The sequence below is a fragment of the Microcoleus sp. N3A4 genome, assembly GCF_036701805.1.
Taxonomy (GTDB): Bacteria; Cyanobacteriota; Cyanobacteriia; order Cyanobacteriales; family Microcoleaceae; genus Microcoleus.
On sequence record NZ_JAUBRJ010000019.1, the window covers coordinates 57672 to 110203 of the forward strand.

54 protein-coding genes and 1 tRNA gene (1 of these 55 only partly in view) are annotated in these 52532 nt (G+C 45.7%); 18 read left to right on the forward strand and 37 right to left on the reverse strand.

The annotated features are described in order from the left end of the window. Together QUA56_RS13645 and rsmH are read right to left on the reverse strand one after the other, a co-directional pair. Nucleotides 1-690, reverse strand: the start of a protein-coding gene (locus QUA56_RS13645) for a SpoIIE family protein phosphatase (RefSeq protein WP_333358366.1). 984 nt of this gene lie to the left of the window's left edge; the window shows 690 of its 1674 coding nt (coding positions 1-690); its start codon is at nt 688-690; its stop codon lies beyond the left edge, outside the window. A gap of 565 nt (nt 691-1255) precedes the next feature. Further along, on the reverse strand, nt 1256-2158 hold the full coding sequence (gene rsmH, locus QUA56_RS13650) for a 16S rRNA (cytosine(1402)-N(4))-methyltransferase RsmH (protein ID WP_333358368.1): 903 nt from the start codon (nt 2156-2158) through the stop codon (nt 1256-1258). A 185-nt stretch (nt 2159-2343) separates the two neighbouring features. On the opposite strand from rsmH, the gene QUA56_RS13655 reads away from it, so the two are divergent. Beyond that, complete coding sequence (locus tag QUA56_RS13655; RefSeq protein WP_333358370.1) at nt 2344-3528, forward strand: NAD(P)H-quinone oxidoreductase subunit H; 1185 nt, start codon at nt 2344-2346, stop codon at nt 3526-3528. Nucleotides 3529-3771: 243 nt separating this feature from the next. Beyond that, nucleotides 3772-4986: a class I SAM-dependent methyltransferase gene (locus tag QUA56_RS13660; RefSeq protein ID WP_333358372.1), complete on the forward strand. Its 1215-nt coding sequence runs from the start codon at nt 3772-3774 to the stop codon at nt 4984-4986. 21 nt (nt 4987-5007) lie between these two features. On the opposite strand, the gene QUA56_RS13665 is transcribed toward QUA56_RS13660, so the two are convergent. The 7 genes from QUA56_RS13665 to QUA56_RS13695 form a co-directional block, all read right to left on the reverse strand. Next, the gene (locus tag QUA56_RS13665; RefSeq protein WP_333358374.1) at nt 5008-5583 is read right to left on the reverse strand and encodes a hypothetical protein; all 576 of its coding nucleotides are present in this window, start codon (nt 5581-5583) and stop codon (nt 5008-5010) included. 2 nt (nt 5584-5585) lie between these two features. Next, entirely contained in the window at nt 5586-6809 is a 1224-nt protein-coding gene (locus QUA56_RS13670) for an AAA family ATPase (RefSeq protein ID WP_333358376.1), read from the reverse strand. Between the two features lie 190 nt (nt 6810-6999). Beyond that, on the reverse strand, nt 7000-8142 hold the full coding sequence (locus QUA56_RS13675) for a DNA cytosine methyltransferase (RefSeq protein WP_333358378.1): 1143 nt from the start codon (nt 8140-8142) through the stop codon (nt 7000-7002). A gap of 96 nt (nt 8143-8238) precedes the next feature. Continuing rightward, entirely contained in the window at nt 8239-8988 is a 750-nt protein-coding gene (locus QUA56_RS13680; RefSeq protein WP_333358380.1) for a Uma2 family endonuclease, read from the reverse strand. Nucleotides 8989-9292: 304 nt separating this feature from the next. Next, nucleotides 9293-10567, reverse strand: coding sequence for a histidine--tRNA ligase (hisS, locus tag QUA56_RS13685; protein ID WP_333358381.1), 1275 nt, complete (start codon nt 10565-10567; stop codon nt 9293-9295). A gap of 293 nt (nt 10568-10860) precedes the next feature. Next, a complete protein-coding gene (locus QUA56_RS13690; RefSeq protein WP_333358474.1) occupies nt 10861-11139 on the reverse strand; it encodes a hypothetical protein in 279 nt (92 codons plus the stop codon). A gap of 34 nt (nt 11140-11173) precedes the next feature. Beyond that, a complete protein-coding gene (locus tag QUA56_RS13695) occupies nt 11174-11449 on the reverse strand; it encodes a photosynthetic electron transport-dependent transcriptional regulator PedR (protein WP_333358383.1) in 276 nt (91 codons plus the stop codon). 60 nt (nt 11450-11509) lie between these two features. On the opposite strand from QUA56_RS13695, the gene QUA56_RS13700 reads away from it, so the two are divergent. After that, on the forward strand, nt 11510-11650 hold the full coding sequence (locus QUA56_RS13700) for a hypothetical protein (protein WP_333358385.1): 141 nt from the start codon (nt 11510-11512) through the stop codon (nt 11648-11650). Between the two features lie 245 nt (nt 11651-11895). Beyond that, nucleotides 11896-12873 carry a carbohydrate kinase gene (locus QUA56_RS13705; protein WP_333358387.1) on the forward strand — a complete coding sequence of 326 codons (978 nt, stop codon included), beginning with the start codon at nt 11896-11898 and terminating at the stop codon, nt 12871-12873. Nucleotides 12874-13193: 320 nt separating this feature from the next. Here the strand turns inward: QUA56_RS13705 and QUA56_RS13710 are convergent, their stop codons facing one another. The 5 genes from QUA56_RS13710 to QUA56_RS13730 all read right to left on the reverse strand — a co-directional run bounded on the left by QUA56_RS13710 (nt 13194) and on the right by QUA56_RS13730 (nt 17872). After that, complete coding sequence (locus QUA56_RS13710; RefSeq protein ID WP_333358389.1) at nt 13194-13682, reverse strand: gluconokinase; 489 nt, start codon at nt 13680-13682, stop codon at nt 13194-13196. Between the two features lie 129 nt (nt 13683-13811). After that, a complete protein-coding gene (gene aqpZ / locus QUA56_RS13715; RefSeq protein WP_333358391.1) occupies nt 13812-14510 on the reverse strand; it encodes an aquaporin Z in 699 nt (232 codons plus the stop codon). Between the two features lie 335 nt (nt 14511-14845). Then, a complete protein-coding gene (locus QUA56_RS13720) occupies nt 14846-15610 on the reverse strand; it encodes an HIRAN domain-containing protein (RefSeq protein WP_333358393.1) in 765 nt (254 codons plus the stop codon). Further along, complete coding sequence (locus QUA56_RS13725; RefSeq protein WP_333358395.1) at nt 15607-16515, reverse strand: hypothetical protein; 909 nt, start codon at nt 16513-16515, stop codon at nt 15607-15609. Before QUA56_RS13725 ends, QUA56_RS13720 begins: the two co-directional genes overlap by 4 nt. A 34-nt stretch (nt 16516-16549) precedes the next feature. After that, on the reverse strand, nt 16550-17872 hold the full coding sequence (locus QUA56_RS13730; protein WP_333358397.1) for a 3-isopropylmalate dehydratase large subunit: 1323 nt from the start codon (nt 17870-17872) through the stop codon (nt 16550-16552). A 336-nt stretch (nt 17873-18208) separates the two neighbouring features. Here QUA56_RS13730 and QUA56_RS13735 point away from each other — a divergent pair, with 336 nt between their 5' ends. Further along, nucleotides 18209-19039, forward strand: coding sequence for a PEP-CTERM sorting domain-containing protein (locus tag QUA56_RS13735; RefSeq protein ID WP_333358399.1), 831 nt, complete (start codon nt 18209-18211; stop codon nt 19037-19039). An 85-nt stretch (nt 19040-19124) separates the two neighbouring features. Here QUA56_RS13735 and sfsA read toward each other — a convergent pair whose 3' ends face one another. From sfsA to QUA56_RS13750, 3 genes are all read right to left on the reverse strand, one after another. Continuing rightward, the gene (gene sfsA / locus QUA56_RS13740; protein ID WP_333358401.1) at nt 19125-19847 is read right to left on the reverse strand and encodes a DNA/RNA nuclease SfsA; all 723 of its coding nucleotides are present in this window, start codon (nt 19845-19847) and stop codon (nt 19125-19127) included. A 108-nt stretch (nt 19848-19955) separates the two neighbouring features. Then, complete coding sequence (locus QUA56_RS13745; RefSeq protein WP_333358403.1) at nt 19956-20660, reverse strand: glutathione S-transferase family protein; 705 nt, start codon at nt 20658-20660, stop codon at nt 19956-19958. Nucleotides 20661-20723: 63 nt separating this feature from the next. Continuing rightward, entirely contained in the window at nt 20724-21896 is a 1173-nt protein-coding gene (locus QUA56_RS13750; RefSeq protein WP_333358404.1) for a DUF3095 domain-containing protein, read from the reverse strand. Nucleotides 21897-21963: 67 nt separating this feature from the next. Between QUA56_RS13750 and murJ the strand changes: the two genes are divergently transcribed. Then, entirely contained in the window at nt 21964-23577 is a 1614-nt protein-coding gene (murJ, locus tag QUA56_RS13755) for a murein biosynthesis integral membrane protein MurJ (protein WP_333358406.1), read from the forward strand. 262 nt (nt 23578-23839) lie between these two features. Here murJ and QUA56_RS13760 read toward each other — a convergent pair whose 3' ends face one another. The 3 genes from QUA56_RS13760 to moaC form a co-directional block, all read right to left on the reverse strand. Beyond that, entirely contained in the window at nt 23840-24142 is a 303-nt protein-coding gene (locus QUA56_RS13760; RefSeq protein ID WP_333358408.1) for a DUF3181 family protein, read from the reverse strand. A gap of 64 nt (nt 24143-24206) precedes the next feature. Continuing rightward, nucleotides 24207-24464, reverse strand: coding sequence for a 2TM domain-containing protein (locus tag QUA56_RS13765; protein ID WP_333358410.1), 258 nt, complete (start codon nt 24462-24464; stop codon nt 24207-24209). 88 nt (nt 24465-24552) lie between these two features. After that, nucleotides 24553-25074: a cyclic pyranopterin monophosphate synthase MoaC gene (gene moaC, locus QUA56_RS13770; protein WP_333358412.1), complete on the reverse strand. Its 522-nt coding sequence runs from the start codon at nt 25072-25074 to the stop codon at nt 24553-24555. Between the two features lie 78 nt (nt 25075-25152). Between moaC and QUA56_RS13775 the strand changes: the two genes are divergently transcribed. Next, nucleotides 25153-25226 (forward strand) — tRNA-Arg (locus QUA56_RS13775). 270 nt (nt 25227-25496) lie between these two features. Here QUA56_RS13775 and QUA56_RS13780 read toward each other — a convergent pair. The 3 genes from QUA56_RS13780 to QUA56_RS13790 form a co-directional block, all read right to left on the reverse strand. Further along, nucleotides 25497-26741 carry an MFS transporter gene (locus QUA56_RS13780; RefSeq protein WP_333358414.1) on the reverse strand — a complete coding sequence of 415 codons (1245 nt, stop codon included), beginning with the start codon at nt 26739-26741 and terminating at the stop codon, nt 25497-25499. Between the two features lie 206 nt (nt 26742-26947). Next, nucleotides 26948-28135 carry a glycosyltransferase family 4 protein gene (locus tag QUA56_RS13785; protein ID WP_333358416.1) on the reverse strand — a complete coding sequence of 396 codons (1188 nt, stop codon included), beginning with the start codon at nt 28133-28135 and terminating at the stop codon, nt 26948-26950. A gap of 251 nt (nt 28136-28386) precedes the next feature. Continuing rightward, the gene (locus QUA56_RS13790; RefSeq protein ID WP_333358418.1) at nt 28387-30075 is read right to left on the reverse strand and encodes a DUF2079 domain-containing protein; all 1689 of its coding nucleotides are present in this window, start codon (nt 30073-30075) and stop codon (nt 28387-28389) included. A gap of 88 nt (nt 30076-30163) precedes the next feature. Between QUA56_RS13790 and QUA56_RS13795 the strand changes: the two genes are divergently transcribed. The 3 genes from QUA56_RS13795 (at nt 30164) to QUA56_RS13805 (ending at nt 33293) form a co-directional block, all read left to right on the forward strand. Further along, complete coding sequence (locus QUA56_RS13795) at nt 30164-31405, forward strand: histidine kinase (protein WP_333358419.1); 1242 nt, start codon at nt 30164-30166, stop codon at nt 31403-31405. Between the two features lie 470 nt (nt 31406-31875). Further along, entirely contained in the window at nt 31876-32553 is a 678-nt protein-coding gene (locus QUA56_RS13800) for an actin-binding WH2 domain-containing protein (RefSeq protein WP_333358421.1), read from the forward strand. A 29-nt stretch (nt 32554-32582) separates the two neighbouring features. Then, nucleotides 32583-33293: a hypothetical protein gene (locus tag QUA56_RS13805; RefSeq protein ID WP_333358423.1), complete on the forward strand. Its 711-nt coding sequence runs from the start codon at nt 32583-32585 to the stop codon at nt 33291-33293. Nucleotides 33294-33319: 26 nt separating this feature from the next. On the opposite strand, the gene QUA56_RS13810 is transcribed toward QUA56_RS13805, so the two are convergent. From QUA56_RS13810 to mutS, 3 genes are all read right to left on the reverse strand, one after another. After that, nucleotides 33320-34054 (reverse strand): DUF4276 family protein, encoded by a 735-nt coding sequence (locus QUA56_RS13810; RefSeq protein ID WP_333358425.1) that lies wholly within the window; start codon nt 34052-34054, stop codon nt 33320-33322. Next, complete coding sequence (locus QUA56_RS13815; RefSeq protein WP_333358426.1) at nt 34048-35265, reverse strand: AAA family ATPase; 1218 nt, start codon at nt 35263-35265, stop codon at nt 34048-34050. Before QUA56_RS13815 ends, QUA56_RS13810 begins: the two co-directional genes overlap by 7 nt. A gap of 141 nt (nt 35266-35406) precedes the next feature. Next, on the reverse strand, nt 35407-38034 hold the full coding sequence (mutS, locus tag QUA56_RS13820) for a DNA mismatch repair protein MutS (protein ID WP_333358428.1): 2628 nt from the start codon (nt 38032-38034) through the stop codon (nt 35407-35409). A 711-nt stretch (nt 38035-38745) separates the two neighbouring features. Here mutS and QUA56_RS13825 point away from each other — a divergent pair. Together QUA56_RS13825 and QUA56_RS13830 are read left to right on the forward strand one after the other, a co-directional pair. Then, entirely contained in the window at nt 38746-39912 is a 1167-nt protein-coding gene (locus QUA56_RS13825; RefSeq protein WP_333358430.1) for a zinc-dependent alcohol dehydrogenase, read from the forward strand. Nucleotides 39913-39939: 27 nt separating this feature from the next. Then, complete coding sequence (locus QUA56_RS13830; RefSeq protein WP_333358432.1) at nt 39940-40149, forward strand: acetyltransferase; 210 nt, start codon at nt 39940-39942, stop codon at nt 40147-40149. A 187-nt stretch (nt 40150-40336) separates the two neighbouring features. Here QUA56_RS13830 and QUA56_RS13835 read toward each other — a convergent pair whose 3' ends face one another. Both QUA56_RS13835 and QUA56_RS13840 read right to left on the reverse strand, forming a co-directional pair. Further along, complete coding sequence (locus QUA56_RS13835; protein ID WP_333358434.1) at nt 40337-41485, reverse strand: AAA family ATPase; 1149 nt, start codon at nt 41483-41485, stop codon at nt 40337-40339. Nucleotides 41486-41751: 266 nt separating this feature from the next. Next, on the reverse strand, nt 41752-42546 hold the full coding sequence (locus QUA56_RS13840) for an RNA ligase family protein (RefSeq protein ID WP_333358436.1): 795 nt from the start codon (nt 42544-42546) through the stop codon (nt 41752-41754). A gap of 94 nt (nt 42547-42640) precedes the next feature. On the opposite strand from QUA56_RS13840, the gene QUA56_RS13845 reads away from it, so the two are divergent. From QUA56_RS13845 to hpxZ, 3 genes are all read left to right on the forward strand, one after another. Further along, complete coding sequence (locus QUA56_RS13845) at nt 42641-43501, forward strand: prohibitin family protein (protein ID WP_333358437.1); 861 nt, start codon at nt 42641-42643, stop codon at nt 43499-43501. Between the two features lie 138 nt (nt 43502-43639). After that, complete coding sequence (locus QUA56_RS13850) at nt 43640-44059, forward strand: peptidylprolyl isomerase (RefSeq protein ID WP_333358439.1); 420 nt, start codon at nt 43640-43642, stop codon at nt 44057-44059. Nucleotides 44060-44405: 346 nt separating this feature from the next. Continuing rightward, nucleotides 44406-44792 carry an oxalurate catabolism protein HpxZ gene (gene hpxZ, locus QUA56_RS13855; RefSeq protein ID WP_333358441.1) on the forward strand — a complete coding sequence of 129 codons (387 nt, stop codon included), beginning with the start codon at nt 44406-44408 and terminating at the stop codon, nt 44790-44792. Nucleotides 44793-44847: 55 nt separating this feature from the next. Here the strand turns inward: hpxZ and QUA56_RS13860 are convergent, their stop codons facing one another. After that, nucleotides 44848-45033: a hypothetical protein gene (locus QUA56_RS13860; RefSeq protein ID WP_333358443.1), complete on the reverse strand. Its 186-nt coding sequence runs from the start codon at nt 45031-45033 to the stop codon at nt 44848-44850. 103 nt (nt 45034-45136) lie between these two features. On the opposite strand from QUA56_RS13860, the gene QUA56_RS13865 reads away from it, so the two are divergent. Together QUA56_RS13865 and QUA56_RS13870 are read left to right on the forward strand one after the other, a co-directional pair. Next, a complete protein-coding gene (locus QUA56_RS13865) occupies nt 45137-45361 on the forward strand; it encodes a hypothetical protein (RefSeq protein ID WP_333358445.1) in 225 nt (74 codons plus the stop codon). A 13-nt stretch (nt 45362-45374) separates the two neighbouring features. Further along, complete coding sequence (locus QUA56_RS13870; RefSeq protein ID WP_333358447.1) at nt 45375-45764, forward strand: hypothetical protein; 390 nt, start codon at nt 45375-45377, stop codon at nt 45762-45764. 129 nt (nt 45765-45893) lie between these two features. Here the strand turns inward: QUA56_RS13870 and QUA56_RS13875 are convergent, their stop codons facing one another. The 8 genes from QUA56_RS13875 to QUA56_RS13910 form a co-directional block, all read right to left on the reverse strand. Beyond that, on the reverse strand, nt 45894-48092 hold the full coding sequence (locus QUA56_RS13875; RefSeq protein WP_333358449.1) for a diguanylate cyclase domain-containing protein: 2199 nt from the start codon (nt 48090-48092) through the stop codon (nt 45894-45896). Further along, nucleotides 48089-48697: a chemotaxis protein CheC gene (locus QUA56_RS13880; RefSeq protein ID WP_333358451.1), complete on the reverse strand. Its 609-nt coding sequence runs from the start codon at nt 48695-48697 to the stop codon at nt 48089-48091. The genes QUA56_RS13875 and QUA56_RS13880 overlap by 4 nt, the downstream gene beginning before the upstream one ends. Continuing rightward, complete coding sequence (locus QUA56_RS13885) at nt 48694-49071, reverse strand: response regulator (RefSeq protein ID WP_333358453.1); 378 nt, start codon at nt 49069-49071, stop codon at nt 48694-48696. The genes QUA56_RS13880 and QUA56_RS13885 overlap by 4 nt, the downstream gene beginning before the upstream one ends. A gap of 238 nt (nt 49072-49309) precedes the next feature. Beyond that, a complete protein-coding gene (locus QUA56_RS13890; RefSeq protein WP_333358455.1) occupies nt 49310-49840 on the reverse strand; it encodes a tetratricopeptide repeat protein in 531 nt (176 codons plus the stop codon). A 271-nt stretch (nt 49841-50111) separates the two neighbouring features. After that, on the reverse strand, nt 50112-50468 hold the full coding sequence (gene rplT, locus QUA56_RS13895; protein WP_333109051.1) for a 50S ribosomal protein L20: 357 nt from the start codon (nt 50466-50468) through the stop codon (nt 50112-50114). A 19-nt stretch (nt 50469-50487) separates the two neighbouring features. After that, a complete protein-coding gene (gene rpmI / locus QUA56_RS13900) occupies nt 50488-50685 on the reverse strand; it encodes a 50S ribosomal protein L35 (protein ID WP_194009999.1) in 198 nt (65 codons plus the stop codon). Between the two features lie 32 nt (nt 50686-50717). After that, nucleotides 50718-50888, reverse strand: a complete 171-nt coding sequence (locus QUA56_RS13905) for a hypothetical protein (protein WP_333358457.1) — start codon at nt 50886-50888, stop codon at nt 50718-50720. A 123-nt stretch (nt 50889-51011) separates the two neighbouring features. Further along, complete coding sequence (locus tag QUA56_RS13910; protein ID WP_333303296.1) at nt 51012-51614, reverse strand: hypothetical protein; 603 nt, start codon at nt 51612-51614, stop codon at nt 51012-51014. Between the two features lie 53 nt (nt 51615-51667). Between QUA56_RS13910 and QUA56_RS13915 the strand changes: the two genes are divergently transcribed. Continuing rightward, nucleotides 51668-52270, forward strand: coding sequence for a hypothetical protein (locus QUA56_RS13915; RefSeq protein WP_333358459.1), 603 nt, complete (start codon nt 51668-51670; stop codon nt 52268-52270). Nucleotides 52271-52532: the final 262 nt, after the last annotated feature.

Consider the following 52532-nt stretch of genomic DNA (forward strand, 5'->3'; position numbering starts at 1 on the left):
ACTGTTTGGGTTGACTTGAGTTTGGCGGCTGGCTACGGCTTGAACCAGCAAATTTTCATCAAAAGAAAAGCTACTGGCTTCAGAGGTTTGGGCTTGGTAGGGGAAGGTACTCGGCAATAGTCGATCGGCCTCTACCGGCCGCAGCATACAATAGTTGGCCTCAAAAGTTTGACCTACGGTTTGAACAATAGTTTGTACCATACTAGAGTAATCTAGCGACCCGCGAATCACGCTCATTACCTCATTGAACAGAGATTCCTTGCGTAAAGCGCGGCGCAGTGCAACGCTGCGCTGCTTGTAGTATTTGTAAGTTTCTGAGGCTTGATTGATCACCAATTTGAGTTCTTCTGGATTCCACGGTTTGGTGATGTATTTGAAAACTTGACCTGAGTTGATGGCCTCGACCAAATCTTCAACATCTGTGTATCCCGTTAGCAGAATCCGAATCGTATCGGGAAATCGCTCGACTGTTTTCCCCAAAAACTCGGTGCCGTTCATTTCTGGCATCCGCTGGTCAGATATAATCACCGCCATCTCGCCCTGTTCGTCTAGAACTTCCAGGGCGCTGAGGGCGCTATCTGCTTTGTAAACTTGAAAGTCGCGTCGAAACGTCCGGTACAATAAATCCAAGTTATCGGGTTCGTCATCGACTACCATCAGTTTCAGCTTGCTTCCATCTCCCCGACTCATCTTTCTTCCCCCTTGAAAACCCCCACCATAGCTGTATTCAGCAAGGTGGCGGGAGGAAAAGGGGGGCTGGATATATGCAACATATCAGTTACGTCAAGTTGAGTTAAAGAAACCCGTTTTACCTTAAGGTGAGCATTCCTTTCACACCATCTGTTCGCACAACAGATGAGAGGCTTTCGATACTGTAACCCGCCTCGGTAGGCCGCTTCAATAGGGAAAATTCCCGAGTCAGCTTTCGTGCTTTGATAGGAGCAACGACCGTGTTAGCAGTCGCTACTTTGATAAACACACCAGCCTCCCAAATGACTAATTAATGCTCTGATTCCAGAGTTATTAACTAGCTGCATAATGTCCTCGGTGTGAATTTTAACACTTACTACTAACCCCGGTATTGCTACCTGAGTGTAGTCAACACCGGCTGTATTTCAAGCCCCGCTGTACCCGGAGGGTTAGCGGTGGGTTGTTGGCGCTATTCCCTACCTCTTTGCCAAATCGTACTTGATTGCTGCATTCTAGTCCCCCTAATCTCTGAACTTTTTGCAGCAAGCATATTACTACTGCCGAATCAAGTTAATCTTTCTGCCAGTCTGAGCTTAGCAGAACGAGAGCGGGGATTTCTAGCTACTTCTTCGGATTGCGGCCCGATCGGCTTTTTTGTCAGTACCTGCAAACAGGGTGTTCCTCTGAGTTGGTGCTTGACAGGTCTGTCTTCCAGACTGTGAAATGTAATGATTCCGATTCTCCCACCTGGTTTTAACCACCTTGGCGCAAGGTTGAGGAAAGTTTCTAAAGAAGCGAGTTCGGAGTTGACGGCTATCCTTAAAGCTTGGAAAGTGCGGGTGGCGGGATGTATTCTGCCGTTGCGCTGCTTGGGGGGGAAGCTGGAGGCGATCGCCCCAGCGAGTTCTGTTGTACTTTGAAAAGGACGCCCTTGCACAATCCGCCTCGCGATGCGCCGCGACAGTCGCTCTTCACCGTATTTGTAAATAATATCTGCTAGTTTAACTTCTTCCCAGTGATTGATAATCTCTTCTGCCGTCAAAGATTGCTGCTGGTTCATACGCATATCTAGTTGAGCTGGGTGGCGAAAACTAAATCCTCGTTCCGGTGTATCGAACTGAGCCGAGCTGACGCCCAAGTCTGCTATGATACCATCAAATTCGGCATCTGGGGAATTGTATTCAGCAAAATTGCCGTGCCAAAACTCAACGGGCGAATTAGCAAATCGGGTTTGGCAAAAACGGATGGCTTGTTCGTCGCGGTCGATCGCCACCACTGTAACATCGGCCGCCGCCGCTAAAATCAAACTGGTGTGTCCGCCGCCCCCAAGCGTCGCGTCCAAATAGTGTCCGCCTGGACGCACTGCTAAACCCGCAATTAATTCTTGACCCAAAACTGGAACGTGATAGGTGTCAATACTGACATCAGATCCAGGGGTATCCTTCTCAGACGGCTCGATATCCTTCATAATCAAAAAAGCGAAACAAAAATCAACAATAGTCAGTAGTCAGCAGCTATCGGTCAGCAGTCATCAATTATTGGTTATTGGCAATCGATCGACAAATAACCAATAACCAATAACAAATAGTAATTGTTAACTGCCAACTGCCAACTGCCAACTGCCAACTGCCAACTGACCAATTACCAATTATTATGTCAAGAATTGAGACTAGAACTGAACCGATGGTGCTCAATATGGGGCCGCACCATCCATCCATGCACGGGGTACTCCGGTTAATTGTCACCCTGGACGGCGAAGATGTGGTGGACTGCGAGCCTGTTTTGGGCTATCTGCACCGAGGGATGGAAAAAATTGCCGAAAACCGCACCAACGTGATGTATGTCCCCTACGTGAGCCGCTGGGACTACGCTGCGGGGATGTTTAACGAAGCGGTAACGGTAAATGCACCGGAAAAGTTGGCGAATATTGCTGTCCCCAAACGGGCTAGTTACATTCGAGTAATTATGCTGGAGTTGAACCGGATTGCTAACCACTTGATGTGGGTAGGGCCGTTTTTGGCGGACGTGGGGGCGCAAACTCCGTTTTTCTATACTATGCGCGATCGCGAACCAATTCTCGATTTGTGGGAAGCGGCCACAGGTTATCGCATGGTTAACAACAATTATTTCCGCATCGGCGGAGTTGCCGCAGATTTGCCCTACGGTTGGGTAGATAAGTGCCAAGATTTCTGCGATTACTTCCTTCCCAAAATTGACGAATACGAACGTTTAATTACCAACAATCCTATCTTCCGCCGCCGGATTGAAGGCCTGGGTACGATTTCCCGCAACGAAGCGATTAACTGGGGACTGTCCGGCCCTATGTTGCGCGGTTCCGGCGTGAAGTGGGATTTGCGGAAGGTTGACCATTACGAATGCTACGACGACTTCGACTGGGAAGTTTGTACCGAAGCTGCGGGCGATTGTTTGGCCCGGTATTTAGTCCGAATTCGGGAGATGCGCGAGTCAGTTAAAATTATCTATCAAGCCTTGAAAGGACTCCCCGGCGGCCCTTACGAAAATTTAGAAGCGAAGCGCTTAGAAAGCGGGCCTAAGTCTGAGTGGAACGGTTTTGAGTATCAGTTTATTGGCAAAAAAGTAGCGCCGACTTTTAAGATTCCCAAGGGCGAACATTACGTGCGCGTTGAAAGCGGCAAGGGTGAGTTGGGGATTTATATTATCGGAGACGACAGCGTATTTCCTTGGCGCTGGAAGATTCGGGCTGCGGATTTTAATAATTTGCAGATTTTGCCTCACATTGTTCGCGGTGTGAAGATTGCGGATTTGGTGGCGATTTTGGGGAGTATCGACATTATTATGGGCTCGGTTGACAGGTAGGTTTTGTCGGTTTTAGTCTGAGAATTTAACCCGGTTTTTTTATGAAACCGGGTTGATTTTTTTTTACCGCAGATGAACGCGGATAAACGCGGATGGATATCGATTAATATTGCTATTAACGTCGCTAAAATGTACCTTATTTCTCTCTTCTCTCTTCCTCTGTGCCCTCTGCGCCCTCTGCGGTTAATAAAAAAAAATCTCTCCTTCACAAATGAAATAACATCAACTTTGATTCGATAAATTATGAAAGTCCAGCAACCAGATATTAATGATAGTAACCCAGAACTCTGCGCTTTAATCTGCGAAAAAATTTCCGCCAGCCCACAGGGGCGTATTACTTTTGCTGAATATATGGATTTGGCATTATATCATCCGCAGCACGGTTATTATAATAGCGATCGACAGTCGATCGGCAAACAAGGCGATTTTATCACGTCGTCTCATTGGGGTGCTGATTTTGCGGAGGTTTTGGCAGAGCAGTTTGTGGAAATGTGGGAATTGCTCGATCGCCCTTTCAATTTCGCGATCGTAGAAATGGGCGCTGGGCGGGGAATTTTCGCCGAAAATGTGCTGCAATATCTGCAACGGCAACATCCCGACTTATTTAAAACTTTAACATACATAATTGTTGAAATTTCGCCTATACTTCAAGCGGAACAACGCCAAAGATTAAGTGAGATCGAGTGCGTCAAGTGGTGCAATTGGGATGATATAGTTAATAATTCAATAGTCGGTTGTTTCTTTTCTAACGAGTTAGTGGATGCTTTGCCCGTGCATCAATTCATTCTGGAAGAAGGGCAAGTTAGGGAGATTTACGTTGCCGCCGAAACTCCAAAAGATGAACAAGAAGAGATAAATTTTGTTGAAGTAATTGGCGAAGTTTCCACGCCTAAAATTGCCGAATATTTGGATTTGGTAAGCATCGATTTGTCGGCGAGTGTTTATGGGGATGGTTATCGCAGTGAGGTGAATTTGGCGGCTTTGGACTGGATGAGTACAGTTGCTCAAAAGTTGCAGCGGGGATATTTGTTAACTATTGATTACGGTTATCCGGCGCACCGCTATTACAATCCGAGGCGCAGGGAGGGAACGCTACAGTGTTATTATCGCCACCGATATCACAATAATCCTTATATTAATGTGGGGCGGCAGGATTTAACGGCTCACGTCGATTTTACGGCGTTAGAAAAGCAGGGTAAATTGTGCGGTTTGGATGTGGTAGGGTTTACTCAGCAGGCTTTGTTTTTGATGGCGTTGGGTTTGGGCGATCGTATTGCTTCTCTGTCAACAAATCATGCGGAAGTATTGGATGTGGCAACGTTTTTGCGGCGCCGGGAGGCTTTGCATCAGTTGATCGATCCGATGGGTTTGGGGGGTTTTGGGGTTTTGGTGCAGTCGAAGGGGTTGAGGGAGGAGGAGAAGGGGAGAATATTGAAGGGTTTGATGGTGCCTGATTGATTATTTTAGATTGATTATTAACTAATTAAGCTGTTTTTTAATCGCACGAGCGATTAAAGGCGCTTTCTTTTCTAACCCTTCTAAATTAAGTTCGTTCTCTAGATACATCCGATACCACTCCTGGCGTTGTTCTATCACCCATTCACTATTCTGAAGCTGTAACTTTTTGAGGGTAAATTCGGCTCGATCGCGATCGTGGGAAGGAATCGCATCAGTCAAAACCAACTGACAAGAAGGTAGGATAATCTCAAACCAATTATCTTCTACTTCAAACGGATCGAGAATTTGTCTATCGTAAGTTCCTTTGCAGCTATTTACCCGTTGCAAAGCATAGCGATAGTTTTTCCAGTCATAAATCAAATGCCGATTTTCTGCTTTACTTTTACTCAAATAATGATCTACAGTACCCATCCGACTCGGTATGTACATAACTGAATAGCCACAAAGATGTTGAAACTCTTTAGCTAATTGAGGTTTGAAGCTCGACCAAAAATCTTTTGGTTCTTTACCAGGATTTTTAACTAACCAATTATTGCCTGCTTTTCGCACCTGTTGCTCAAAATCCGGTGGTTCCGGTGGCGGAATAAATCGCATCATGTTTACTCTACCTCGGCGATCACAATCCATCGCGGCCAGAAGCGATCGTGTTCTGGTAAAACTCGCAGGAGTTCCTGATGAATTTGCTCTTTAGTTCTCAGGTATTCAGGAAAAGTTTCCATGCTTTCTCCTCGCATAAAGGTATACGCAGCCTCAATCGCTATTTCTGCTTCGCGGGAACGAGCCTGTTTTAACCCAAAAATATCTGAAGTTAGCCACCCAACAGCATCCCCATGTTTTGTCCAAGGAACTTCATTAAGAGTTACATCTTTACCATGTAACTCAAACAAAAATAACTTATCTTGCTCCTCATCAAATTCAGGCTCAATTGAGGCAAGTAGCAGCGGAGAATGAGTCGTAGCTATGAGCTGAAGGTTCATTTTATTTTCGAGGTTAGTCGCTATTTCTAAGATGGCTGGTAAGATTGAGCGTTGCCACTGCGGATGTAAATGAGCTTCAACTTCATCGATTAAAAGAATTATCTGATCCAGAGGTTCTTGTTGCCGCAACTTAGAAGCCATTGTGTGTTCGTACCAAGTCCAGACTAACAAATAAGCTAATCCTAAAATTCGCTTAATGCCCGCTGATGCGTAGATAATCGGAACATTGCCATAGGGAAAATTTAAGGTAGGAATCTCACGCACATCCTCGACAGAAACCCTGATTGGTTCTCCCGGTTCCATCCATTCATCAGCATGGGGAGAAAGTTGTTGAATGACGCGAGATAATAGTTGGAATTTAGAGCGATCGGGTTGACGTTGCCAATTCACCCAATCGTGAATTAGACCATTACAGATAAATTTTCCTTCTGAATTAATCAATCCATTCCAAAGACTATCATAATTGAAGTGATAAGCTGCTAACCGATTACGAGCTGGATCTAAGACAGAAAATCCATCAACACGGACGTAAATAATCAACCCTCTGAAACTAGAATAATTTCTAATATCTAACCATTTTTGATCGGAAAAACTAAATAGACTTCTATATTCCTCAGAGTCTTTTTGATTGCTCAAAAGAGATGTGATTTCCGGCAAGTTACCCTCTCCCTGTTGTGGCCAAGCCGGACTATCCGCCCATTTTCCAGTTAGTACCCACCACGCAACATCGAGCAAAAAAGTCTTTCCCAAACCATTATCGCCAGTAAATAAATTAATGCGATCGGCAAATTTTATATCGAACTGTGGGGCAGTTCCGACCTGTTTGAGGTAAAGTTCTTTCAGCATTTTGACCATCCACTTAATCAGTTACATCATTAGCTAAAAATTCATAAATAGTAAATTAATTAGTCCTGGACGCAGAAACCGGGTTTTTTACCAAATACTGCATCTGAGCCTTTAAATTAATAAAAAACCCGGTTTCTTTGGTCTGTATGCGTAAGTCCTGTTAATGAAAAAAAACATTTTATCTATTATACTATAAACTACGGGTTAATTGTAAACTGTTTTCAGGAAGTTCTAATTCAGCCCATTTTAATCGTTCCTGAATTGACATACCCTGCAACTTTTTACTCATTTCATATAAATCCACTTTCGGATAATCCCCATTAAATAGCGGAATTAAAGCCTCAACAGCAGCAGCAATTCCCTCCGGCGGCACTGCATTCCCAATCTGCCGCCGCACTTCAGTCGTAGAACCTTCAAAAACAAAATTATCGGGAAATGTTTGCAATCTTGCTCTTTCACGATTGGTCAAAGAACGCGGTTCTAAATAATGATAACCCCAAGTTCCGCCACCGCCACCAGCAATGATTGTCGATGATGGTTTATCTGGATGAATTCGCCGATAAACGTGACTGATCATACCTTTGACATAGTATGGACTGTCCTTGGGAATATCCGAAAAATTGCCTCCCGGTTTAATTCGATTCAAAATTTCAACGGTGCGGGAATGAATTTTATGATGTTTGTTATTGTCAAGAACTGCTTCTACATTTTTGAGTGCTTCGCCCGCAGTTCGATAAGGATTTTGGCGATTTTGTCCGTATTTTGGCTGAGGATGCACAAAGTTAAATCCTGTATCCATCCGAATGCCAACTAATAATACTCTTTGCCGAAATTGCGGCACTCCGTAATCGGCAAAGTTGTAGAGTTTAGGTTTAACTAAGTAGCCTGGTGCAATACTTTCAAAGTCAGAAATTATTTGTTTTATTGCTTGATAATTATTGGCGCTTAATAAACCTTTGACATTTTCTGCTACAAAAGCTTTGGGCTTTTTCTTGTTGACAAAATCTAGAAAGTATGTATATAAATTGCCTCTGGTTCCTTCAAGGCCGGGGCGCTTCCAAATTAGGGAGAAATCTTGACAGGGGAACCCTCCTATACATATTTCAGCTTCGGGAACTTGTGCAATGTCTATATTTTCTATGCTGTCGTTGACGATGACATCGGCAATGTTTCTGCTGAATGTTTTGCAGGCGTATTTATTGGAGTCGATCGCCCAAACTACCTCAAATCCGGCTTGGTGGAATGGCAAATCCATGCCGCCGCAACCAGAAAATAAGGATATGAGTCGCGGTTTTGTTGTCCAGGCGATCGGCTGGAGACGTTCGATTAACATAGGAGTGCAAAGTGACGGAAGGGCGGGCTGGATGCCCGCACCACAAGAGTGTCATCATACCAAAACACGATCGAATTCGACTAATCAATCGATATTTCACTCTTCATCGTCTAACTCGATCCCGGCTTGACGCAATTTTTCGGCCAATCTTTCAGCGCGGAGTCGTTCGCGATCGGCTCGTTCTTCCGACCAAAGCAACAACTCGCCTTCTGCATTCCACCACCTCAACCAACAGCCTGTTCTCCCTTCGTGCGTTCCTTCCCAAACTCCTAAAAACAAGTCCAATCCCGGTATCCAATAACGTCCGTTTTCATCGGGTTTTTGCAAGTTATAGTGCTCTGATTCTAAAGCGTAAACTTCTAAACGAGCTGTTTTCGCTCGGAATATGACGTATCTGGGGACTTTGATTACTTGCTCGTAAAAATACCACTTTCCCACCCGCGAGGTAAATTCAACGGAGTATTCTTCTCCATAGGTTTCTGAAAGAAATTCCATCACGATTTGGGGGATGGTTCCTTCTGTGTGTGGCGTGTAACTGCGGCGTACTTGAGAGACATTTTTTGGATTGACGGGTTTCACGTACATCCAATCTGGCGCTTTGCAGATAATGCGCTGTTCGTCGCTGGTTGATGCTGGGAAACTTATGCCGGCACACAGGGCAAAGTTAGAAACAACTAAGGCATCCTGCATTAATTCAGGAAATCCTGTTAGCGGTTGGCGCAAAGCGGCGGCTAATAATGGTTGGCTTTCGTCTTCCACGGGATCGTCTGGTAGTTGGAAATCTTCTGGCAGTAGCGGCCAGGTGATTGTGAGTTTTGTTTCAGGATTTTTAGTTGCTACAGACATAGTTTATCAGAGGTTAGTGGTTTTAATGATTAAATTATATCTTTTGGTTTTTGGGATTAATGTTAATGGCTTAATGACGAGGCAGAGCCTCTGGATATGCGTTACCGGGGAGAGCCTGGTAACGAGGAAACCGACCGTTTCTTTTGTTTGTATCGAAGTCTAGATCCCCCCTAGCCCCCCTTAATAAGGGGGGGACAAGAGTGCCGTCAAAGCCCTTCTCAATCAGGGGGGACAAGAGTGCCGTCAAAGTCCCCCTTATTAAGGGGGATTTAGGGGGATCTAGACTCGGCTACAAGCGATCGTTCTAAGGGTTGTTAATTTTCTGCTGTAGTTCGGTGGTCATTGCTAGTAGTTCCGATTGTGCGATCGCACTTTGTTCACCACTCGCCAACCACTTCAATTGTACCGTCTCGTTTTCAGCTTCCGCATCTCCCAAAACTAAACACGCAACTGCACCGCTTCTGTCGGCTCTTTTAAACTGTTTCCCGAAAGCACTAGCACTCAAATCAATCTCTACACTAAACCCGGCACTTCGCAATTTTTGAGCTAACAATACCGATTGCTGTTCGGCTTTTTCTCCCCTGGATACCAAATAAAAATCCAACTTTGGCACGGGCAATGGTTGCAACTTTTGCAGCAGAATAATCAGCCTTTCGATACCCATTGCCCAACCGACTGCCGCCGTATCTGGGCCGCCCAATTCCTTGACTAAACCGTCGTAGCGGCCGCCTCCGCAAACTGTTGCTTGCGCTCCCAAATCGTCGGAAATAATTTCAAATGCGGTGTAGGTATAGTAATCTAAACCGCGCACTAATCTGGGATTTAACTGATAGCTAATTCCTAAATTTGCGAGCATTTGCTGCACTTGCTCGAAGTGCGATCGCGATTCCTCTCCCAAATAGTCCAAAATACTCGGCGCACCAGCTACAATTTCTTGAGTTCGTTCATTTTTACTATCCAAAATCCGCAGCGGATTGCGAGTTAAGCGGTCTTGGGAATCGGCATCTAATTCGTCTTTGTGCGGTGTAAAATAATCTATCAAAGCTTGCCGATAATTTTGTCTGTCTTCCTTGTTTCCGACAGAGTTAATATCGAGTCGCAAATTTTTTAAACCGATAGTTTGCAGGATATCGCAGGCGATCGCAATTACCTCGACATCCGCACGAGGATTCGCACTCCCCAAGACTTCCACGCCAATTTGGTGAAATTGCCGCATCCGTCCCTGCTGAGGACGTTCGTAGCGAAACATCGGCCCCGCGTACCAAAGACGCTGCAATCCACCTTGAGCTTCTAAACTATTTTGAATAAAAGCTCGGACTACCCCGGCGGTGCCTTCTGGGCGCAAAGTAATCGATCGATCGCCCTTATCTTTAAAAGTGTACATTTCTTTGCCCACGACATCGGTCGCTTCCCCAATGCCGCGTTCAAATAAAGATGTTTGTTCAAATATCGGCGTCCGAATTTCCCGATAAGCCGCTTTTTTCAAAATTGTTCTAGCGACTTCTTCTATATTTTGCCAGTATTGAATTTCAGCGGGCAAAATATCCCGCGTTCCCGTTAAAGTTTTAATTTCACTCATGAATTTTAGTCAGTTGTCAGTTGTCAGTTGTCAGTTGTCAGTTGTCAGTTGTCAGTTGTCAGTTGTCAGTTGGTAGTTGTCAGTTGTCATTTATCGTATCAAATCCAGTTAGAACGGAATGATATTATAGTGCCAGCGTCCTGTGAACGCGCTGCACTCGGAAAATGTGGTTATCAAATAGCCTTTTAACTAAGCAGCTCATAACTTCTGTATGCGTTAGTTACCCGTCATTAAATCTTAGTTACTAACTACTGACTACTAACTACTGACTAATGACTACTGACTACTGACTACTAACTTAATAATTCCCAAGCTCCGTAACGATCGCCATAATAAGCCAAAATGCGATCGGCTCGCTCGCGGCCGACCAAATCGAACCCTTCAGGATACTGTATCCACAAACCCCCAATTTGGCTGTCGCAGTAATCAAACCGCTGCGACTGCTGCGGAATTAAACCGGTTTGCACCCCTTCAACTTGACGCAAATGGGCCGCCACTTCGCGATACACCGCCAGCGGCAATCCAGGGCATTGAATTTGATAGCGGAGTTGTTTTTCTTGTGCCGTTTGCATCATTTCTTTGCCTGTCCCCAACCTGATCCTCTACTTAAGATACTTCTTTATCGATCGGCCTCGGTAGAGAGCAGCAGTTAATATCGTCCAAACATACCTTCCCCCACTGCAACGCCCACCGCACCAGCGTAACTCGATTGTCAGCGGGCGTCTTGTTCAAGATATTGCTAATGTGGTTGTCAACTGTACGCTTGCTAATCTCCAACTTTTCGGCTATTTTCTCATTAGTCAATCCCGCCGCTACTAACTCTACCACTTGCAATTCTCTGTCCGACAGCGTGACAGGGGTCCCAGAGACACTCCCACTCATAAATTTTTCCTATGTCTGCATATTTACCTATCTACAATTCTAAAGGATGAGGGATCGAGTATGAAGAGAAAATTAAATTTGCTGTGCTACTCTTTCGGGCCCGAAGCACCAACTCGCTTGCAGAATCGCCTGGAGTGCAAACCCAGCCCCGACACAGCAAGACGCGCAGCCACTTGCACTGCTTGTGCGTCGGGTGGCTGATGCTGCCTTTACCTGCGCCTATCTGACATCCGGGCCCAACCGGCAGATGTTTGCACGTCAAACAACTAACTGATACGCCCGCACTATACTTCAGTCTTAAGGGAGTAACTGCCAGTATCAGTAGGTCTGATATTATAGGAGCAGCCATTAAAAAATACCTTGCAATTTTTCTGGGATGGGTTAAAAATCATTATTTACCTGTCTGCTGCTGGTCTAAAATCTAACATCTAACATCTAAAATTCATATGACTTATCCTCGCGTTCTGTGTCTGGGTGAAATTTTATTTGATTGTTTAGCAGACAAAACAGGAGTATCTCTTGAAGAGGTAGAATCTTGGACGGCATATCCCGGCGGTGCTCCTGCTAATGTTGCCTGTGCTTTGGTTAAATTGGGGACGGCGGCGGGATTTATCGGTGCTGTAGGTGGGGATGAATTGGGGAATTCCCTAGTGCAGGTATTGCAAGAAGTAGGGGTTGATACCGCTGGAGTGCAGCGGCATCCGAGTGCGCCGACGCGGCAAGTTTATGTTTTGCGGAATCAAGCGGGCGATCGAAATTTTGCCGGTTTTGGCGAATTTGATACTGCGGATTTTGCCGACACCCACCTCCTCGCTGCACAACTACCCGAGGTGCTGTTTGAAAATGCGGAATTTTTAGTGCTAGGCACTTTAGAATTAGCTTATCCTGAAAGTCGAGAGGCGATCGCCCGAGCGATCGAACTAGCAGAACATTACGACGTTAAAATTATACTTGACATCAATTGGCGTCCAGTGTTTTGGTCAAATCCAGACGAAGCAAAAGCGCGCATTAGAAAAATCTTAAACAAAGTTGATTTTGTCAAGTTATCTGAGGAAGAAGCCGAATGGTTGTTTGCAACTACCGACGCTGGAGCTATTACCTACCGGCTCGATTCTGTAGAAGGCGTTTTGGTGACTGCGGGCGAGAAAGGTTGCGCTTATTGTCTCTCGGAAAATGAAGGAAAAATCCCCGCCTTTACAGTAGATGTTGAGGATACAACAGGTGCCGGCGACGCATTTCTGGCTGGTTTTGTCAGCCAATTGTGCAAGCATGGAATCAAGAATTTAGCAGACCCAAAAATAGCCCAAAAAATTGTAACTTATGCCAGTGCAGTAGGTGCGATGACAGCGATGAAACCAGGGGCAATTAAATCTCAACCAACCGGCGCTGAAGTAGAAGCTTTCTTGTATTTGTACAAAAATTAGCATCCCGAACCTATCGGCCTGGAAACGGAGAGGGCGCTAAATTTGGTTCAGAAACCCGGTCGATAAAAAAAATAACTCTTATACTAAATCCGCGTTAAAAACCCTCGATAATACTCGGCGTTTGAAATCGCTACTATACAAACTCTCCTCCTAGCTGAGAGGGACTAAGAAATCAAGGGATATTTAAGCTAGATTTGGTATTATACAGCAGATTCGACGTTTATGAAGTACACCCCAGATCGACCCCCGTAGGGACACGGCATTGCCGTGTCCCTACACTTCATAAACCTGGAATACGCTGTAGGTTTTATTGCGGGCAATTAACCGCGCATCAGATGAGTTCTAATTTGGCGCACGATTAACTCTAGTGGCTGCGAAGCATCTATGATAATTGCATCTTCTGGTTCTTCGAGAGTGTCTAACTGACTTAACAACAAGTCTGCTTTCATGTAGTGATTTTCGCGACTTGTTAACCGGGCTGTCAATAGCTGAAAAGAACATTTGAGATAAACTATTTTCATCCGCTGCTGGTCTCGGCAAAGCATTTCGCGGTAAGATGCTTTTAAAGCAGAACAAGCCAAAACCACATTTCTATCTTCCCAAAGCCACCTGTCTATTGCAGCTTGCAATTGTAATAGCCAAGGAAGACGATCGCCATCTTCTAAAGGAATGCCCAAACTCATTTTTTCGATATTAGCTGATGGGTGAAAATCGTCGGCATCGCTGAAATCCCAATTGAGAGATTGCGCCAGCAACTTGCCAACAGTAGTTTTGCCAGAACCGGAAACTCCCATCACGATCGTAATCATGGCGCCTATTTACCGAAATACTTGCAATTCGATCGAGTTGTGCGATCGACAAACCGGGTTGCTTAAGTTGCCGGATGAATTCTACCACCCTAAAAAATTCAATAAACCCGGTTTATTTTTGATTCTCGATCAAATTTCTTCCATAGTGGGTCTAATCAAATTATAAGCCAAAACGCCGATAATTCCACCAATCACTGGGAATATAATAAACGCCCACAACTGTTGGATTGCCCATCCGCCTTGAAAAAGTGCCACACCGATACTTCTAGCTGGGTTAACTGAAGTATTGGTTACGGGAATTCCGATTAAGTGAATCAACACTAGCATCAAGCCGATCGGAATTCCGCCCAAACCGACGGGATATTTGGGATGGGTAGTACCCATGATTGTAAATAACAGAAAAGCAGTCAGTACAATTTCCGTCAAAGCTGCTGCCAAAAGTCCGTAACCAGTGGGAGAATGTTCTGCAAAACCGTTAGACGCAAATCCCGAAGCCGCCGCATCAAAACCCGGTTTTCCTGATGCGATCATGTACAAAACAAGACCGCCTAAAATTCCCCCTACAATCTGACCGCCTATATAATAAGGAAGCAGAACAGCATCGATCAGTTTGGCAACTACTAAACCGACGCTTACCGCCGGATTAATGTGGCATCCCGAGATAGGGCCGATCGTATAAACCATGATTAAGAGAGACAGGCCAAAGGCGATCGACACTCCCAAAAAGCCGATTTTGTCTCCCGCTAAAACCGCACTGCCACATCCACCTAATACCAACACAAAAGTACCAAAAGCTTCAGCAACCCCAATCTTTATTTTTTTGTTCATACTCACAATTCTCTGAAGTTTATGTTCAGTCAATTTCGCACCCAGACCAATTTTAATTATAAAAAGTATAAGTCTAATTGGTTGCCCGCAGAAGAACAATACTAATGGAAAGCATTAGCAATGTGTAGCTCTAACTTTCATAAATTCTCTGGGCTTAAACTGAGACTGCGGAATTTGGAATCGATAAATTAGCTAAAACATACTCTATTATGGAAAAAATGTCAACATTGAGCTAATTATTTGTCTGAATTGTGCAATCTTCTGTATTCAATTCACAATAATTAACTTGACTTTTTCCCTAATTATGCGATCGTAATTTTACTTATTGTTGCTGATTATCCGATCGCACTCGCAGCTAAAACATCACTGCTAACCGGCTGGTACATCGGGCCTTGGAAGGGGCGAAAGTCTGTCGGACAATCGGCGGTCATCTTGCACAGCAAGCGGAACTGTAGCGGCGTTGGGGGTTGGTTGAGGCGATCGACTTCTACGCGAACCAATTTTGGATGCTGCGAGATAATTTGAAGAATATCCCCGCAAAGATAGCGCGGACAATAGCCTACAATCCAGCGATCTTCAGTACACAAAAGCAAAGCAGAGGAATCGTACCGATTTTGAAATTCGTGGGCTAAATACAAAAGTTCGCCCACTTGAAGCCCATTAATCCGTTCAATTGCCGGCTTGGGAAGGTGTCGCAGTCCATGTGAAAAAAAATGGATGCGGTAACGTCCATTTTCATCCGGTTCGGGACAGGGGAATACCTCAAAATTATCAGTTACCCGTTTCCCTCCGCTGCGGGCCAATAAAGCAATTGGGTCATCTTCGTGTTGAGGGATATTCAACCACTGTACAAATTCAGGGTAGTCAGGGCGCGATCGCGGCATCACGCGATTGGAAAACAAGGGAAACAGTTTCTGTGAAGTGTAAACCTTACTGAAATCAGGGAAAGATGGCAAGGGTTTAAACAAGCACTCAAGTAGAGCTTTTAGAACACCCTTTGTATAATTGAACTGGTATTCTTTACCGTTAAATGTCAATCGACCAATCGGAAACCAAGAACTGCTGACCGGGTCTTGCCAAGCCAAAAATAGTGTTTTCAAAGCAAATCTCCTGTCAATTCAAGTAGCCTTTCTCTGTTAAATTTAAGTAATTGTTGAGAAAACTCAATGGTAATTTGTGAAATTCGATCGCGCGGTATCCGGTTAAAAATGGCTAGCGTATCATTAGCTGAAATCCTGGTAAGGCAATTAAGCCAAACTTGGGCTGCTTGGGGATAGTATAGCGCTGCTTCGCGGAATGCCTCAAAAGTCTTGAGAGGCTTTGGTCTATTATCGCTAGCATATAACTGAGAAGAGCATCTTTTCGCATAAGCTTGGACAGAATAGCCAGTATCTTTTGTAATCAATCTCTTTTGCCGTTCTTCGTCAGATATCCGCACTCCCAAACTAGAGGCATGGTCGTGAGTTGGTGCTAGATATCTGGCGATATTTAAAGTAGGATCGCTTTCGGGTTTATCTAATACACCCCAATTCTCTGAGTGACGGTCTGTATTGCCAATCCAGGCATCTAATAGCAAATATCCGACAAAAGTTTCTACTGCTGTTTCTATCCCGACTGGCGGAACCCAATCGAGGGGCAAATTAACAGAATTGTCTGCGATCGCATTCAACACAATATCAACTTTGTGCGGTGCGTTCGCAGACAAAAATTGATTTCCAGGAATGAAACTGCCACTATCGGGCAAAAATGATAGTGAGACAGTTCCGCGTTGACTTTTCCAAGTTGCCAGTTCATATTGAGCATGGGGCAGTCCGAGGAGTTTGCACAACTCGGCTGCAATTTTTTCTGCCCAATCTTCACCTGTATCCGGTCGAGACTTTTTGTACAAGCAAGGCCCTAAATTTGGATCGTCAAACCAGAACTTGTACCTAGTTCCCATAGTCTCGGTTTCAGATAGCTCAGAGGCTGCTTCTGGAACTACAATTATAGGGAACTCTTCAGCCATTGTGTCAACCTTAAAGAATGCTAAAAGCAACTATCTAACACAGAAATTCGCGCGGATCGGTGACATACCCAGTCAGCGCAGAAGCCGCCGCCGTGTAAGGCGAAGCTAGATAAACTTGCGCTTCTTTATTCCCCATGCGGCCGGGGAAATTGCGGTTAGTTGTAGACACGCAAATTTCCGGTTCGTTCATCCGCCCGAAAGTATCTTTCGGGCCGCCCAAACAAGCGGCGCAAGAAGGCGCTGCGGGTTCGATGCAGCCGGCCGCTAAGAAGATTTCTGAAAGCGTTTGACCCTCGTATTTTGTGACAAACAAATCTTCGTAAACTTTCTGAGTTGCTGGTACTAAATAAGTCGGAACTTTGACTTGATTTCCTTTCAGAATGCGGGCGGCATTCAGGAAGTCGGAGGTTTTGCCGCCGGTGCAGGAACCGATGTAAACTCGATCGATCTTGACATCGCGGCAATTGCGGGCTAAGTCGCGGTTGTCGGGAGAGTGCGGTTTGGCGACCACTGGTTCTAATTTGCTGACATCGTAGGTGCGATCGCTGTAAAATGTAGCATCCCCATCGCTGTAAAATGAATCGAAGGGTTTGTCAGTCCGAGAAGTAACGTAATCAAACGTAGTTTGATCTGGCGCAACCGTGCCGTTTTTACCCCCTGCTTCAATCACCATATTGCACAGCGTCATCCGTTCTTCCATCGTCAAACGCTCAACTGTATCGCCGGCAAATTCCATTGTCCGGTAGTTAGCACCGGCAACGCTAATATCACCAATAATCTGCAAAATTAGGTCTTTTGCTAACAAATAATCCGGCAGTTCACCGTTGAATACAAAGCGCATTGTCGCCGGAACTTTAATCAGCAATTTGCCAGTTCCCATGATAAAAGCCGCGTCTGTATTGCCGATACCGGTGGCAAATTGTCCGAAAGCGCCGGCATTGCAGGTGTGGGAATCGGTGCCGAAGAGCACTTCGCCCGGTCTGGTGTGGCCTTCTTGTGCTAGCGCGATGTGGCAAACTCCTTTGTAATCGGGATTTGCTTTGAAGTCCGATCGATCCGTGATGTCGTAAAAGTATTTTATCCCTTGTTCTTGGGCAAAATCGCGGAGAATATCGACGTTGCGGTTAGCGCGTTCGTCGTTGGTGAAAATGTAGTGGTCGGGAATTAAGACGATTTTGTCGGGATTCCAGACTTTCGCATTCTCGCCGAATTCGCGTTTGAAAACGCCGATAGTGCCGGGGCCGCAGACATCGTGGGTCATCAGCACGTCTGTTTCTACCCAGATGTTTTCTCCGGGCTCGACTTTAGTGCGGCCTGATGCTTTGGCTAAGATTTTTTCGGTCAGGGTCATTCCCATAGTGCGATCGCTCTTTTTTATTAGATGCTACATAGTGTATTGTAATCGAAACATTCCCTGTTGCCGAAGATACTAAGGTATGAAAATGTCTCGGATGTACTTCCAACTTTAGAGAACCCTCAAGTTTTATAGCTGTTTTCAATTGCACGGAATACCAATTGTAGGGCGGGAAATCCTCACCTTACGAAATTATGCGTAATGTTATGTGTTGTTAAATAATTAGAGTTAATTATCAGGATGTAAAGTATATTAGACATCGACCTAATTTCAATATTCAGTTTTTGCAGAACAAAAATTCTGTAATATTTTGCGTACAGGTCGCAAGGAGGAATTATTATGATTTGTGACAAATTTCAACACTTCAAAGTGCAGCTAATACAAAGCGATCGCCTGCCGAAATTTGTACCCACAGCCCAAAAAACCCGATCGCTAAAAATATCCGCTGCGGGAACTGCGATCGGCACTCTGCTAATCCTATTAGCACCGCCGGTTGAAGCTGCTAATCTGACATTCGTGAGCGATCGCGCGACATTGGGAGGTACAGATCGCGTTGATTGGTCGATTTTAGGGCCAGTCCAGCCGCCGTTCAAAGTATTGCCCAACTCCTTCTCAGTCACCTCGGAACAAGGACTCGGAGTTAATGTCAATATTCCCCAGGCTGCAACTCCAGGAGTGACGCCTCCCTTACTTTTTCAAACCTTGCCTTCACCAGGCATTCCCACCAACTTTGCCAGCGGTGATTTCATTTTGTTTACAGGCTTAATCCCAGGCCCGCCGCCAGCAGTCGGAAACCCTGGCCCGCTGACGATTACCTTCGATCGCCCCGTGGCGGCCGCAGGAACGCAAATAGCGGTAGATGATACGTTTCTATTCACTGCATCGATCTCGGCCTTTGACAGTAATAATAATTTGTTAGGCAGTTTTTCAACACAAGGAACATCCTCATTAGCACTGGATAATTCGGCCCAATTTTTCGGCGTTCGCAGCGATATTGCTAACATCTCGCGGCTTGTCTATAGCAGTTCTGAGGGCGATCGGGCTGTGGGCATCAATTCTCTCAGTATTGCCGAAGCAGTGCCGGAACCTAGCAGTATGGCTGCCACGATTGTTGCAGGATTGGGATTGTTGGCAGTCAAAATTAAGAGGCGATCGCTCTTGGTTAAATGATAGTTTTACCAGACCCGGTTGTTGATGGCGATCGGGTTTTAATTGTGGATGCCAACAATCTCATAATATTAAGACGATCGTGTCCTCACACATCAAGCTTTGCCAATCCCAAATAGCGAATCCCTTCCGGCGTCACGTCAAACCGGCAAGGCAAAACTTCGACACCTTCACTCATGGCCTGTCTGAACAATTCTCCGTAAAGGCGATCGGCACTATCCCCGGGAGCAAAATCAGTACAATCCCCGCGATTAATAAAATACAGCATTACAGCCCTCGAACCCTGCCGCACCACTTCGATCAATTCTCTCAAATGTTTCTGTCCTCTTTCTGTGACTGTATCGGGAAATAAAGCCAAGTTTTCTTTTGCCCAAGTTGTATTTTTAACTTCCAGAAAAATTGGTTTAGTATCGCCAGTCAACCAAAAATCAACTCGGCTTTTTTTGTCTAGCCCGTAAACAACTTCTGGTTGAATTAAAGTGTAATTACCCAACTCGGGAAACAAGCCTAATTCCAAAGCTAACTTAATTACTCGATTCGGCAAACCCGTATTAACACCCACCCAAGTTGGTTCGGTGTCGCACAGTTTAATTAATTCCCAAGTATAAGCCAATTTGCGTTTGGGATTGTTGCTGCTAGATACCAGCACAGGATTTCCGGGAATGCAAACACCAGTCATCGGGCCGGTATTCGGACAGTGCGCGGTGATTATTTCTCCCGAATCTAGTTCGATTTCGGCAAAAAATCGCTTGTACCGCTTGATTAAAATGCCGGGTAATAAAGCGGGATATTTGTAAATAAAGTCACTCATTCGATTTTGATATTTTAGTATGTTTGTAGTTGCGCTTCAGCGCTGAAGCGCAACTACAAACCTGTTTCAATCTGCTACTTGCGTAAGTTTTGTCGTGAATTAACTTTTTTATTTGTTCGCATCATTTATTTCATCATTCAAAGGTTGCTTTTGCCGGCCTTTCATCAACTGTTTCATTTGCACTTTAAAAGCTTCTACCAATTCGGGACTAGCTTGAGTTTTTTGCCAAGAAGCGCGGGAATTTAAGCGTTCCGACCAAGCCTGCAAATTGGGGTATTTTTCCAAAGACACGCCTAACTCGGGCAGCCAAGGCACGGAAACTCCTGCCACAACATCGGCGAGGGTAATGCCACTGCTGCTGCCAAAAAAAGGTCGATCGCCCAATAAATCCTCAAAAAACCTCAGTACCGCCGCCACTTGCTGCTGTGCTTTCTCCAACTTTTCCGGGTCGCCTTCGCCGCCGAAAGTCTGGCGTACAAAAGGACTCATCGCCGGCGTCAACTCGTTCACTGTCACCATTTGTACCATGCGGACGATCGCCCTTTCTCCTTCATCCTCCGGTAGCAGGGCGGGCGCAGGATACTTAGCTTCCAGATAATCAAGAATTGCCAGCGTTTCTATGACATGAAAATCCCCATCAGCTAAAACAGGGACGTGGTGAAAAGGACTAATTGCCAAAAAATCAGGCTGAAATTGATCGCCGTTTAATTTTAGCGCCACTAATTCAAACTCTATTTCTTTTTCGAGCAAGGCAATCCAGACGCGGCGACTGTTAGTAGAGAGCGGATTGTGATAAAGTTTTAGCACAGCCATTCAATTTTAGATTTGAGATTTTAGATTTAAGTATCATAGCATAAAAGGTTTGTAGTAAGAACTTTAGTCCTGCATTCTTTGTTTCATATCCTTCGCCGCTAAAGTATAACCACCATCAGCACCGTCTATAAAATGCACTTGTTGGCCGTTGCGTTCAAACACCAAACAAGTCATCAAAGCTCTGTCAGCAACGTGCAAACCGTAAACCAGCTTGCCCTCTCGGTAATTCTTTTCCAAATACCCCGTCAATTTTTTTCGCTGCGACGCATTGCCCGAAATTACCATTCTCAACATATCATCAAATTTGCGGTAATCCGTAGCTGCGATCGCAATATCTTTATAAACTCCCCAATCTAACTCTTCTGTCTTAACTTTCAAATTCATTAGCAGCGAACCAAGCGCCGTCTCTAACTGTATTTTTGATAAATATAGCTGGCGGTCTAACCAACTACAACCGCTCGCCCTAACTAGAGTTTCTTTAATCAGCTTGGCGCTACTCAATGTCAATTTAAGATTTTGGCTGACGATCGGATTTAAACAATCTTCCTTGCCGTAAATGTATTCGATTAGTTTTAAAACTTTTCTATAAATTAGATTGCTCTCCTGACCAAAATCTTCTCGCACCATTACCAGCAGCGTTACTATTTCCCCGTACTTGCTGGGAATATCCTGCCACCGACACTCCAATCCAGAAAAATCGGCGGTTGCAGAAATGCCATTATTTTTAATACTGTAAATATTACCAGCAGCAGGGTCTTTAATAAGTTCAGTAGCACGGGCTAAGCCGCCGCCGGTCAAAATAGCTTGGCTGTAATTTTCCGAAACTTTAAACTTAGCTATTTTAACCGGATAATTAGCTGCTGCCACAACTTTAACCGGCACAGCCCCAACTCGCAAATCCATGTCAAATTCAGTCTTAGCCATTTGTTGAGTTGCCAGCAAAGCTTTCTGGGCAGCGGGTAAAAGCGAGGGCCCCATTAAAAGAGAAGCGCCGTCGCCACCAAAGATAAAGGGAATTTCTATTTGGCCTGCTACATTCAAAACAGCAGCGATCGAACAAGCCCCCAACAAGTTAACTTCTTTATATTTTCCAGCTTCAATCGCTTTTGTAGAACCGCGAATATCTGTGATAATAATGTACCAATCATCGGGTACGTCAACAAAGTTCTGCAAGTCAGTAATATCGATAAAATTGTCCAGTAAACGCAATTCAGTATAGAAGTTTTCTGAGTTCATGATATGATTCTCCCGATTCGCTATTAAAATAAGTGAATCCCTTTAGCATTAGCGTTTGTAACCATTTGTGGCAGAATTACAGAAACCCTCTCGTTCTCTAGCAGGCATTGCCGGCATTGTCGCAATCGCCACTCTCATTAGCAAAGTCTTCGGCTTGGTGCGCCAAATTGCGATCGCCGCAGCCTTTGGAGTCGGTGTCGCCGTCGATGCCTACAATTATGCCTACGTCATCCCCGGTTTCTTATTTATTTTGCTCGGAGGCATTAACGGGCCATTTCACAGCGCCATAGTCAGCGTTTTAGCCCGCCGCGACAAAAAAGAAGCAGCGCCCTTAGTCGAGACTATCACCACCTTAGTCGGCGGCTTGCTGCTGTTAGTAACAGTCGCTTTAATTATTTTTGCCGATCCGCTAATAGATTTGGTAGCACCGGGATTAAATAGAACAGCAGAAGGTTTAGAAATCAAAGCAGTTGCCGTCCAGCAATTTCGGATTATGGCGCCGATGGCATTACTTTCAGGCTTAATCGGGATTGGTTTTGGCACTCTCAATGCCGCCGATATGTACTGGTTGCCTTCGATTAGTCCTTTATTTTCCAGCGTTGCACTTGTCGGCGGTTTGGGGATTCTCGCACTGCAACTGGGAGAAAAAATTATTCAGCCACAATACGCACTAATTGGCGGCTTAGTGTTAGCTTGGGGAACCTTAGCAGGAGCAGTTTTGCAGTGGTTGGTGCAACTGGCGGCGCAGTGGCGCGCCGGCTTGGGAACATTGCGCTTGCGGTTTAATTTTAAACGCCCCGGAGTGCAAGAAGTAATTAAGGTGATGGTTCCTGCTACCTTATCCTCGGGAATGCTGCAAATTAATGTCTATACTGACCTATTTTTCGCATCCTACATCCCTCAAGCTGCCTCTGCGATGGGTTACAGCGGCTTGTTAGTTATGACGCCTTTAGGCATCATTTCTAATGTAATTTTAGTGCCATTTTTGCCGATATTTTCTCGCCTCACAGAACCCAAAGATTGGCCGGAATTAAAAAATAAAATTCGTCAATCTTTAATTTTGACCGGGGTTACGATGCTGCCCCTGAGCGCTTTAATGGTAACACTTGCCGGGCCGATCGTCCGCGTGGTTTACGAACGCTATGCTTTCGATCGGTCAGCCTCGGAGTTTGTCACGCCGATATTGATGGCTTACAGTATTGGAATGTTTGTGTATTTGGGACGCGACGTTGTGGTGCGGGTATTTTACGCTTTGGGAGACGGAGAAACCCCTTTTCGCGTCAGTATTATCAATATCTTTTTTAACGGATTGCTGGATTATTTGTTAGTAGGAGCTTTTGGCGCGCCCGGATTAGTTTTGGCGACGGTGGGAGTGAATCTTCTTTCAATGGTTATGCTTTTGTACTTATTAGATAAAAAGCTGGGCGGCCTGCCTTGGCGAAAGTGGAGTTTGCCTTTTCTGGGGTTGACTTCTGGCAGTTGTCTAACTGCTTTCGTTACCTTGGCTACTCTGCAAGCCTGTCAAAGAGTTTTGGGTACTGAAGGTTTGGTAATTCAATTAGTGCAGTTGAGTGTAGCAAGTTTTGTAGGGTTAGCAGTTTTTGCGGTGTTTGTCAGTCAGATGAAGTTGCCGGAAGTTGATATGTTTGTCGATCGCATTCGCGGCCGTTTTCGCAAATAAATATCCGAAATTTCCCTGGTTTATTTAGCACTTTGCTGACGATGCGATCGCCCAATTGGCGGTTTAGTCGATCGTAATTCCCGTAGATACCGTAAGGTGCGTCGCCACCAACCATCTACAAATCAACTCGAAAATTTCGCAGCGACGCACCCTACAAGGGGTTACTACATCTTTAAACATACAACAAGACAACGCAGGACACGGCATTGCCGTTTCCGACCTTGACTACGATCGCCCTTAAGTAAAAAAGGGCGATCGCACTTTACATATTCCGCTGAAATTCCTCAAGCACATCCATCAACTGAACTTGACACTGCATCGGAATCAAATCTGCAAGCGGAACTTCCCGCTTGCCGCCGCCCAACTTGACTGGAATTCCTTGCAAAACTTGTCCAACTTTGTCAGCATCTAAATTGCCATCTTCCAGTATCGGGTAAAGTTGTTTGGCAACAACGGTATGCAGGTGAGCATCTCTCAGATACAAATGCCATTTGGCAATGTCAATGTAGACATTTTCGCCGATTTCGGCTGCTAAGGATTCGATCGCCTGTGTAGTATTAGCCATATAAAAAAAGCAGAACGTTATTTGTTATCAATCAAAAGACTTAACAAATCGCCGACAACTGCCTTCAGCCAGAATCTTTGGTGAGGGGCGAATAATCGGCGATCGCGAAAATGTAAATCGCGTGGGCCAAAACTACTAGAGCCCATCCACCCGTTACCGAAATTGCCCAAGGCCAATTAGCCTTCTGCAAATTGTGAACAAACCACAAAACAGAATTGGTAGCAGAAAAAAGACCGACGTGGATAGCAAAATTCATGCGGTCATCTAACCGGCGGTACTCTGGATCATTGCGATCGGGTTTGCGGGGCCAACGAGGAGGCATAGTTTTTCACTTGATATTAGTAGTTCTCTGCCTATTTTAATCTTAAGTGCAGCTTTTTGAATTTTGCATCTCTCTCAAGGCAGGAAACTTATGCCTCTAAATTTTCATAGTCCCCTGACTTGCCGCCGCTTTTACTCACCAGTCGAATCGATTCAATCGCGATCGACTTGGACAAAGCCTTCGCCATATCGTACAGAGTCAGCGCCGCCACCGAAACCGCCGTCAGCGCCTCCATTTCCACCCCTGTTTCCGCCTTAATTTTCACCGTCGCCCGAATTTGATACCCCGGCAACCCAGCATCCGGTATCACCTGCACCTTCACGCTACTCAGGGGCAGAGGGTGACACAGAGGAATCAAATTAGCCGTCTGCTTGGCCGCCATAATCCCAGCCAGCCTCGCAGTGCCCAACACATCCCCTTTCGGCGCATTCCCCGCTTCGATCGCAGCAAAGGTCTCCGCCGACATCCGCACCCGCCCCGCGGCCACAGCTTGCCGCACAGTTGCCACTTTTGCCGAAACGTCCACCATTTGGGCTTCACCGCTGTTGTCGAGGTGAGTTAGCTGCGGGCGATCGGGCAATTTAGAAAAAGTTGGCGAAAGGTCTTGCATTATTTTGGTAATGGTGTTAATGTTAGATTCTGTGAGAAAAGAACTTAATCAATTTTAGATTAAATCTGAACTCAACAGGGGCTTGTAGCTTAGTTGGATAGAGTGCATGGCTACGAACCATGAGGTCGGGGGTTCGAATCCCTCCAAGCCCACTACTAAAAGTTATGAATTTTGAGTTTTGAGTTTTGAATTAAGAAATTAATCCAACTCAACATTCAAGGCTCATAACTTTTTTAATTTGTACCTTTTACAGAAAACTCACTCTTTGTGGAACAGGCATCTTGCCTGTTGGTGAGAATGGTGCGCGGGGACAAAAACCCGGTTTCTGCCTCAATATCTGTCGCATAGATTCAGGATTTTTGGGATAAACCGGGTTTTTTTGTAAGTCCCATGATTGCCTCTTCCTTCTTGCTTCTGTTATATCATCGATTCAAAGCATAAACATCTTTGCCTCGCCCGATCGCAAATTTCATCGAATTAGACAAGCCCTTGCTAGACTGAGTAATAAAAATCAGCAAAGCCAAGCCAGCAAGGCCAGCCGCAAAACCAAACATATTTCTGTAGCCAACTTGTTCAGCAACAAAGCCTAAAGTTGGCCCAGCAATCGCAATCCCCAAATCAAATCCCCCAATACAAAGCGAAAACAAGCGGCCCCTTTCATGAGGTTCGCACCTGTCAGACATTAGCGTTACCATCATCGGCAAAACAGTACCGCCCGCGCAACCTTCAACCAAAGCTGCGATTAAAAAAGCACTGCTGTTGTTAGCAAAATACAACAATAACATAGACAGGGCGTAACAGATTAAACCGCCAGAAATAAACAAGCCGCGACCGTATTTATCCGAAGCCCGTCCCGTGAGCAACCGTATACCAAAACTGGCGATAGCCGCCGTAGAATAAAATAATCCCGGATTCAAATTAGCCTTGGTTTCTTGGATAAACAAAGGCATAAAAGTGCTCAAAGTTCCAAAGACTAAACCAACCACCAATAACACTAAAGCCGGAATCCGCACTCTAGGATTCCAGAGCATTTTCCAGTATTTTTGGCTATTTTTGTCCTCAGATAGCGAGTCAGATTTTGTTAACTCTGCAAAATTTGGTTCCGCAATTTTGCAGGTAAAAAATACAGCCGTTGCAGCGAAAACCGCCGACATCGCAAACAAAGGAGTATAACCAACCCAAGCTTGCACAAATCCGCCAATAGCCGGCCCAACTGCTAGACCAATAGGGTTCACCAAGCTCATGTAACCGATTAATTCGCCCCGCTTTCCTGGCGGCGACAAATCTGTTACCAAAGCGCTGTAAGCGGTGGTAAAAGCGGCGATGCTAATGCCGTGAAAAGCCCGCATAAATAACAGTAAGGGGATAGATTGAGCTAACAGGTAGCCCATCGGGGCGATCGCAGCGACTGCCGCGCCTAGCAGCAAAACTTGTTTTCGCCCGCTGCTGTCGGCTATTTTACCCAACTGCGGCCTCGATAGCAAAAGTCCGATCGCAAATGCACCCATCACAACGCCAATTTGCTGTTTTGTGCCGCCCACAAATTGAACGTACAGTGGCAAAGTTGGCAGCAGCGAAGCCAAACTAGACCAGAATAGGAGGCCTGCGGTGAATAAAGTCAGCAAGCTGCGTCTGGGTTGGGGATCGATGTCGCTAAAAATATTCAAGATGCAAATTCCTGTAAAACCTTCCGAGTCCACTCAAAGTAAGTTCGAGTGTCTCTATCATTGTGTTACAAATTCTTAAGATTTGCACCAAAAAAGTTGATATTCGACTCACTGTCAACCGTCAACTGTCAACTGTCAACTGTCAACCGCGAACAGTCAACCGCGAACAGTCAACCGCGAACAGTCAACAGTAAAAAAGAGCATTCTTACCAATCAACCTCAGCCCTTTCCTCCACCACCCGCCGATAAACCCACTCGGTTTCCATCGCCAACTTCGGCCAACTAAACCGGCGTTCCAAATCCTCATAAGCATTGTCAACCAACCACCGCCCGTAACCCGGATTTTTCAGCACCTCCAAAATTCCCCATGCCAAAGAATCCCGATTGTTGGCCTCAGTAACAACCCCAGTTTTAGTGTGCACAACCACCTCCGGCAAGCCGCCCGCATCGGAAACCACTACCGGCACCCTTGCAGCAAAGCTTTCTAAGGCTACAATCCCAAAAGGTTCGTAAAGACTGGGGAAAACCGCGCAGTCAGCCACCGTCTGGAATTTGTCGAGATGTTCCTCAAACATGAAGCCAGTAAAATAACACTTATTCCAAATTCCTAAATTCCCAGCCAAAAGTTTGAGATGGTCTGTATTGCCGCCGCCAACAATTACAATTTTAGCTTTACCCCCCATTTCCCAAATTACTTTAGGTGCAGCATTCAAAAATACAGCAATACCTTTTTCATAGCTAATTCTTCCTACATAATATACTATTTTTTCGTCGTCGTCAGCAAAGTTTCGGCGGAAATTCATCGCGTCAAATTCGTGCCATCGGGGCTTTTTCTCCGACCTAATTCCATTGTAAATTACCTCGATTTTGTTCCACGGACTCGATAGTACCCGTTCGGCTTCCCGCCGCATATAATCGCTGCAAACAATTACCCGCCAAGCGTTGTAAGCGAGGTCGTTTTCCTTGGAATTAATGTAGCGCTGCCCCTCATTGTGGATGCCGTTGAACCGCCCGTATTCGGTGGCGTGGATGGTGGCAATTAGGGGTACTTTAAAGGTATGCTTGAGGGCGATCGCCGCATCTCCCACCAACCAGTCGTGAGCGTGGATGATATCAAAGGGGCCTTCCTCCAGCATCAGTTTGCCGCCTTGGTGGCCCATGCTTTGGTTCAGGTTGGCCACCCAGTGAAAAAAGTCCCTGGCGTGCCCCACCACCACCCGATGTACCCGTATTCCTTCCACCACTTCGTACATCGGTGCGTGGCCGAACTCTACTGTAATTAAGTGAATCGAGTGGCCCAGCTTCACCAATTCAGGATACAGTTCCGATACGTGGCGGGCGATACCGCCTACTATTCTGGGAGGAAACTCCCATGCCAATACCAAAATTTTCATCTTTCTCCCCTCCAAAGAATTTATATATCTTAATGTTTATGATTAACAGGTTTATTGTATAATACACAACCTCAAATGTTGGTCGATCGCAAGTTTATGCCCAATAGCTGACTTTTGGCAGCAACAAGGACGGAAAATCATGCAAAAACCGGGTTTTTGCAGGAAATTGCTCGATCGCCATTGCCTGAAAAAAACAGGTTTCCTCAAGATTTGAGCCACAGAAGGAAGCAATGGCGATCGCACCTACCCGCTTACCCTTTCTTCAAAATCGGCTCCAACTCTCGGCGAAAACGAGTCCAAGCCGCCACCGATGTAGAGTTAGAAATAGCACCCTGACGCATTAAAATCGCGCCGTCTTCCCAGCCAACAATTCCGTACTCTCGAGATTGGGACATTCGATCGATCGCCGACACGATCTCCTGCAACTGTCCCCGTTCTCGGCGAAACGCAGTCTGATACTGCTGCAACTGCCAGAGATCGGCAATTACATATTCCATCTTCACTGCCTCCCCCGCATCATTCCGCAGTTCAAACATCGGAAACCTGAGAATTTCCCGGCGGCTTGACAAAATCGGCACAATAGTATTCGTCGCAGCCACGCTAGCATCAGCAGGTATTTCAGCCAACAGCGGCCGCACTTGCAAAACGTGCTGCCACTGTCTGACCAGAGGAACCTGCACCCAAGGAGCGATCGCATCGGGCAAAATCCAAGAAAAAGTCCGATTTGGGTTAGACGTGAAGGTAAAAAATAGCGACAAGCAAATGCAAAACGCCCAAAAGCGGCGAAACTTTGAAGACGAAGGCAGAGGAAATAAAGCAGAAGGAAAACGCAAAAACATTCTTTCCTCTCTCACCATTTTATCTTCTTCCTTTTGACGGCCAGCCCACCACAGGATCGCCCCGTAAAAAAGCCCTGGAACCACAGTCATCGCATAGCGAATATTAATCGCCAGTACCGACTCTCCTTTCGCTAAAAATAGCTTCAGCAGCGGAAATCCAGCTATCATCCAAGACGCAGGCGCTACGGCAGGAACCAAAGCTAACGGCAACCACTGGCCGAGCAGGTATTTAATCTTACCAAAAAACGGCGTAAATAATTGTGCAACCAACCGCCCGGGATTGCTCACCATTCCCCAAATAATTTCGAGAGTCGAAGCTTCATCTCCATCGGCATATTGACCGAAGCGCTCCATCATAAACCGCTGGGATATGTCAGCAGAAAACAAAGGCATAATTAGATTGGTCAGGACGATCGTGTAACCAAAACTGAGTATGCAGACAGCCAAGCCAGTCCAAGGATAGCGCCGACTGCAAATCATGTAAAATCCGACGCCAAACAAAACAATTCCCGCATCTTCTCGCACGGCCAAAATTAAAGTTGCCAGAATCCCAAACAGCGGCCACCAGCGCTTCTCCATCGCCAGCAGCAAGCCAAAGACATACAGCGGAATTTGACAAACATCGTGAAAATTGCCCAAAGTCGGGCCGATGACCGCGTTAGCGCAGTAATAGCTCACAACAATTGTCGCCGACAGCCTCGGTTCCAGATAGTGTCTGGCGAGAGCCCAGAGCACTCCTCCCGCCGCCGTGATTAAAGTTACCTGCAACACAGTCAAAGTGACGGGCGAGGGAAACAGCGAGTAAATTGGCAGCCACAGCATCAGCGCCGGGGTGAAATGCTGCCCCAACCGATAGTAAGATACTTCGGGGAGCTGGTTTTGGTGAACGACATTAGTGGACAAAGCCGAAGAGAGGGAACTCTCAAACAAGTGACCCCGAGTGCCGTTCCAAAAAAGTTGATTGAAAATGCCTTGGTCGTAAGTAGCGTAAAAGCTGTAGTAGCGGTGCAGCGTCAGCAACAAGCACAGCACAAAAAAGGCGGCCGCCACTTGAACCACCACCCGCAGCGACTCATTTTTCTTCCATCTCAAAAATGTCATGGGCCCGCCGTAACGAAATTATCGGACAATAGCATAAATCTAAAGTAAGTATTAAATTAAAGTAGAAGTGAAATAACTCGGCTCGGCAATGGTCAATTATTTTCACCCGATCGAAAAGCTCAACAGCGTCCATCCAACACCCGGCACCAGCGATACCGACTGTTCTCCCGAACAGCCGGGCAATTCCGCACCGCTTTTACAGCTTTTGCTGTTCGTAGACAAGCGTCCCTCTTCCCGGGAACAGACCAGACACATCCGCAAGTCCTTAAAGGATTTGAAGGCAAAGTGCGACTTTGAGCTTCAAGTCATTGACGTAGGAGAACAGCCCGATTTAGCCGAACACTTTAAACTTGTAGCCACTCCCTCGCTGCTCAAAATTCATCCCGATCCGCGACAAACTCTCGCCGGCAGCAATTTGATCGCCCAACTCGAACACTGGTGGCCCCGCTGGCAGCGTTCTGTAGAAGAATACGCAGCTCAGCAGCAGTCGGCCCCAGCTCTAACTGCAACTCTGGCCAACCCAAAACCCATCTATTCCGTTGCTTGCGCCGCCGAACTCGTGAGGCTTTCCGATGAAGTTTTTCGCCTCAAACAGGAACAAGAACGCCTGCAAGAGCAGTTGCAGTTGAAAGACCGGATTATTGCGATGCTAGCTCACGACTTGCGAAATCCCTTGACGGCCGCATCTTTGGCTTTGGAGACTTTGGAGTCAAGTCAGAAGGTGAAAGAAGGGCAAAAGTCCCGTTTGACACCGAGTCTGGCTGCTCATTTGATGAAACAAGCTCGCCGTCAAATCCGAATTGTCGATCGCATGATTACAGATATCCTGGAAGCAGCCCGGGGTACAAACGCTCAACTCCACATTCAACCAAAAAAAATCGAACTGGGGGCGATTTGTCAAGACGTAATCTTGCAGTTTCAAGACAAATTTCAGGAGAAAAGTCTGAACTTAGAAACAGACATTCCCACAGATTTGCCCTTGATTTATGCCGATCCAGATCGTATCAAACAAGTCGTGGTCAACTTGCTTGACAACGCCAGCAAGTACACGCCAGACCGAGGAACTGTTAATCTTTCAATTCTCCACCGCACCGCTTACAAAGTTCAAGTCAGCATTTGCAACAGCGGCCCGGGAATTCCTGAAGAAAATTGCGAGAGCATTTTTGAAGACAGCTTTCGCTTGCAGCGAGATAAATCAACAAACGGTTACGGGATTGGACTGTCTCTGTGTCAAGGCATCATTCGCGCCCACTACGGTCAAATTTGGGTAGACTCCGTACCCGATCGAGGCAGTTGTTTTCACTTTACCCTGCCCGTTCAAAATAAGTAACCCAATATCAATACTTTCAGCTACTCTATCCAACATTTCTAGGATATTTCTACGATATGACCCCTTTAAGCCCACAATTAGACGCAATTATTAACCTACTCACCCTCATCTCATCCAGAACTCTGCTAGGAAACTTCTAGTCGCAAGCGCGCGATCGGCTTTCACCCCGAAAGTCCCGGTTGTGACAAACTTTTGCTTCATTCACACTATGCAAATGACGTGAGTCTAGTTTTTGTCCGCCGCTGCCGTGGGAGACAAATAAATACAAATTGAATACAAAGCATAGGTGTATTCAGTTTGAGTCGTTTAGCTTTGCAAGTATCTCTCAAAACGCCTCCACCTCTGGCTTGTGGTGAGTTGGAAGCAAGAATAACTGGTTAACATAGAGTGCCCTGATTTGACAAGATTGTCGATCGAACTCAGCGTGAGTTATGACTGATCCGGAGTCGCATCAGTCACAAGGAGATCCAGTGAAATATTTTTCAGTAGTAATGTATTTGCTGCGGGAACGGCAACAATTTCTCGAAGAAATCCGCGAAGGTATCAAGCTAAAATCTAAAATTTTCGGTTTGTTGATTTCTAGTACCATATTTTTTGGCATTTACGGAGCGATATTAGGTGCATCTAGTACGTGGATGCAATGTTTGGTTTCAGCAATTAAGTTGCCAGCACTTTACTTGCTGACACTGATTATCTGCTTTCCTACACTGTACTTTTTTAATGTCATGTTTGGTTCCAAACGAACTTTTGAACAGTATTTGACATTGTTGATGACAGCGATGGCGATGATTAGCGTTTTGCTGTTTGGATTTGCACCTGTCAGCCTATTTTTTCTCATCAGCAGTACCAATTACACTTTTTATCTGCTGCTGAATGTTGCTATCATGGCAATCACAGGATTTTTGGGGGTAAGTTTCATTTATCAAGGAATGCACTTTCTTTCCGAACAAGATGCCGAAGGCAAAGACATCAGGCTAAATATTTTGCGCTTCTGGTTGGGACTTTATGCGTTTGTTGGCAGTCAGTTGGGATGGACGCTGAGACCGTTTTTTGGCGCACCGGGACAAGTTTTTCAACTGTTCCGAAACCGAGAAAGCAATTTTTATCTGAGTCTGTGGGATTCAATTAGGTCGATTGGAGGGTTTTAATTAAGATCGAGTTAAGGAGATTTGAAATAGTGATACAAGCGGATTTGGATGAGTTGAGAATTCCTGAGAACGAGTTAGAGGAGTTGAGCGGAATAGCTTTGAGCGACGGTTTTGCAGCGGATTTTTACCGACCTGCTGCACTCCGGGACGGGAAAAAGCTGTTCTCTCTTTTGTTGAATGAGTTGCTGATATTTTGCGTGACGTTGGTTGTGTCACTCCCTGTGGCTTTGCTGGTAACTAAAAATCAAGTTAATTCAGTCAGCGATGCTGCACTTTTTGTGCGGGTTTTGGAAATAACTTTGGGTTTGTCCCTGGCGATTGCTGTAGGTTGGAATGTTTGTAAATGGGTGAAAGCAAAACCTCTGGAAACTCTGGCGGATCTGCTGGATGAAGTTGAAAAGTATCATGAGGTGATTCAGGCTTTAGATATTATCGATCGCCTAACGGCTGCTGGCAATTTACAAGCCAATTTAATTAACCGAGTAGATGCAATTGAGGCATTAAAAATTACTAGAGAAAGTTTAGTCTGTGCTTTGAAAACCGAGAGGATTCTCAGGGAAAATCAGCAATTTATCGGCCGCCGTTACGAGTTATTTGCTAATATTGAAAGTAATTTGGCTGCATTGATGGCTGTGGATGTGAGCGATCGGGCGACTGAATACGGGCGGTTGTTGAATGAGGCTTTGGAAATTGGGATGACCGTCCACAAAGAAGTAAGAAAGTTGCAAAATGGCAAGTAAATAGGACTTACATACACGCAATGTATTTAGGTCTCTTCTAGGATTTTGGTAATTATTGTTGTGAAAAGGCGATCGCAACTAGGAGAAGCCTTGCGTACCTTGTCAACATCTAAAAGTTCTAACAGTTTGGGAGCGTGTCGTGTTTTGTGATATTTACCTTTAGAGGTTTTATTAGTGGCTGATTTCAGCCACTGACTCAGGTTGTATTTGGAAACTTTCTCCACACTTTGATTTCCCAGCCTTTTGTGAAGATAATCTTCGTTAAATCCGCCATTATAAAACTTGCTTAAAGCATCAATATCAGCAATAAACCAAGCCTCCATAGTTTGTACCATTAAGTGGCAACAGTCATCATCATGCCCCTGGGTCGCCAAAATCCAAGGTTGGTCTTCTTTTCTGCTCCTTAAATGCTCCCAAGGTGTGTGAGTTTCAGAAACAGGAGATTCAGAATCAACAAGCAAAACATTAAAAGCCTCTGGATAAGATTCCACACTGATTAGGAAATCTTCGCAAGCATCGCGGCGAGATCCAGACATGATTGACAGGATTTTTATGCCTTTGCTCTCTGCGAGATCGTAGAGTTCTTTGAAGAGATGAACAAAACCCGATCGCAGCCCCGCTGTTGTCTCTTTTCCTGCCGGAATTTTACTCCTAAATCCCGGACGTTTTTGAGGTATATTTTCTGTTGTACTTTCATCTTCACTTTCATCTTCACTTTCATCTCCAATGCCTTCAATATAAATACGAATCTCCCTTACCATCGGTTTCCTCCGATGTGTCCCATCCGCCACAAATCTCCTAGAGTGTACTTTTCCAGCCACTTTTTAAGTTGCTGAGGCTCTAGACGGCGCAAGTGACTGCCTGTGTTATTCTGTTCGCAAACTAAGACGGATTCGGGAACTTCACTCAAACCAGAAACTAAAGCATCAGAATGAGTAGTAACAATTATTTGAGTTCTTTGAGATGCCGCAATTAGCAATTCAGCAACAGTCGATAAGATATCTGGATGCAACCCTAATTCTGGTTCTTCAATACAAATCAGGGGCGGTGGACTTGGGTGGCAAAGTAAAGTCAGCAAGCACAAATAACGAAGGGTACCATCTGATAAACGGGTAGCAGGAATTGGTCTATTGAATTTTTTATCCCTGATAAATGTTTGTATTGTACTTCCTTCAATTTTAGTTATGATGTCACCTACTGCCTCGTAGAACTTTTGCAACTGCTCGATTAGCAAAGGTTTAATACCTTTGTATTCTAAATCGTTCAAAACATGAGCAAGGTTACTTGCATCTTCTTCAAGAAAGTCATTTGGTAAATCAGATGGTTGGGGCTTTCTTGGTGGCGTGTACCTACCTAAATTCCATTCCCGATAAATACGGATATTGGAAAACTGATTGTTTAAGTAGGCTAACTCAGGATAAAAGTCTTTGTCTTGTTTTTGGGACAAAATCGCTTGAAAAGGATTTATTTCAACATGGCGAAAGTTGGGTTCTTCCCCAGTATTTTCACCTGTTTTTCCTGTTACATTTCTAATAGCTAAGAGTGGCTTTGCATTCTGAGGGCGGTAGAAATATACCTCAGAAATTAGGCTGTTTTTTATTTTTTTGTCTACAGCCTCATCTACAATTTCTAATTTTTGACCTACCATCGTGAAAGAGATTTGATAGCGTAAGGGGATAGGTTCTTCATGGTAATCTACGGTTGCCTCGATTCTAGCTGTTGGAATATTGTTGGAATTTTTTTCATCACCTTTCCAAAGCCACTCGCCAATACCGCCTCCTTGCCGAAAGGGAGTATTTATATCCTTGGGTGTTGACTGTAAAATCCCCACGGCATCGATCAAGTTGGACTTGCCAGATGCGTTGGGGCCAATTAACACATTCAGGGGTTGAAGTTCTATTTCCTCTCCTTCACTTCCGTAGGATAGAAAGTTTTTTAAGCGAAGAGTTCGGATAAATCTTTGGCCTTGCATCTCATCCTCCTATTTAAAGCTTTTGATATCTTTAATAATAGTATCACAGTTTCGTCATTTTAAGGTCAGTAATGCCCAGATTACTGACCTTAAAATAGAGTTGATAGCTAAGTCCTGGATTCGGAGCGCAATTCGATCGTTTCAATCTTCAAAAATATCCAACTGTTCGCCCTCCGACTCTTTTTTACCATTTTTTTTAACACCTTTCCGCAGCCCGATCGCAATTTTGCTATGTTTCTCAATCTGCTTCATCACCTGTCGCGCCCGGTCAATCACCGACGGCGGCAAACCGGCCAATCTGCCCGCTTCAATTCCGTAAGATTTGTCAGCACCTCCAGGCTGAACTTGGTGCAAAAATACGATTTGATCCGGCAATTCTTTCACGGTCACTTGATAATTGGCGACATTATCCAAAATAGACGCTAACTCATTCAATTCGTGATAGTGAGTAGCAAAAATTGTCCGCGCCCGAATCTCGCTTGCTAAATATTCCGCCACAGACCAAGCAATCGACAGTCCGTCAAACGTCGCCGTTCCCCTGCCAATTTCATCTAACAACACCAATGATTGCGGCGTAGCGTGATTGAGAATATTTGCAGTTTCGTTCATTTCCACCATAAACGTAGACTGACCAGTTGCCAAATCATCGACTGCGCCGACGCGGGTAAAAATCCGATCGCAAATTCCCAAACTCGCAGCTTTCGCCGGCACAAAACTGCCCATCTGCGCCATTAACTGGATCAAACCCACCTGCCGCAAATAACAACTCTTGCCGCTAGCATTCGGCCCGGTTAAAATAATTAAATCTGGGCGGTTTAGCGATTCTTCCCGACCCAAAAAAGCCGAATTAGGTACAAAAAATCCCGGCGGCAAAGACTTTTCTACCACAGGGTGACAACCTTCAATAATTTTAATTTCCCGACTTTCTGTCATAGTCGGGCGGCAGTAATTTTGGTAAACTGCTACTTCTGACAAACCGCACAAAACATCCGCCGCGGCCACGGCCCGGGAAACGTTGCGAATAATTTCGGCGTGTTCTCCTACCTCCGATCGCACTTTAGCAAAAATATCGTATTCCAATTGATTTAAATCTTCCCGGGCTGTCAGAATTCGCACTTCCCTTTCTTTTAATTCTTCAGTGCTGTAGCGTTCTTCATTGGTAAGAGTTTGTTTGCGGGTGTAGTCGTTCGGCACTTGGTCTACTTTCGATTTGGTAATGCTGATGTAATAGCCGAAAGCTTTATTGTAGCCTACTTTTAAATTAGAAATTCCCGTGCGTTTTCTCTCAGTAGCTTCTAAATTTGCAATCCATTCTTGGTCTGCTGATGCAGTTTGGCGCATTTCATCTAGCATGGCATTGATTCCCGAACGAATCAAACCTCCTTCTTTTAAATGAATCGGCGGTTCATCAACTAAATGAGCGTGAATCTTAGTTGATAATTCTTCTAAAATTGGCGGTACATTTTGCAGTGCTTTCAGATAGGGCGATCGCCCTTGAGCTGCGATCGAGGCTAATTCAGGCAGTTTTCCCAGAGAATCAGCTAAAGCGACCAAATCCCGCGCGCTAGCTGTTCCCGAACCGGCGCGGCCTGTCAGTCTTTCGATGTCGTAAATTTGGCGCAGCAACTGCTGCAAATCTTGGCGCAGGGCGTTATTTTCTACTAATTCTTGAATCGTGTCGTGTCGCGCGCAAATGCCTTTAATGTTGAGCAAAGGTTGCAGCACCCAGCGGCGCAAAGCGCGGCCTCCCATTGCGGTGCTGGTTTTGTCTATAGCCCACAGCAGCGAACCGTGAAAAACCCCATCTCTCACTGTTTGAGTAATTTCGAGATTGCGGCGGGTTTGGTAGTCGAGTATGAGAAAATCGGTGAGAGTGTAAGTGTGCAATCTTTGCAAAGAAACTGCTTTTTCTTTTTGAGTTTCTTCGAGATATTGCAGCAAACCGCCGGCGGCGCGCACTGCGAGGGAAAGGTGGCCGCATCCCATACCTTCGAGCGATCGCACTTTGAACTTTTGCAGGATTCTCTGTTTTGCTTCGGACAAACTAAACGGAATTTGCGATCGCAAAGAATAGCAAAACGAATTCGGCAAACAATCGGGCAAATGCTCTGATTTCTCTCCGGGCCTCAACATCGTCACCAAATCCGGCGCATTAGTCGGTACCAAGATTTCCGAAGGCTGCAAACGCAGCAATTCTAGGGTTAATTGCTCTAAACTATCTGCTTGGGTAGTGACAAATTCTCCCGTAGAAATATCTGTATAAGCCAATCCCCAATGTTCCCCAGCGATGACTACTGCTGCTAAAAAATTATTTTGTCTGGGTTTGAGCATTCCGTCATCAGTCAAAGTTCCGGGAGTGAGAATGCGGGTAATTTCGCGCTTGACTTGGCGGCCTTCTTTAGCAGCTATCGAGGCATCTTCAACTTGGTCGCAAACTACCACAGCATAGCCTTTTTCTACTAACATTGAAGTGTAGCGGTCGAGCGCGTGGTGCGGCACTCCAGTCATCGGCACTCGGCCGATTTCCTTGCCGCTTTCTTTGCTAGTACAAACAAGTTCTAATTCCCGCGAAATCGTAACTGCATCTTGGAAAAAGCACTCAAAGAAATCTCCAACTCGAAACAATAAAAGTGCGTGGGGATACTGTTCTTTCACTTCCACATACCGCTGCATCATCGGAGTTAGCTTGGTGAATTCTAGTAGGCGGTGGTCGGCATTGCGGATGTTGGGTTGATTGGGGTCTGTTGGGGTAGATGCAGTGTAAGGCATAAAAAGCGATCGATAAATTTTAATCTTTAACAACTTTACCGCAAGCTCGGCTTTTAGTTATAACTAATGATACAATATTTGACTATTAATCATCCTTAAGCAGGGTGCGTGATTGTCGAGATTCTGGTTGAGTGTTGAGCGATACGAAACTCACGCATCCTACTTAATAATCGATCGACCCGCTTTTACTTGAGAAGTTTTAGGTCGGTACTTATCTAATGTGAGTCAAAACAGCCGCTACAGTGAGATTCAGGGCGGATATTTTATCTATTGTGAGAGGATAGGGATCGGCGATCGACAAAAACAACCTCATCAATCTAATTATTAGCTGTTATAGCAGATTTTGAAGGCTTTTCGGCTACTTCGACTTCGCTCAGTACAAGTTCGCTCAGGGTCAAAAGAAGTAAGAAGGAATCTGCCGCCATGATTTCAGCAATTAAGAACGTCTTAACCGTCGGGCGCGGTTGCTATAAATGTTGGCGGTTAACGGAATAATGTAAAATTTTCCGCACTTTAGGGACATAAACTTTACATTTTTGTAATTGAAAACAGCCGGAAGATAGATTTTTAAATTATACCTCGGATAGAGAGAAAAAATATTTTATATGCTTAAAATTAAAAATATCCAAGCGAGTAATTTATAGGCTTAGTAAATGTAAGATTTAAAATCAAAAATCTGCTAGCTAGTAGTTAACTAGAGGAAAAAAAATAATGAAAGCTCTTTGCTGGCACGGAGCAAATGACGTGCGAGTTGATAACGTACCAGACCCGACAATTATCAATCCGCGCGATGCGATAGTTAAAATCACGTCTACAGCAATTTGCGGCTCAGATTTGCACCTCTATAACGGCTACATCCCCACCATGCAATCGGGCGACATCATGGGCCACGAATTCATGGGGGAAGTAGTCGAACTCGGCAGCGAAGTCAAGAACTTAAAAAAGGGCGATCGCGTCGTCATTCCTTTTACTATTTCTTGCGGCAGTTGCTTCTTTTGCAACCGCGATTTGTGGTCGCTGTGCGACAACTCCAACCCCAATGCTGGGCTGGCTGAAAAAATCTACGGTCATTCGCCGGCGGGACTGTTTGGCTACTCGCATTTAACGGGTGGTTATGCAGGAGGTCAAGCAGAATACGCGCGCGTTCCGTTTGCAGATGTCGGCCCTTTAAAAATTCCCGACGGACTTTCTGACGAACAAGTATTGTTCCTCACGGATATCTTTCCGACCGGTTACATGGCGGCCGAAAACTGCAACATTCAGCCGGGGGATACGGTAGCAGTTTGGGGATGCGGGCCGGTCGGACAATTTGCAATCAGAAGCGCGTTTATGCTGGGGGCCGATCGAGTCATTGCGATCGACCGCGTACCGGAACGCTTGCAAATGGCTGCCGCGGCCAAAGCAGAAATCATCAATTACGAAGAAATGGACGCCGGGGAAGCCGTCACCGAAATGACCGGGGGACGCGGGCCCGACGCCTGCATCGACGCGGTGGGAATGGAAGCCCACGGCACCGGCCTCGACGCTTTGTACGACAAAGCCAAGCAAGCCGTGCGCTTGGAGAGCGATCGACCTACCGCCCTGCGACAAGCGATCCTCGCGTGTCGCAAGGGCGGCACAGTGTCAATTCCCGGCGTTTACGGCGGCTTCGTTGACAAAGTGCCATTAGGTGCAGCTTTCAACAAAGGCTTGACCATGAAAATGGGACAGACGCACGTTCACCGCTATTTGCGGCCTTTGCTCGATCGCGTTCAAAAAGGCGAAATTGACCCGTCATTCGTAATTACGCACCGAATGAAATTGGATGAAGCGCCCCACGCCTACGAGATTTTCCTCAACAAAAAAGACAACTGCATCAAAGTTGTCCTCAAACCCTAACTCGCATTCAACTGACAAGGAGAAACTATGCTTTTACAAGAAAAAGAATCAGGCGACTTGGTAGAAATCCTCGATATCGATGGTTTAATCAGCCCTGCAAAAAATGAGGTATTAGGGCGAAATCAAGCAGGTGAAGAAGAGCAAGAGCCAGCGAATTTTCCGAAGGGTAAATTAGTTTTTCCCTCCGGCGAAGTTTTGCCGCGCTGCTGGACTGAGAAACATTATAAAACTAATTGATATCGTTTCCGGTTGTATCGGAATAATAAAATCGAGTCAACAGTTAACAGTCAACAGTCAACAGTCAACAATCACCTGACGGTGCAACCGGAATTGATATGATTCAAGGGAAACCGTCAACCTAATACCCAGAGCCCAGACTTCTTAAAGAAGTCTGGGCTCTAACAGTTTTAGGTAAAAAGAGAGATTAATTGTTAACGATCCGATCGACTTGATGCGCTTCTGTGATGTCTGGAATATCCAGGCGCGCAGCTAATTTGCGAATAACTGCTTCCGGTACTGTTGCTGTGCGCGATCGATTCCGCCGCAATATTTCTTCTAGAGGTACTTCCAGATAAACAATCCGAACTCGCGCTTGATAATCGGCAAAGAAATTAACTAATTGCTGCCGCATTTGTTTGGTTGTATTTGTAGCATTCCACACAAAAGAACGCCCGTCATTCATATATTCGCGCGCTCTTTGTTTGGCGGCTGTCACCACATTTCCAGGGGTTTCGTCTGGAGGGACATTCATCTCTTTTCGCAGTGCATCCAGCGAGATTACTGGCAAATCTGGGAGATTTTTCCGAATCCAATAATCTTTACCGCTTGCGGGCAATCCAGACATCAAAATGACTTCGCAGCGAGTATCGTCAAATGCTTCGTAATCCGGGTTTCCGTTCTCTTTGCGGAAGTAGATAAATCGGCTGTGTGCGGAGGCGAATTGTCGGGGAGAATCCAAGCAATTATTTTCTTGACAAAACTCCCGAAATAGTTGTATTTTATCGAGCAATTCTTGTTTGTCGGCGCAGTGGCGGCCGCGCACGTCTGCTTCTGCTAAAAGTGCGAGGAAATCGCAGCGGACAACTTGACTGACTTTAATTACGGACTGCTGCGGGTTGGGTTTGTCGATCAGCCAGATGGGTAAACTGCCGAATTGGACGATCGCCACAACTGTTTCGCGAATGTCAAACTGCACAGGCGGCTCGAATTGAGATAAAATTTGTCTGACCATCTTCGCACCTTGACGGGCGTGACCTTTTGAGCTAATTCTGCCGTCGGCTTCTATTTTTGTAAAGCTTGGTTTGGCGACATCGTGCAGCAAAGCGGCGGCAAAAAGTATCGATCGCTCTTTTTCGGGAAGCTGCCGCCAATTTGGGGAAGATATTAAGGCTTCGCAGACCATTTTTGTATGAATAAAAACATCTCCTTCGGCGTGGTAAATCGGGTCTTGCTGACATCCTTTGAGGCTGTCTATCCAGTCGAAATGCGTTTGAATACCGTCCCAATCCAGGAACCAATCGGGCGGTTGGGGACAAAAGGGAAAAGTCCAAGGCGGAGATAACAGTGTATTCATAACTTTACTTGTTCGATCTGACTTAACAACTCATCAGTCCTATGGAAAAGGACTTTAGCTTTGAGTCAGGGGTTTAAACCCCTGTCGGAATTCGGGAAATATCGTGGAAAGTTGACACCAATGGTCGGCATTTCTTACTTTACTCACATCTTGCACCATTCTCAATTACTTGTTTAGGAACAGGCAAGATGCCTGTTCCACAATAAAACTCATTCTTTGTGGAACGGGCATCTTGCCCGTTCTTGACAATGGTGCAAGATATCTCTTTACAAACTAAAATTAAATAAATCTGCGCCGGGACGCAGAATATTGGGTACAATTGGGCGATTTAGCCAATGTCCTTCGGCATTTTTTATAGCAGTCAAAAAGCTGGCACGCACGTATTTGTAACGTGCCTTTACTATCCCATCATCCTCAATTTTAATGTACAGACCCTCCATGCGATCGCTCTTGTCAGTCTCTTTCAAACACCGTTCTTCATCTAATCCCAATTCCCCGCAGTACAAACGCAAGCGTTCCAAATGTCCCTGTTGAATAAAATTAGATTTTTCCATAAACTGCATCATTTGCTTGGGAGATTTCAGCACTCCCGAAAACAGCACGGGAACGGACACCAACGGCAGTCCGCTTAACAACTTGCGGCGGGATTCTGTACTCAAAAATTGATTTGTTTCTAAGTCCAGCACGTCGTATTCCATAAAATAGTGCGGCAAAAAATCATAAAAGACAGTGTGTTTGGCATACAGCCATTCGCCGTAAAGAATGTAGCGATTTCCCAGCACTTCTCCCAGCGCCCCGCTGAGACTGAAAGCCCACTGTTTGAATAAGTTAAAATGTTTTTCCCTCGGCCCGCCGGTGAGATAGTGACCGCGACTTTGCAGCAGCATTTGTCCGTCTGGTGCGAAGCTGATGCCTGTATTAGCGCCGTCTACCTTTTCTTCAATCACTGTCGGGCGATCGCTCAGGGCGCTAAATGGCACGCTGTCGAGGTCTTCATCACCCGGTTGGAAACGCGAACCTTCGATGTGATAAGTTCTAGGATATTTAATAATTTTGACCATCAGCCAATCCCTTTGAGATTTGAGATTTGAGACTTGAGAGGCGACCCAATCTATTTAACCATTATAATGGAATAATCACAAAGGAGCGTGTAAGTTGAAAAGTCAAAGTTTCCAAAACATATCATCAGCAATCGCTGGAATTATATTAGTAAGTGTGCTACTCCTCGGCTTCAACTCTTTCGTCGTTATCAATCCAGGTGAAGCAGGAGTAGTCAGCGTTTTAGGAAAAGCCACAGATGGAGCATTGTTAGAGGGGTTTCACCTCAGACCCCCGCTAATCTCCAAGGTAGATGTGTACGATGTAACAGTGCAAAAATTTGAAGTTCCCGCCCAGAGTGCTACTAAAGACCTTCAGGATTTAAATGCCAGTTTTGCGATCAACTTTCGCCTCGATGCTGAGAGAATAGTTGATATCAGAAGGACTCAAGGAACTTTGGAGAATATAGTCTCAAAAATTATTGCGCCTCAGACGCAAGAAGCATTTAAAACAGCGGCTGCACTCAGAACCGCCGAACAATCTATTACTCAAAGAAGTGAACTGAAGCGAGACTTTGATACTGCGCTGAAGGAAAGGCTATCAAAGTATGATGTAATCGTGCTCGATACGAGCGTTGTTAACATTCGATTCTCCACAGATTTTGCGAAAGCGGTTGAGGAGAAACAGGTTGCTGAACAGCGAGCGCAAAGGGCTGTTTATGTGGCTCAGGAAGCTGAACAACAGGCTCAAGCTGACATTAACCGCGCTCAAGGTAGGGCCGAAGCTCAAAGGCTGTTGGCTGAAACTTTGAAGGCTCAGGGCGGCGATTTAGTGCTGCAAAAAGAGGCGATCGAAGCTTGGAGAAGCGGCGGCGCTCAGATGCCAAAAGTGTTGGTGATGGGCAGCGGTTCCAGTCGGGTTCCTTTCATTTTTAATATGAACGATATTCAGGAAGAACCCGATCGCCAAAAAAGTTAGCAGCCGTTGAAAGTTTGCGGAGTATGCTAAACTTCTAAAAGCCAAAATATAACGACAGGTTGAAACCTGTCGCTATAAAAGCGAAGTCCGCAATTAACACGCAGGCAGCACACTCATTTTAGGAAGCAAGGAGAAATCATGACCCGCGCTATTATGGAAACCAACAAAGGCACCATCAATTTGGAATTGTTCGATGCGGATGCGCCTAACACAGTAAAGAATTTTGTTGACTTGGCAGAAAAAGGTTTTTACGATGGATTGTCCTTTCACCGAGTCATTCCTAACTTTATGATTCAAGGTGGCTGTCCAAAAGGCACTGGAACCGGCGGCCCAGGCTACAAAATCAAGTGCGAAATCAACTCCAAAAAACATTTGGCAGGAACTTTATCGATGGCTCACGCAGGCCGGGATACGGGTGGCAGCCAATTCTTTATTTGCCATTCTCCCCAGTCTCATTTAGATGGAGTTCACACAACTTTTGGCCAAACTGAGGATATGTCTGTCGTCAATGCTATCCGCCAAGGCGACAAGATTATTTCGCTCAAAATTGAGCATTAATTTTCAGTAATTAGTTGCGTTTGTAGTAAGGACTTTAGTCCTTATTGCAAACAAAACTTGTGAAAGTTAAGAGTTTTAAAATCTACAATTTATGACCAATAATTTCTTGATGGTACCCGCCACGCGATCGATCCGTGGAATCAATCCAAAATCCAAAATCCTTGCATCCTCAAGCCCCCGGATTTATCCGTGGTGTCAATCTAAAATCTAAAATCTAAAATCTAAAAGCCCCCAGATTTATCTGCGGTGTCAATCTAAAATCTAAAATCTAAAATCTAAAATCGAAAAGCCCCCGGATTTATCCGTGGTGTCAATCTAAAATCTAAAATCTAAAATCTAAAATCGAATGACTGTTATCAATGATTATGCTGTGGTGACTGAGTTAACTGAACTATATTTAAAATACGAAAAAGCTCTTTGTACGAACGATATTGAAACTCTCGATAGTTTGTTCTGGGATGCGCCGGAAGTCGTGCGGTTTGGGGTGACGGAGAACCTGTACGGGAGCGATGAGGTGAGGGCTTTTCGCCAAGGACGATCGCCTGTAAATGTCGATCGAGAAATGTTCAACCTAAAAATCGTGACTTTCGATGCAGACACGGCGGCTGTGACGCTGGAATTTCGCCGTGCGATGGATGGAGTGGTGCGGCTGGGGCGGCAGAGTCAGATGTGGCGGAAGTTTCCTCAAGGCTGGAAGATTGTTTCGGCTCACGTTTCTTTGTTGCCGGTGTAGATTTTAAAGGTAAGGAAACAAGAATTGTCTAAAGCAAGCGGACTTTATGACTGAATCATTCATCTTCTAGAGAAACGTCTAATAGTTCCATTTCCAGACTTTCTTCCTCATCTTCATAATTAAATTCTAATCTGCTCTGCTTAATAATCTCGCTCAATATATTGCTTAAGTACCCTTTGGCAACAGCTTGTTCAAATCTTTCTATCAGAATAGGAACAGTGATTATTTCGTAACTGCTCAATAACCACTGGTAGAGGCACTCCTCGTCAATCAGGTGTACTGAAGCGAGGAAAAAACTTTCATGCGTTGTAGCACTCCTCTGGCAAATCTGGTTAAATCAAAATATGACACTTCCCTACCTAGCTATTGACATTCCCGAAGGGGAACGGACACCGTTGGTGAACTGGCTGCTGAACTTGATAGCTCAGCAGCAACAGCTACTTGAAGGCCAACAGGAGACAATAGCCAAGCTAGAAAAAGAAGTGACCAAACTGCAAGAAAAAGCCGCGAGTCTCGACGAGCAACTACTAGCGGCTAAGGATCGCGAATTAAATAACTTACAATTTTAATTGTTATGGTGGGATGGGCGTCCCGCCCGTCCAAAAAGGGCGGGCGGGACGCCCACCCCACTTTCCTTGTGTAAGTTATTTAATTCTCATTCCTAAGAAACTCAACGGAAAACCGAAAATCCGACCTAGTACCCTCAATCAAGAGAAAAAAAAGCCGAAACCAGAAGGCAAGCGACCGGGTTCTTCTAAGCGCAGAAAGAAAACTGACTTCTTGGTGAACGAACAGCGGATTATCGAGCCAGAGGGACTTCCAGAGGGAGCTACCTTCAATGGATATCGAGAGTATGACGTGCAGGATTTGATTCTCTCTCGCCGTAATATTAGATTTTTGCTCGCCGAATACGTTACAGCCTTATGCCGAACAGTTGTTGGGATTGTGCAAATTAATCTACTGCATGAATGATTTTTAGATTCTTTTTAATGGTTCGGGGGTGACGAATTTAGTGGTCACCTAAAGTTATCCTCTCCCCGAGAGGTATTACTCCCGCAGGACAGCTCGTAACTTCTCCGGAGGCACAAATATTGGAATACGTCAAGCGCTTGTGGGAGAGGGCAAATTAGTATTGGGTCTAGAAAAATCCACAGGAAGCATGGGAGTGGCTGTCCCGTTCGGCTTGCCAGAAGCAGGGTCGGGCTGGTAAAGTTGGATACGATCGCGCCCAAGTCGTTTAGCTTGATACAGCGCTTGGTCGGCTGCGGCAATCAGAATTTCGGCTCCAGATTCAGATGCAGGAACAATACTCGCTACGCCGAAACTGACTGTGACGTACTCGCTCACCTGAGAACCAGCGTGAGGAAGCTGCAAAGCTGCGATTTTGAGCTGTATGTGTTCGGCTACCACCACGGCGCCTTGCATCGCGGTATTTGGCAAAATCACGGCAAATTCTTCGCCTCCGTAGCGAGCTACTAAATCGGCGGGGCGATCGACTGCATTGCCGATCGCCCCGGCGACTTGCCGCAAACATTCGTCTCCCCCTGGATGCCCGTAGGTATCGTTGTAATTTTTAAAAGAATCAATATCGCAGAGAATCAGGGACAGAGGCGTTTGTTCCCGGGCTTGTCTGCGCCACTCCATTTCTAAATACTGATCGAACCGGCGCCGGTTTGCTAGCTGCGTGAGTTCGTCTAAAGTTGCCAAGCGCTCTAACTTGAGGTTGGCCGCTTGCAACTGCTGGTAGAGTTCTGCTTGCTTGATGGCGATCGCCAACTGGGCGGCCAAAGAAGACAGCAACTCTACTTCCAACGGCATCCACTGGCGGGGACTGCACTGGTGGGCCATCAGCAGCCCCCACAACTCGTCTCCTTGCACTAGCGGCACCACCAAATAAGCTTTCACATCAAATTGTGCGAGCAAGTCAATTTGATCTTGTGGCAAATCGGCCGCGCAGACATCGGCGATCGGTCGGATCGCCCGATGTTGGTACGCTTCGAGATAGAACTCGTCAAAACAGAAATTTTCCAAGGTTTCTCCGAGCATCGGCCGGCAGTTGGGAGCTACAGATTCCACCGTCACCGCCCCCGTCGCGTGTGCAGCGCAGAGACAGCCCTTGCAGAAGTTGAAGCGGACGATCATCACTCGATCGGCCTGAAGGAACTGGCGCACTTCTGTCACAGTCGTGTTGAGCACTTCACCCAAATCCAGAGACTGGCGGATGTGCTGAGTAATCGTCGCCATCAACAGTTCGCGTTCGTTCTGCTGCCGCAGCGCCTCTTCTGCCCGCTTGTACTCGGTGATATCTTGAGCGGTGCCGAAAATTTGTTTGGGCAAGCCCTCTGGCGTGCGGGCGAACACTTGGTCGCGACAGCGAAACCAGCGCCATTGGCCCGATCGATGTTTCAGTCGGTACTCCAACTCCAAAATATGCCCGTCTTGGGTCAAGGGAAATTTTTGCACGTGCGCTCCCACCCTCGGCACATCTTCTGGGTGCACTAAGCTGGAAAACAAAGCCATTTCCATCTGTAAAATTTCTTGGGGAGTGTAGCCCAGCAATTTAGAAGCTTGACCGTTGACGTAGACATTGCGCCGTTGGGTCAAATCGTAGATGTAGAGCAAATAAGGCGCCGCGTCAGCAATCTGCTGGATGAAATGCTGGCTCGATCGCAATTCTTCCTCCACCCGCTGGCGCACTTTCACTTCTTCCACAGCTTGATCCCGCATTGTGCGGTAAGCTTGGATGCGGTGGGTGAGGTCGGTCACGTCTTGAATCACCAGCAGCGCGTAGAACGATTGGGAATTGATCCCCGGCCAGATTGACGATCGCGAAACTGAGGGTGGAGATTCCCAAGCCAAAGAAGCACTTGTTGGTTCTGGGACTTCTAAAGTACCGTCTGGTTCCAAATCAAGAGCCTGGAGAAGCCAGCCCCTAATCTCCTGTTCTGCAATGCCAGCCGGAAGGGCCGGCACAGCAGTCACGGTAGTTTGCTGGATGCGCTGCTGGCCGTCTTGCCAAGTTGCCGGAATCAGGTGTTTGTGAATTTGAGAAGAAAAAATTGTTGGCGGGCCTCCTGCAAAGATTTGCTGGAAGCGAGTTGCGTACTTTAGCTGATTCAGGTGAGGAAAATGCGCTGTGATTTTTGTTCCCAAAATTTGCCTGCGGGGAATTTTCGTCCACTCTTCCAGACAAGTGTTCCAAAACAGCACCACAAAATCATCTCGCAGTAAGCACGCACCGACTGGTACGCTGTCGAGAACCCCAAACTTGTCCTCAATAGTTTTGCTCTCCTCGATCATAGACCCCCGGCAAGTTGATTGATAGCAGTCAACAAGGTGTCAAAGGAACTGACATTGAAAATAAGGATGATATCTCCTTCTATGTGAAGCCTTTCAATAATGAAACGGGTCTGCGCTAATAAAACAACTGTATCAGCAGCTAAACCGCCAGATGTCAGCAAAGTAGCGATCGTCCCTTCCATGTAATTAGGAATTGAATAGTTCAGGCGCTGTTGAAGTACGTTACTGATTGCACCCATGACTCCATTGATGACAATATTTCCCACTTCACTCAGCGTACCAATTTTGACGGAATCCAGGTCGTGAGTGCCCACTTCTTCCCCTGTCAGCATGGTAACGAGCATGGCCGCGCTGTTGGTAGGAAAGACTAGCTGGGCAATGCCTCCAAAGGAACCTGTAAATTTGAGCTGGACGGCAGCGATTTGCTCGCCGTTGAGGTGGATCTCTAACTGTTCTTGCACATCCAAGGGAGACAGGATTTGGAGGTAAGGGATTTGCAAGCGAATGGGGGATTCGATCATCTCGTTCAATACCCCTGCTGCTTGACCGATCCCGATGTTGACCAGTTCCTGCAAAGCATCGAGCTGTCGAGCGGTCAATATCATGGGGCGATCTCCTCGCTGGCACTGAGAGCTTTTTTGATCCATCCTACCAGTTCATCTGAGTTGGGCATTTTGTGAATCACTGCCAGGGCTCCGAGTTCCATGCACTCGGAGCGGGTGCTTGCTTGGATGTCTGCGGTAATTACGATGACTGGAATTTTATATCCTCGATCGCGCATGGCTTGCAGGACTTCCCGACCTTCCATTTCCGGCATCAGCAGATCTAAGAGCATACAGTTTGGGGTTTTAGTCCCGAGCAGTTCTAGAGCTTCCGGGCCGCTCGATACTTCCCAAGTCTCGTATCCTTCTGCTCGCAGGATTTTGCAGATTACCCTGCGAGTCAACCACGAATCTTCGACAACGAGAATTGATGTCACTACGTTCTCCTCCTTCAATTGTTTAGGACAGATCGGCGTTGCAGGTACTGCTTTTATCTTGACAGTAGTTTAAACTGCTGGGACGGTGTGCGATCGAGCTCGACTCGGAATTCCTGTTCTTAAAAACTAACGCATTAAGGTGTTTGATAGTTTAGTATCTTTGACTTTGGGAAGAAAAAACCCGGTTTCTGAATGAAACCAGGTTTGGGGGTATCTGTATTGCTCCTAACACCGACGCTCAATTATAGATTACCAAACGTTTCCGGAGGGACTCTACTCGCTGTTTAGCAGTGGCATTGTCTGGATCGCAGGCAAGAGCTTGTTCGTACATTTCCAAGGCTTGAGCTGTTAATTTTTTGCGCTCGTAGGCGTGACCCAGGTTGTTTAGAGATATAACGTATTCGGGCTGCAACTTCAGGGCTTCTTTGTACTGGCGGATCGCGATGTCGTACTGTTCTTGACCGAAGTGTGCAAAACCGAGGGCGTTGTAAATAGCTGCTTGATTTTCTTCGCCTTCTAAGTCTTTGGCTTTCAAGGCTTTTTGAAACAGTACGATCGCCTGGGAGTAAAGCTTCTTATCTACATAAATACTTCCTAATTCGTAGTATTCCTGTGCTGTTCCTTTTTCTGTCGTCAGCTTATTTTCTAAGCGTTCCAGAGACATTTCCAGCTTCCGAGTTTTGAGAATCTGGCGCACAACAAACCAGGAAGTGCTGCCTAGTATAGCGAGCAGCACGGACAGGTAAACAATCAGTAAATTACTATCCATGTTTTTTTTTATTTAGGTATATCTGTGGAAGGTTTTATTTATTTTAATGCGCTAGCAATCTCTGAGATTTGCCTCTGCAACTGTCTTAAAAACTCGAAAAGCGCGATCTACCAGCCCGATCGCAATTTCTGAAAAAGCAAAAATCCAGAAGTAAGAACAAAGAAGGAAAGTTGGTCTGAATCTCATAGATTTATCAGGAGTTTTCCTTCTCTGGCAGATATCTAAATCTTTCTTACTTCTGCTTTCTTCCTTCTCAAAACCGATCGAGCTTTCACACTCCGGCTCGATTGGCCATTTCCACGACTTTACCGAATGTTGCGGGGTCAATAATCGCCATTTGTGCCAGCATTTTGCGGTTGATTTCGATGTTGGCTTTCTTCATGTTACCGATCAGTCTGCTGTAGCTCGTGCCGTGCTGGCGCGATGCGGCATTGATCCGAGCAATCCACAGGCGGCGGAAATCGCGTTTGCGTTTTTTGCGATCGCGATAACCGTTACGCAGGGCCTGCATCACCCGTTGGTTAGCTGTGCGGAACTGTTTCGACTGTGCGCCTCGGAAACCCTTGGCTAATTTGAGAATTTTTTTGCGGCGCGCTCTGGCGACATTACCGCGTTTTACCCGTGTCATCTTTAATTTCCGTTAAACTTTACAAGTATGGAAGCATTAACCGCACGTTAGCGTCGTTGGTCTCGTCGATGACGACCAGCTTAGAGAGACGGCTTTTGCGAGCTGAACTTTTGTGCTGTAGCAAGTGGCTTTTGTAAGCTTTGCGGCGCACAATTTTACCGGTGCCGGTCGCTCTAAAGCGCTTTGCGGCTGCTTTGCGAGTTTTGAGTTTTGGCATGGACTGGTGTTATTTGGACACAAGCTTTAACTCTACCACGTTTTTGGTACTTTCTGCAAGGGAGATTTGCGGGTTGGCAGTTGGGGAGTTAGGGAGAGGGGGAGAGAAGGAGAGAATTTGACTATTTTTTCTATAATTAATACCCGTTTCAAACCAGAACGCAACTGTATGCCCGCGATCCAAACCCTTACCGAATGAGTCATGCCCCATCCTTCAATTTTTTAATCTAAAATCTAAAATGGTATAACTTCACATAGCGGCACCAATATTATCACCTTGGTTTGTTGCCACTTAAGTTTTAAAATTTTAGTTAAAAGCCGATCGCCCTAACCGTCGCGAACCATCCAAACCAACATCCCCAGCAACGGTTCTACCGGCGGCACAGGATAGTCATTGAGGTCAATTGTCAGAGTTTTTGACTCCAACTTCAGAAATCTCCAAACAGTACCGCTGCTGACACTGCCGTAAATTGTGGCGATCGGGATATTGTTAATTTCATTAAACTTTTGAGCCGCCACCATTTCTGCCGCGCACTGTCCCAACCCAACTTTTAAATCCGCTTTTTTCGCTTCAACGATGACAACAGCAGGCGCTTCGATTAATATTTGTTCGGGAGAACGACTGATTAAAAAATCACAAACTCCGCTCAATCCCAATTCCGGCTCTACAGTAAAATCTTCTCCCGAAAATAGACTCACTTGCCGCTGTAAAATTTTTCTAACTTCGACTAAAATAGGACTAATAATCAGTTCCGATCGTGCTTTTTCAGAACCCGTAGCTGTAGCCAGTGGTAGTCCTTCTATTAGCGATTCTATCAAGTAGGAGCTAGGATGAATCGGCGCGGTTGGTGGCAGGAATCGCCCTGCTTCTACGGTTGTTAAGCCAAAATCGCGTTTAGCCTTTCTGAGCGTAAATTCACTGTAGGGCATTGAAAACACCATTTTTATTGATGTAGCAGTTTATTAAATTTGAAATCAAAATCATGGCATACAGCGATTTTACACTGCGAAAGGTTAAGCAAAGCTTCGGATTGACCGCAGTTGAAGGCGGCCGCTTTTTACCGGAAGTCGAGCCGATCGCACCCAGTGCCATTTTAGCAGGTTTGCTGGAAGATACAGTTCCCTGGGCGATCGCAGTAGGAACGGAAAAAGCCAAATCAGAACTAATTATCGCTCCGGCGCTTTTGGAAGTCAAACGGTTACTGAACCGCCAAATCAGCGTATTTTCAGGTACTGATTTCACAGTCGATATCGCGGCGGGATTAAACGGAGTTTGCGACTTTTTAATCAGTCGCTCTCCTGAGCAATTTGAAATAGAAGCACCTGCGGTTGTGCTGGTAGAAGCTAAGCGAGATAACATCAACAGCGGTTTGGGGCAGTGCATCGCTGAAATGGTGGCTGCTCAAAAATTTAATGAAGCCAACAATAACCCAATTCCGACTATTTACGGTTCAGTAACTAGCGGCACTGCTTGGAGATTTATGAAACTCGAAGGGCCAATTGTTACTATGGATGTTAGGGACTATCCGTTTCCCCCTGTCGAGACAATTTTGTCCATGCTTGTCTGGATGGTACGGGAAGGTTGAGAAGAAGTCATTAGTCATTAGTCATTAGTCATTAGTCATTAGTCATCAGTCATCAGTCATTAGTCATTAGTCATTAGTCATTAGTTAGCATTGAGTAGTCAGTAGTCAGCAGTTATTTGCAATCGAAACTAATAATCAGTAATCAATTCCCAATTCCCAATTCCCAATTCCCAATTCTCAAATAACAAATAACAAATAACAAATAACAAATAACAAATAACAAATAACAAATAACAAATAACAAATAACAAATAACAAATAA

Bases quoted from the DNA above. Each gene is read 5' to 3' on its own strand.
- QUA56_RS13735 (WP_333358399.1), top strand. From the start codon at position 18,209: ATGATTTGTGACAAATTTCAACACTTCAAAGTGCAGCTAATACAAAGC.
- QUA56_RS13745 (WP_333358403.1), bottom strand. From the start codon at position 20,660: ATGGCTGTGCTAAAACTTTATCACAATCCGCTCTCTACTAACAGTCGC.
- QUA56_RS13890 (WP_333358455.1), bottom strand. From the start codon at position 49,840: ATGGATAGTAATTTACTGATTGTTTACCTGTCCGTGCTGCTCGCTATA.
- mutS (WP_333358428.1), bottom strand. From the start codon at position 38,034: ATGCCTTACACTGCATCTACCCCAACAGACCCCAATCAACCCAACATC.
- QUA56_RS13810 (WP_333358425.1), bottom strand. From the start codon at position 34,054: ATGGTAAGGGAGATTCGTATTTATATTGAAGGCATTGGAGATGAAAGT.
- QUA56_RS13915 (WP_333358459.1), top strand. From the start codon at position 51,668: ATGGCATACAGCGATTTTACACTGCGAAAGGTTAAGCAAAGCTTCGGA.
- QUA56_RS13700 (WP_333358385.1), top strand. From the start codon at position 11,510: ATGAAGAGAAAATTAAATTTGCTGTGCTACTCTTTCGGGCCCGAAGCA.
- rpmI (WP_194009999.1), bottom strand. From the start codon at position 50,685: ATGCCAAAACTCAAAACTCGCAAAGCAGCCGCAAAGCGCTTTAGAGCG.
- rsmH (WP_333358368.1), bottom strand. From the start codon at position 2,158: ATGAAGGATATCGAGCCGTCTGAGAAGGATACCCCTGGATCTGATGTC.
- QUA56_RS13705 (WP_333358387.1), top strand. From the start codon at position 11,896: ATGACTTATCCTCGCGTTCTGTGTCTGGGTGAAATTTTATTTGATTGT.
- QUA56_RS13670 (WP_333358376.1), bottom strand. From the start codon at position 6,809: ATGCTGAAAGAACTTTACCTCAAACAGGTCGGAACTGCCCCACAGTTC.
- QUA56_RS13660 (WP_333358372.1), top strand. From the start codon at position 3,772: ATGAAAGTCCAGCAACCAGATATTAATGATAGTAACCCAGAACTCTGC.
- QUA56_RS13790 (WP_333358418.1), bottom strand. From the start codon at position 30,075: ATGACATTTTTGAGATGGAAGAAAAATGAGTCGCTGCGGGTGGTGGTT.
- QUA56_RS13725 (WP_333358395.1), bottom strand. From the start codon at position 16,515: ATGGCTGAAGAGTTCCCTATAATTGTAGTTCCAGAAGCAGCCTCTGAG.
- QUA56_RS13695 (WP_333358383.1), bottom strand. From the start codon at position 11,449: ATGAGTGGGAGTGTCTCTGGGACCCCTGTCACGCTGTCGGACAGAGAA.
- QUA56_RS13655 (WP_333358370.1), top strand. From the start codon at position 2,344: ATGTCAAGAATTGAGACTAGAACTGAACCGATGGTGCTCAATATGGGG.
- QUA56_RS13665 (WP_333358374.1), bottom strand. From the start codon at position 5,583: ATGATGCGATTTATTCCGCCACCGGAACCACCGGATTTTGAGCAACAG.
- QUA56_RS13880 (WP_333358451.1), bottom strand. From the start codon at position 48,697: ATGATATTGACCGCTCGACAGCTCGATGCTTTGCAGGAACTGGTCAAC.
- QUA56_RS13870 (WP_333358447.1), top strand. From the start codon at position 45,375: ATGGGCGTCCCGCCCGTCCAAAAAGGGCGGGCGGGACGCCCACCCCAC.
- QUA56_RS13905 (WP_333358457.1), bottom strand. From the start codon at position 50,888: ATGACTCATTCGGTAAGGGTTTGGATCGCGGGCATACAGTTGCGTTCT.
- moaC (WP_333358412.1), bottom strand. From the start codon at position 25,074: ATGCAAGACCTTTCGCCAACTTTTTCTAAATTGCCCGATCGCCCGCAG.
- hisS (WP_333358381.1), bottom strand. From the start codon at position 10,567: ATGAGTGAAATTAAAACTTTAACGGGAACGCGGGATATTTTGCCCGCT.
- hpxZ (WP_333358441.1), top strand. From the start codon at position 44,406: ATGACTGTTATCAATGATTATGCTGTGGTGACTGAGTTAACTGAACTA.
- QUA56_RS13875 (WP_333358449.1), bottom strand. From the start codon at position 48,092: ATGATCGAGGAGAGCAAAACTATTGAGGACAAGTTTGGGGTTCTCGAC.
- rplT (WP_333109051.1), bottom strand. From the start codon at position 50,468: ATGACACGGGTAAAACGCGGTAATGTCGCCAGAGCGCGCCGCAAAAAA.
- aqpZ (WP_333358391.1), bottom strand. From the start codon at position 14,510: ATGAACAAAAAAATAAAGATTGGGGTTGCTGAAGCTTTTGGTACTTTT.
- QUA56_RS13765 (WP_333358410.1), bottom strand. From the start codon at position 24,464: ATGCCTCCTCGTTGGCCCCGCAAACCCGATCGCAATGATCCAGAGTAC.
- QUA56_RS13750 (WP_333358404.1), bottom strand. From the start codon at position 21,896: ATGAACTCAGAAAACTTCTATACTGAATTGCGTTTACTGGACAATTTT.
- QUA56_RS13830 (WP_333358432.1), top strand. From the start codon at position 39,940: ATGCTTTTACAAGAAAAAGAATCAGGCGACTTGGTAGAAATCCTCGAT.
- QUA56_RS13850 (WP_333358439.1), top strand. From the start codon at position 43,640: ATGACCCGCGCTATTATGGAAACCAACAAAGGCACCATCAATTTGGAA.
- QUA56_RS13730 (WP_333358397.1), bottom strand. From the start codon at position 17,872: ATGGGAATGACCCTGACCGAAAAAATCTTAGCCAAAGCATCAGGCCGC.
- QUA56_RS13680 (WP_333358380.1), bottom strand. From the start codon at position 8,988: ATGTCTGTAGCAACTAAAAATCCTGAAACAAAACTCACAATCACCTGG.
- QUA56_RS13785 (WP_333358416.1), bottom strand. From the start codon at position 28,135: ATGAAAATTTTGGTATTGGCATGGGAGTTTCCTCCCAGAATAGTAGGC.
- QUA56_RS13815 (WP_333358426.1), bottom strand. From the start codon at position 35,265: ATGCAAGGCCAAAGATTTATCCGAACTCTTCGCTTAAAAAACTTTCTA.
- QUA56_RS13675 (WP_333358378.1), bottom strand. From the start codon at position 8,142: ATGTTAATCGAACGTCTCCAGCCGATCGCCTGGACAACAAAACCGCGA.
- QUA56_RS13760 (WP_333358408.1), bottom strand. From the start codon at position 24,142: ATGGCTAATACTACACAGGCGATCGAATCCTTAGCAGCCGAAATCGGC.
- QUA56_RS13710 (WP_333358389.1), bottom strand. From the start codon at position 13,682: ATGATTACGATCGTGATGGGAGTTTCCGGTTCTGGCAAAACTACTGTT.
- QUA56_RS13690 (WP_333358474.1), bottom strand. From the start codon at position 11,139: ATGCAAACGGCACAAGAAAAACAACTCCGCTATCAAATTCAATGCCCT.
- QUA56_RS13825 (WP_333358430.1), top strand. From the start codon at position 38,746: ATGAAAGCTCTTTGCTGGCACGGAGCAAATGACGTGCGAGTTGATAAC.
- QUA56_RS13910 (WP_333303296.1), bottom strand. From the start codon at position 51,614: ATGCCCTACAGTGAATTTACGCTCAGAAAGGCTAAACGCGATTTTGGC.
- QUA56_RS13835 (WP_333358434.1), bottom strand. From the start codon at position 41,485: ATGAATACACTGTTATCTCCGCCTTGGACTTTTCCCTTTTGTCCCCAA.
- QUA56_RS13840 (WP_333358436.1), bottom strand. From the start codon at position 42,546: ATGGTCAAAATTATTAAATATCCTAGAACTTATCACATCGAAGGTTCG.
- QUA56_RS13865 (WP_333358445.1), top strand. From the start codon at position 45,137: ATGACACTTCCCTACCTAGCTATTGACATTCCCGAAGGGGAACGGACA.
- QUA56_RS13795 (WP_333358419.1), top strand. From the start codon at position 30,164: ATGGTCAATTATTTTCACCCGATCGAAAAGCTCAACAGCGTCCATCCA.
- sfsA (WP_333358401.1), bottom strand. From the start codon at position 19,847: ATGAGTGACTTTATTTACAAATATCCCGCTTTATTACCCGGCATTTTA.